The following is a 54373-nucleotide window of genomic DNA, read 5'->3' as shown; positions in this document are numbered from 1 at the left end:
TTACATGGGGATGCTTGGCCGGGTTGACCGGGATCACCCCATAGGGGTTTCTGAGCAGATCGCCGCCCTCATAAATGATCTCCAGCTCATAGGGTTCGCTGCGGCCGAATTTGTAATGGAGATAGGTGCCGCGATCGGCCAGGAGATAACCATTTTTCTCCTGGGCGACAATCAGGGCCGCACCCATGCCCTGGCCGATGGAGAGGTACCAGCCCTCGCCGTCCCGGGGCGCGTCGGCCGGGGTGAGCTTAAGACCGCTGGCCCGCCAGAGCTGCTTCTCCCGGGCATGGGTGCCGCTGTCGTCACCCCGGGAGACAAAGGGGCTGCGAGTTGCGGCGATTCGGCGCATGGCCGTGGCCGGGTCGGCAGCATCCTTGATGCCGGCCGGATCGGCGGCGGGTCCGACAATGATGAAATCGTTATACATCACATGGTAACGTTTGGTGCCATGGCCCTGGGCCACGAACTGCTCTTCCCGAGCCAGGTCATGGACAAACACCAGGTCGGCATTGCCGTCCATCCCGTCCCGCAGAGCCGCCCCGGTGCCCTTGGCCATCACCCGGACACTGATCCCGCTTTCCGCGGTGAATTCAGGTAACAGGTAGGCCAGCAGGCCCGAGGCCTCGGTGCTGGTGGTGGTACTCATGGTGATCACCTTTTCCCCGGCCAAAGCCGGCCCGGCGGTCACCAGCATTCCGGCGCAGATTGCGCTCGCCAACCACTTTTTCATTTTCATTCTCCTTGGTTTATGGGTTATCTGTCGCTTCTTGTGGGAAAATGGTGCGCCCGCTCTGGCTGACGTCATATCCTGCCAGTCCCTGGGCCAGCTGCCGGAAGGGCGGCTCGTGGAGTAGGCCAAGGAACAGTTGTACCCCTTTGTCGAAAAAACGTTCGCGGGCAATGAGCAGGTCGAAGCGCTCTCGGCCCAGGGGCAGAAAGTCGAGCCCCAACAGGGCGGCCACCGCCCGGATGGCCGGTCCGGCATCGGCGCGGCCGGCCAGAATTTCCAGGCCCACATCCAGATGGCGGGCCACCTCACGGTCATAGCCGGTCAGTTTTTTGCCCGGCACTCCCGCCTGGTGCAGCCGCTGTTCAAAGAGCAGGCGGGTGCCGGTACTCAGCGGCCGATTGACCACCCGCGCCTTTTTGCGGGCCAGATCGGCCACCGATCCGATGGCCAGGGGATTCCCCTTGGCCAGCAACAACCCTTGCTCCCGAAAACAGAAATTGATTACCGCCGGGGGGGAAGGCAGCTCCTCGGCGGCAAACTGGAAGTTGAAATCCCCATCCTCCTCCTGCAGGAGGTGGCTGGAAGCCAGATGGCAAAGATTATCCCGCAGGGCCCGGAGGCCGCCAAAGCTGCCCACATTACCGTAAACCGCCAATTGTCCGGGGTGGGAACGATTGAATAGATTGAGGGTTTGCTCCAGCAGGGGATCGTCGCTGCCGGCCATGATCAGCAGGCCATGGTAGGGGGGCAGGGGGGCGGTCGCGGCCGGGAAATTCTGGGTGGAGTTTTCGATCCAGCGTTCCACCAGATGGCGGGGAAAAAGCCATTTGCCGGTAACCTTGGTGGCGGGCAGCCCCTTTTCGGCAATCAGCAGGTAGACCATCTTCTCGTTGACACTGAGCAGTTGGGCCACCTCCTTGGTGGAGAGCAAATTTTTCAAGGCATCCTCCCTGTTAAGAAAACAGCAACTGTTGTTTACTACCTTGGCGGTGGTTGTGGGTCAATCGGTTTTGCCAGCCTGGCCACCATCGACCAACAATAACTATAAATTACTTAAAATAACACCAGGGATGGTGAGAAAGAGAGCGCGAGGGCTGGGTTGTTTACTGGAGGGTCTACAAATCCAGTTCGCAGTAGGTGTAGCATTCGCCGGTGGTGAATCAGTTGGGGCAGGTGGCCAGGGGGCGGCCCCCCAGGGCGGTGAAATTTTTAAGCGAGCCATTGCCGCGGAAATGGCCGCTAATTCGGGCGAACCCGGCCTGGCGGGCCGGGAGGCAGAACTCGTTTAAAAGTTGTCGGCCGTAGCCCAGGCCCTGAAATTGGGGCATAGTTACGATATTGAACAGATAGAGCAGGTCGGCGGTCCCGGGGGCCAGATGGGGCAATCGCAGCTGGTCCTGCTGTTCGGCGTCGGGGCTGAAGCCCACCACGTTGCCCACATAGCTGCCCTGTCGGTGGGCAACCAGGCCCAGGGCCGCCTGTTGGCCGAGGGCGGCCAGATAATCCTCGCCGGTTTCTCGGATTGCTGCGGGAAAGAGCTCTTCCGAGCGGAGAATATCTTCCTGGTACTGGGAGAAGTTGGCGGCGGAGAGGGGCTGAAATTCAAGCATGGGTTGTGGTCGGATCAAAGTAGCAGGTCAGGATGGAGGCCGGGGGGGCTTCGCCGCGGGCGATAAGGTTTAGGGAGGCCAGATGCTCGGGCTTGATCACCGGGGCCAGGGGCTGAGTTACCTGGTCGAAACGGGCGTAGGCCGCCGCCAGGAGTCGATCCCATTCGGGGGCGCAGCGCAGGAGATCATCGGGCATTACCCGGGTCCGGGAGCAGCCGGCCTCGGGCAGGCAGTCAAAAGGTTCGATGATATTGAAAAAGCCGTAATCGTTGGTGATCTCCTGGCCGGCGGCGATATCGACCACCGCGATCTCCAGCTGATAGGGGGTGGCGATGCAGGTTGGGCGGAAGCTATGGTTGATGTAACGGGTGTTGTCCCAGCAGAAAACCCAGCGTCCCTGCCGGTCGCGGAAACAGTATTTTCCAGGATCTCCTGGTAGATCGGCTCGTAGGCCCGCACCTCCTCCTCCCGCAAAACCCGGTCGAAGCGATCCAGGGCCCAGACCACCGTGCCGGCGGGAATGGGGCGGGTGGCAAAAACTCCGTGGCCGACCAGTTGATTGACAAAACGAACTTCAGTGTCCGGGTGGAGCATGGCCGTGAGGCGACCTCATATGGGGCTTGTTTTAAGTCCCCGCACGCGGCCGGAGGTGGCCTTGCGGGGGGGGGGGGGGTACGGCTTGTGCTTGGACCTTATACGAGAGGTTTATCCCCCTGTCAAGAGGTGTTTTTGGATGTTTTGCCGGCGAACGTTCCGAGTTGTTTCAGAGCAAACTGGCAACCCGATTCCATGGCCCACTTTTTTCTTGACATGTACCATTCTTTATATGTATGTATATTTATAACTGTGGCGTGGACGGTTGCCGGAGCTGGCAACAGTGGGTAAACGGGCAAGCAAGCGGCCGCAGATTTGGAGGCGGGCGATTAACAGGTTAACCCAAGCCGATGGAGGACGGGCCATGAACATTAAAATTTTTACGCGTATTATCGAGGGTGGGAGCGGTCTCGGGTGGACGCTTGAAGTGATCTTGCTGTTGGCCGTAGTGTTGGCCCCACTGGAAGCCGGGATGGCCTGGGCGGGGAACGGCATGGTGGTTCCCGCCGGAAGTAATCCCCACCTGCTGGTCACACCTGCCGAGGTCTGGGAGAACCGGGATCACTGGTTGGTCATCGACCTGCGGGACCGACAAGCCTATCTGGCAGGGCATGTGCCCGGAGCCATCCACCTGGGCGGACGGGGCCATGAAATGCTGCGTGAAGATCGTCATATTCCCTTTTATGGCGACGAGAAGGTGGATCCCAAGCGGGGCAGGCTGATTGAACACCTGGAGCCGCGGCCGGTGGCGGAGATGGAGCGGGTTTTCGCCGAGGCCGGGGTAAGCCACGAGCACACCGTGGTTCTCTACAGTGACCATGAGGATACCCTGCCGGGCTACACCTTTGTCCCCTTTGTCATGCTTGAATATCTTGGCCACCGGGATGTCCGGGTCATGGACGGCGGGATTGAAAACTGGTGGGCCCACCGCCTGCCGTTGGAGCGGACGGAGAGCCAGTTACCCCCCTCAGATTTCCGGGCCCGCTTGCGACCGGGAGTGATTGCCCGTGAGGCGGAAATTCTGCGTTTGGCCCGCTTCAACCCCTCCTACCTGGGGGATATCGGGGTTGATCCCCACCAGTTCCAGCTTCCCCAGTTGGTGGACGTGCGGTTGGATGTGGAGCATTCCGGCGCTCAGCCGGCCCCGCCGGGCCATTTTTTGTTCGACGCCGTAATCCGTACCGGCCGCATTCCCCACACCGAAGTCAATGTGCCCCACTGGCAACAGTTTGCCGATTTCGAGAGCTTGCGGCTCAAGCCCATTGCCGAACTTGCCGCGATGTATGGCGGCCTGGATCGTCAGAGGCGGACCATCGTCTACTGCTATATCGCCAACCGGGCCTCGATGTCCTACTTTGTCCTGCGTGTGCTGGGTTTTGCCGACCCGGCGGTCTATCACGACAGTTGGATTATCTGGGGCAACAACCCCCGCCTGCCGCTGGTACAGGATCCCGGCGTGAAGCGGTTGCCACGGGTGCCCATGGCCGGTGGTTATTGATTTTCCTCCTTGACATTGAAGCCTGTTGATATTTATAAGTGTTGATGTTAGGTCCAGATCGTTGCCCGTAGGGGGTGGCGACAGCATAAATCCACAGGGAGGTAATCATTATGGGTTGGCTCTATGTCATCTCCACCAACGACCCCGAAACGGTGTTCAATGCTACTCGGCTGGCCAATGCCAGCCTGAAAAAGGGCAAAGAGGTCAGCATGTTCATGCTGGGCCGGGGGGTCGAGTATGAACGGATCAGCAGCGATCAGTTCGACATTGCCGGCCAGTTGGCCGAGTTTGATAATCTGGGGGGCAATTTCCTGGTCTGAGGCACCTGCATCAAATCCCGCGGTCAAGCGGGATCCGCCTCCTGTCCCCTGGGTATGATGACTGACCTTTACGAGCTGGTCGCCGAAAGTGAAAAAGTACTGACCTTTTAACCCCAAGAAAGTGAAGGAAAAGCGATGAAATTTTCCCCCCTGCAGTTCCAGATTTCAGTGGCGGCCGGCGGAGCGGCCCTGATGCCCTTCGTGTTACTGAATTTTGCAGTTCCCCATGGAAATGGCCTGATTACCCTGGCGTCCATGCCGTGGGGCCAACTGAGTCTACCGGAGACCGTTTTTTACGGGCCGCTGGTAGGGGTGATGCTGCTCTTTGTGGTTATTCACCTGCTGCTTACCCTCCTTTATCTCAAGGGGTTAATTGGGATGCTGGCCAATGGTGAGCAGTTCAGCGGCTTTATCAATGACCCCAAAAGCCATATCGCCATCTTTTCGCCCATAGCTTCGCTGTCCATGACTGCCAATGTGGTTTGGGGGCCGCTGGCCTTCTTCGTGCCGGGAATGGCGGCAACCCTGCAGGGGTTGATGGTGCCGTCGCTTTTCTTCTTCGTTATGCTTTGGCTGGCCCTGTTGGGATTTGAAGCCAAGGTGCTTAAAATCTGGCTGACCAGGCCGCTGGATCCGAGCAAACTCAACTTTGCCTGGTTGTTGGACATTTTCGCCTTCGGCCTGGTCAGTCTCACCGGCAGCGGCATTGCCGCCATCGCCACCGATCCGGTGGTGGCCGCGGCGGCGGCCTTTGCCGCTTTTTTCACCATCGGCGCCGGCCTGTTTATCTTCGCCGTCAAAATCGTGCTGCTGCTTTACGGTCAGCTCCAGGCTGAAAGGCTACCCGGTGCTCCGATCCTGCCGGCTTTTTTTCTGGTCGTTCCCATCCTTTGCCTCTTCGGTATCAGTCTCTTCAGAATCATGGCCTACCTGCGGAACCATTTCGGTTTTGCGGCCGAGCCCTCCTCTTTTCTGCTGCTCAATTTCGCCTACGCCGCCGCCGTGGCCTGGGGTCTCTTCGGTGTTTACCTGCTTTGGGACTATTTCCGCGCCTTCGGCCGGCAGAAATACTCACCGGCCCAGTGGGGCGTGGTCTGAGCCTTGGTCGGCTCCCAGGTTCTGGGAGGTTACCTCTACGGTACATACTTCGCCCATCCTCTGCTGCTGGCGGTCAACTATCTCTCCATCGTGGCGATGGTCATCGTTTACGCTCTGGTTCTGCTCAAGTACCGCCGGGCTTGAATTATCCCGTCCTTCGCAACGCCGTCACCCCCTCCCGGCCCGGAGCGCTTTTTCCTGGCCAGGTGGGGGTGATTCAGTTAACGTTGGCCGGTAGCGGTTCGTAGGACGGGGTGGGGTTGGCGGCAAATTACAACCGGGAGCATGGGCCGGTGAAAAAGAGCAATTTTAATCACAACCAAAACGCTGAAGCCGCGACGGTGACCCCGGCGGATCTGGTGGTGCTGCTCAAAGGGCTGGCAGACGAAAATCGGCTGAAGATTATGCGCGCCCTGGTCGGCACTGAAAAACCGGTTTCCCGCCTGGTGGAAGAGCTGGGCATTTCTCAGCCCCTGGTGTCGCATCATTTGAAAGAGTTGCGACGAGCGCTGCTGGTCAGTGTCGAGCGGCGCGGGCCTTTTGTCTACTGCCGCCTGGCCGATCCCCGTTTGGCTGGGTTGTTGGCAGAGTTGAGCGTCCTGGCCGGAGAGTTGCTGGCCCGGCGTAATTCTTATTAGGGGGTCTTGGTTTATGTGGGAGCTGACAAAACTGTTGGCCGATCTGGAGCCCAGGGAAATTCTCCACGCCCTGTTGCCGGCGGTGCGGGAGGCCATGGCCCATCTGGACGATGACGAGCGACAACAATGGCTGGCCCGTTTCCTGGGAGACAATGGGGAGGACAAGCTGGTGGGGATGGTCAACCTCTGACTGGCTCGTTGCCTGGACGAAGGTGTCGATCCAACCAACATGTGTCAGAGTCTGGTTCACAAGGTGGCCCGTTCCAAACAGTTGCAGGCGGTGGTGGAACCCGGCATCCTTAAGCTTTTTGAAAGTTGGCTCGACGAGCTGGAAGAGGAGGCGGCGGCCTTTTTGCAGCAGCATCCGGGCAGCGATGTCCCCACCTTGGCCGATGCCCTGGGCCTGTCGGCCAGTGGTGCCGCCTTTCTGCTGGCCAAACGGCAGCGGGCGGAGTGACGGTCCCCAAAGTCGTTGTCTTGGGCGGCTCTTTTGGCGGTTTGTCACCGCAGCCGGCGAGCTTGGCTGCCGACTTCCCTACGCTTTTTCCCCGGCAAAAATAAGGCGATTGCCGCCAACTCCCCTCGCCAACGCGCGCCCCGTTACCGTGCCCCGGTGATGGGGGCGCGCCCCAAGCTCGGGGTCGGGTCAACCGGCCAGCAGCCTGACGATTTCATCGTTGTCGGGGAAACGGCCGCTCTTGTGTTTGGAAAATATCTCCCGGCCGTCGACTGTGATATCGTAGATTCCGTTGCTGCCAGCGGTCAGGGTGATTTCGGCGTCGGGGAACCTCTTGCGCAGTTGAGCCTCCAGACCGGAGGCGCGGGGCAGGTAGTTTCAGCGGGTGCAATAGGTGATTTCAATTTTCATCTTTATCTCCTTTCTGTTTGGGGGGATTGGGAGTCGATTATATTCTACCGAAAAGCGATAGCGAAAAAATGAAAAAAATGCAAACCGGCAAGTCAGGACGGGACGGGGAAAAATTCTGGCTGCCGGCTACCGCCACCGAGATGCAAGCCCGGGGCTGGGAGGAGGTGGATGTGGTCCTGATCAGCGGCGATGCCTATGTCGACCACCCCTCCTTTGGCCTGGCCCTGATCGGGCGCTGGCTGGAGGTCCACGGTTATCGGGTGGCGATCCTGCCCCAGCCCCGTTACGATGGCCCCGATGATTTTCGCCGTTTTGGCCGGCCCCGGCTTTTCTTCGGGATCTCCGCCGGCAATCTGGACTCCATCGTCGCCAACTACACCGGCAACGCCAAAGTGCGTAACGATGACGACTATTCCCCCGGCGGCAACCCCTATTTCGGCAGCGCCGGCCAGCGTGGCTTGCGGCGGCGGCCGGACCGGGCCACCATTATTTATGCCCAGCAGGCCCGGCGGGCTTACCCGGGAGTGCCCATTATCCTGGGAGGTCTGGAAGCCTCCCTGCGCCGTTTTGTCCATTACGACTACCAGCAGCGCAAGTTGCGGGCTTCGGTTCTCACCGATGCCAAGGCCGATCTGCTGGTTTATGGCATGGGGGAGCGGGCGGTGGTGGAGATCGCCCGCCGGTTGGAGGCCGGTCGGGAACTGACGGGTATTGCCGGGACCTGTGAACGGTTGACCCAGCGGCAACTGGCGGAGCGGGAGTTGGCCCAGCCCCCCCTGGAACTGCCCTCCCTGGCGGCCATCGATGACGACCACGGCCTCTTCCTGGCGGCTGAAAAACTGATCGAGCAGGCGGCCCGAAGCCGGAGCGCCACCTCGTTGCTTCAGCGCCAGCAGGTCCTCTGGCTGCTCCAGCATCCCCCCGCCGCGCCTTTGACCACGGCCGAACTGGATCGGCTCTACGCCTTGCCCTATACTCGCAGGCCCCATCCGGCGGCCGGCGATCTCCCCGCCTTCCGGATGGTCCGCGATTCCCTGACCATTGTCCGCGGCTGCTGCGGCAACTGCGCCTTCTGCGCCATCGCCCGCCACCAGGGGCCGGAGGTCGTCAGCCGCAGCCCCGAATCGGTATTGGCCGAGGTGAAGGAGGTGGTGGCCCAACCGGGATTTGGCGGCACCATCAGCGATCTGGGGGGCCCCACCGCCAACCTCTATGGCTGCGGCTGCGCCCGGCCCGGCGGACCCTGTCCCCGCCACGATTGCCTCTACCCCAAGGTCTGCCGCCATCTGAAAATCGACGAGCAAAAGTTGCTGGATCTGCTGGAGCGAGCCGCCGGGCTGCCCGGGGTCAAGCACCTTTTTATCTCCTCGGGGTTGCGGATGGAGCTGTTGCTGCGCACCCCGGCCCTGTTGCGGCGGATTGTCGAACGCCACACCCCCGGGGTTCTGAAGATCGCCCCCGAACACACCGAGCCGGAGGTGCTGCGCTTGATGCACAAGCCGGGACCCGAGGTGCTGGAGGAGTTTCTGGCCCGACTGCGGCAGTTGCCTTCAAGGCGTCGGATCAAGGGCGATCTGCTCAACCCCTATTTGATTTCCGCCCACCCTGGTTGTACCCTGCGCCATATGGAGCGGATGGCGGCCAAATTGAAGAGCCTGGGGCTGGTTCCCCGCCAGTTCCAGGATTTTACCCCCACCCCCGGCACCATCGCCACCGCGATCCAGGTCAGCGGCCTGGACCCGGAAAGCGGGCGGCCGCTCTATGTCGCCCGCCGGGACGGGGAGCGCCGGGCCCAGCGCCGGGTCCTGGAGCAAATCGCCGGGGGGCGGCAGCAAAAAGCTAAAAGCGGTAAACGAAAGGAGGAAAAAAGATGAGCAGAGAGCTTTACCACCTGGATCCGGCCCACTGCGCCCTGTTGGTGGTGGATATTCAGGAAAACTTGATGAAAGTAATTTGTGGTCGGGAGGAGGTGGCCCGCAACAGCGCCCTGCTGCTCAAGGCCGCGAAAGTCCTGGGGATTCCGGTGGTCGCCACCACCCAGTACGTGGCTCGCATCGGGGATTTCGTCCCCGAGGTCAAGGCGGAGTTGGCGGAAATCACCCCCATCGACAAGCTGGAATTCGGTTGCTTCAACAACGAGGCGGCCCGTAACCATATTCGTGGCTTGGGCGAAGGGATCGACACCTTGATTGTTTGCGGGGTGGAGACCCATATCTGTATCTATCAGACGGTGCTGGGGGCCTTGCTGGCCGGTTTCCGGGTCTGGGTCCCCGCCGACGCGGTATCTTCGCGGACTGAAAAGAATTATCAAACCGGTCTGGCCCGCTTGCGGGAGATCGGCGCGGTGGTGGCCAACAGCGAGATGATTATCTACGACTGGCTGGGGAAGGCCGGCACTCCCGCCTTCAAACAGTTGCTGCCCTCCCTCAAATAAGCAAGCGCCCCCGGCGACCGGCGGTCTACCGTCCCTCATTCTCGGCGGGCATCCTGCCCGCCTGCGAGGTGCCCGCAGCCTCCTGCGCTTCCCTGCGCCCGGCAGCGGGCAAATCCGGGACGGCAGACCGCCGGTCGCCGAGGGCGATTATTTGTAAAAAAGTTGTTGAGTTTTCAGGCCATTGGGCCGATGGATGTGGAGAAGCCCCTTGCCGTGGGCAATTGGGCGGGTGGCGGTGCTGTTTGGCTTAAGCATACCATTGGCGGGAGGAGATGATGGCAGGCAATAAAACAGAGATAAATTTGGAAGTAAGTACCGGTTTTTTCAGGATCACCACCGATAACCTGCTTTACAATATCACGGTCCTGGGGGGAGCGGCGGTTGCCCCGGCCCCAGCTTCGATTCCTCCCCCTTCACCTCCCCCCGCCACCGATGGAGCCATGGCTGCTTCCTGCTCGGGGGATGATTTCTATAAGCAGGTTTCCAACAACGTTTTCAACGATATCGGCAAGCTGGCCAAGAGTTTGAGCGCCACGATCATGGATCTGCCCGCCGAAGATCGCAAGATGAAAAGGGCGGATCTGGATGAGGCCGGGGAGAAGATCGAGGACGCCAAAAACCAGTTGCGCGATATCGTTTCGATGACCGAACGGGCCGCCATGGAGATCATGGATCATGTGGAGAAGGTCCAGCTCCAGACCGAGGATGTCCGGGCCCTGCTCTCCCAGCTGAAGAATCATCAGGCCTTCAATCAGTCCGCAGGGGGGGAGGAGGGAGATGACGCGGAGCAACCTTCCGGCCCGCAGCCGGACCAGCGTTTTGATCAACTTGCGCACCAGTTGACCCGGGCTGGAGAGCTGTTGGAAAAGCTGGCGGTTCCCCCGCCGGCAGCCCCGGAGGAGGAGGTCGCGGAGGAAGCGGCGCCGGCCGGGCGGCGACGCTATCTCTTCGAGCTGGACACCATCTTCCAGACCATCTATGAATTGTGTACCAACGAAGCGGTCAAGGGGCATATCAGCGCGGCCCGGGAGAAGGCCGGCGAGCTGTTCGACTACGACGCCTTTGTCGAGGCGATCAGCGCCAAGGCCGACCAGCTCGAGCCCGACAGCGATAATTTCTACACCATCCCCCTGACCGATGTACTGGGCTCGCTGGCCGTCTCCTGTTCCGAACAGAAGATCAAGAACCTTTTCGTTAAGATGGAGGCCAATCAGAAGGAGATCTTTCTCGATTCCTCCCTGCCCCTGGAGGTCCCCCCCGTGGAGGAGGCGGCGGTGGCAAGTGCCGTCGCCCCGGCCCCGGCCGTGGCTGGGCCGGCCGCCCCTGATCCGGAGGTCATGGCCGAGATGCGGGAGGTGCTGGCCGCCGCGGCCGGCCTGGTGGGGACCCTGCGGGAGGAGCCGCCTCAACGGTCTGGCGGGTTGATCAGCCGGGAGGACCAGCTGGATCTCTTCCACAAGATTGAAGGGGCCTTCGCTTCGGTCAACAGCATCTATGAAGATGTGACCAGGATCACCGAAAGCTTGAGCTTTCAGGATCTGTCCGGCCAGCAGATTCTCAAGATTATCAAGCTGCTTTCCGACTTCCAGATGCAACTGCTGGCCATCGTGGTTTCCTTTGGTTCCCAGCTCAAGAGCAAGGAGCGCAACGCCGAGATCACCGCCGATGAGAGCAAACGGCTGGCCCAGGGAGATGTGGACCGCTATCTCGGAGCGGTGGCCGGGGATGGCGAGGAGGAGATGGAGGGGCCGTTGGATCAGGAAACGGTCAACAAGATGCTGGAAGATTTTGGCTTTTGAGCCGGCTTCAATCTTGAGGAAGTCGCAAAAAGTCCGTCCATGGACTTTTTGCTCCCCGGAAAACGAAAACGCGGTTTTCGTTTTCCTTACAAATCAACAGCTTGTAAAACCAAGCTATTGATTTGCGCGCCCATCCTTGGGCGCGTTGATGACTTCTTGCGAAGTCATCAACCCTGGCTGGCCAGGGGTTTGTGCCAGACGTTCATGCTTTCGATCCGTCCGCAGATCTGGGTGTTGTTGACCAGGGTGCCGGCGTGGCGATAGCCGGCCCGGGCGAAGGCGAGATTCATCCCGGGGGAGAGGGCCCGGGCAATGGTGTAGGCCAGCTTGATCTCCCGGGCCGCCATCTCCTCTTCCAGGCCGGTTAGCAGCCGGGCGGCCAGCCGCCGGCCGCGATCCTCGGGGGCGGTGGCGAAATCGGTCATCTCGGCGTGGCTCGCGGTGGCAGAAAACTCCGCCGAAGCCAGGGCCGCGGGCCGCCCCTGGCGCCAGGCCCCGACGTAGCAGACCTGTTCGGCCATGGTCCGGCCCAGGAACTCCGGATCGTGGATCGGGAAGGGGTAGGAGGGGAAGACCCGGCGATAAAGTTCGGCCATGGCCTCGCAATCCGCCGGGGTGCAAAGGCGGACCAGGTAGTCCTCCCCGGGGGATTGGGCCGGGGCCGGGGTGGCCGTCTCCTTTTGCGCGCAAAGATTCAGCACCGCCGCGATCTCTTCGCCGGCGGCCATTTCCGCCCGCTCCTCCTTGAAGTATTTTCCCAGAAACAGCCCGCTTTCCCGGCCCTGGTAAAAGCCGGGCACCTCCGCTTCCACCCGGTAGCCGGCGGCGGCAAACTCCCGGCCCCAACGGGCGGGGGCCTTGGCAAAAATCTTGCCGTAATCCTCCTGGCCGGCCAACCGTTCCAGCTCATTGAGCAACCCCGGCATATCCTCGTCGGCGGCCTTCATCAGATAAACCCGGTCACTGCTCTTGCCATGCTGGATCAGTGACCGGCCGATGGTGATGGTCCGATCGCTATTCATGCTCACGCCGTTCCAGCCGTTCGTTGTTTTCCGGGACCAGGGTGATGGTATCCTCGTAATCGGCCAGCAGGCCGGAGATCCCCACGGTCTTGGCGGGGTCGTCGGCGTTCTCCAGGGGCAGATCAAGATGGCAATCCTCGCAGTTGCGGTCGCAGAAGAAGGGTTTGTAGGAGTCGGGCTCCTTGTAGGTGGTGATCACCCCTTCAAAGTTACGCAACACCACCTTGTTGGTGGACCAGGAGATCAGATAGTTGGGCATCACCGGGATCTTGCCGCCGCCGCCGGGGGCGTCGATCACGTAGGTGGGTACGGCGAAACCGCTGGTGTGACCGATCAGGTGTTCGATGATCTCGATCCCCTTGCCCACCGGGGTGCGGAAGTTGGCCAGCCCTTCGGAGAGATCGCACTGGTAGAGGTAGTAGGGTCTGACCCGATTGGCCACCAGCTTGTGAACCAGGCGCTTGATTACCCGGGGGCAGTCGTTGACCCCGGCCAGCAGCACCGACTGATTGCCCAGGGGGATACCGGCATCGGCCAGCATGGCCAGGGCCTTTTTGGAGCGGGCGGTGATCTCGCGGGGGTGGTTGAAGTGGGTGTTGATCCAGATGGGGTGATGCTTCCGCAGCATGGTCACCAGCTCGGGGGTGATCCGCTGGGGCAGCACCACCGGGGTTCGGGTGCCGATGCGAATCACCTCCACATGTTCGATGGCCCGCAGCTTGGTGAGCAGCCAATCGATCAGCTCGTCGCCCAGCAGGAAGGGGTCACCGCCGGAGAGCAGGACATCCCGGATGGCCGGGGTTCTGGCGATATAGTCGATCCCCTGCTGCATGGTTTCCCGGTTGGGAATCGAGTCGACATCGCCCACCTTGCGCTTGCGGGTGCAATGACGGCAATACATGGCGCAGAGGTTGGAGACATGAAAAAGAACCCGGTCGGGGTAGCGATGGGTGATGCCGGGCACCGGGCTGTCCTGGTCCTCGGCCAGGGGATCGCTGTGTTCACTGGCCCCGATCCGCAGTTCGGCCCGGTCGGGCACCGACTGGCGGAAAACCGGATCATCGGCGAAATTATCGCGGTCGATCAGGGAAAAATAATGGGGGGTGATGGACATGGGGAAACGGGCGGTGGTCTCCTCCAGTTCCCGCCGCTTTTCCGGGGAAAAGGTGACGCCCAGCAGGCGCTCCACCGTATCGATACTCTTGATGGAGTGACGCAGATGCCAGCGCCAGTCCTCCCACTGCTCGGGGGTATGGGCCATGGCTTTGGCGGGGGAGTTTCCTGAATACATGTTGTTGCCTCCTGGTTGCGCGCCGTTGGGCGCCCATCGGCAATCAGCGTAAATCATGGTTGTTTCACGGCTTAAAGCGGACGCGTGCGGCCGGAAAGCCCGGCTGCAGGGGCGAACTGCGCGGAACATAAAAGAAAGGGAACGCCGATGGGGCCTATGGTGCGGTGGATAATTTGTCGTTGATTTGCCAGTAACTATAATCGATTTCGTGCAAAGATGCAAATCGGATCGGAGCCATTGTTTCCTTGTTGCGTCCGCCTGGTTGGAGTAAACTTCATCAGCCCGTTTCACCAACCGCCGACCTGAAACAACTGGGAGGAACCCATGCGTACCTGCAGCCTGCAAGATTTCATGGCCGAACTGGAACCCTGGCTGGACAGTGACCATATCCGGTCCGCCGAGCTCGATCAGCACGACCACCTGATTCTGTACTTTCTCGATGGGATGAAAAACGTTTACGAGATCAGTGACTGCAATCGCCAACAGATCGGCGAGGTGTTGAGCAAACTGCGGCAAAGAGGGATTCCGGTGCAGGAATAGGGCCAACGGCCCGGCGCTTGACCGGGCTGCTAATATCTTGCAATTTTCCCCGTTTCCGACTACTTGTAGGGCGCCCGCTCGGCGGGATTTTGCGTTGTTGCAGGGGGTTGCCAGGCGGACAGCGGCTTCGCCCGGCTTTTTTTGTTATTTTGACCGTCAGCTGATTGGAAACCAAGAGATGATCGATGCTTTACTGCAAAAGGCCGGGTTGGCCGATATCGCCGCCAAGGTCAGGGCCGGCGAGCGTTTGAGCCATGGAGAGGGGGTACGGCTCTACCGCTCCCCCGATCTGCTCCTGCTGGGATACCTGGCCAATCTGGTCCGGGAGCGCAAGAATGGTGATCGGGCCTATTTTATCTATAACCAGCACCTCAACTACTCCAATATCTGCAGCAATCTCTGCAAGTTTTGCGCCTTCGGCAAGGAGAAAGGGGCCAAGCTGGCCTATGAAATGGATATAGACCAGATCCGGCAGAAGATCAGGGCCCGTCTGGCCGAGCCGATCAGCGAGGTCCATGTGGTGGGGGGAATCCACCCCGATCTGCCCTACTCCTACTACCTGGAGATGCTCAGGGCGATCAAGGAGGAGCGGCCCGAGATCCATATCCAGGGCTTCACCTGCGTGGAGATTGCCCATCTGGCCGAGCTCTCCGGCCAGGGGGTGGAGGCGACCCTGCGGGAGCTGATGGCTGCCGGGCTCGATTCGATCCCCGGCGGCGGAGCCGAGGTCTTCAGCCCCCGGATCAGGGCCCTGACCTGCGAGAAGAAGCTCTCCGGTGAGGGCTGGCTGGAGGTGGCCCGGGTTGCCCATGGCCTGGGGCTGCGCAGCAACGCCACCATGCTTTACGGCCATATCGAAACCATCGAGGAGCGGGTGGAGCATCTTTTGATGTTGCGGCAGACCCAGGATGAAACCGGTGGTTTTCTCACTTTTATTCCCCTGGCCTTCCACCCCCGCAACACCCAACTTTCCCAGCTTTCCCGAACCTCGGGGGTGGAGGATCTGAAAAATATCGCCGTGGCTCGGCTGCTCTTGGACAATTTCGATCATATCAAGGCTTACTGGGTGATGATCGGCCCCAAACTGGCCCAGGTGGCCCTGGCCTTTGGGGCCGACGACCTGGACGGGACGGTGAAGGAGGAGCTGATCACCAGCATGGCCGGCGGCGAGGCCGAGCAGGCCATGGCCGACACCGAACTGATCCGCCTGATCCGGGAGGCGGGCCGGGTCCCGGTGCAGCGGGACACCCTTTATCGGCAACTGGTGGAAAGATGAGGACGGCTGAGATCGGCGCCAAGGTACTGGCCGGAGAGCGCCTGACCGCAGCCCAAGCCCTGATCCTGGCCGACCATGGCCAACTGCTGGAACTGGGCCTGCTGGCCGACGCGGTGCGCCAGCGTCTCCATCCCGAGCCCCTGGTCACCTACGTGATCGACCGCAATATCAATTACACCGACATCTGTATTTCGGCCTGTAAGTTTTGCGCCTTTTTCAAGGCCCCGGAAGATGCCGCCGGTTCGGTCCTCAGCCGGGAGGAGTTGGGACGGAAGATCGAGGAAACCCTGGCCTTGGGCGGCAACCAGATTCTGCTCCAGGGCGGCTTGCATCCGGAGCTGCCCCTCTCCTTTTATGAGGAGCTGCTCCGTTTTATCAAGGGTTACGGAGTCCATATCCACGGTTTTTCCCCCCCGGAGATCCACCATTTTGCCCAGCTTGCCGGTTTGAGTACCCGGGAGGTTTTAAGCCGGTTACAGGCCGCCGGGCTTGATTCCATGCCGGGTGGGGGGGCTGAGATTCTCTGCGACCGGGTGCGGCGGGAGATCGCTCCGCGAAAATGCGGCGCCGATCAGTGGCTGGCGATCATGGTCGAGGCCCATCAGTTGGGAATGCGGACCACCGCCACCATGATGTTCGGCCATATCGAAACCATGGCCGAGCGCCTGGAGCACCTGGAGCGGCTGCGCCGGGTCCAGGATCAGACCGGTGGCTTCACCGCTTTTATTCCCTGGCCCTTCCAGCCCGCTAACACCGCGCTGGCCGGCCGGCCCAAGGCCACCGCCTTCGAGTATCTCAAAATGGTGGCCATCAGTCGGATTTTTCTCGATAATGTGGCCAACATTCAGGCCTCATGGGTCACCCAGGGGCCCAAGATCGCCCAGCTTTCCCTCTTTTTCGGCGCCAACGATTTCGGCAGCACCATGATTGAGGAGAATGTGGTGGCCGCCGCCGGAGTCAGCTTTCGCCTGTCGGAAGCGGAGATTCGCCGCCTGGTGGAGGGCGCGGGGTTCACGGTGCGGCGGCGGCGGATGGATTACACCTTGATCGATTGAGTCCCGGCCGTCAGGGCGGGAGTGGAAGATATGGCAACGGAAACACGATATCTTTACCGGGCGCCGCTGGTTCTGCCGGTGATCTCCCCACCCCTGGTTGACGGAGGGGTGCTGACCGCCGATGAACGGGTGCTGGCGGTGGGGCCCTGGGCGGAGTTGCGGGGTGAGGCCGATGAGTCCACCAAGGTGGTGGACTACGATGGTCACGTGCTGCTGCCGGCCCTGGTCAACGCCCACTGCCACCTGGAGTTGGCCCACCTGGATTTTCTGGCCAGGGATTATCAGCCGGACCCCGGTGATATAACCGGCTGGATCAGGCGGCTGCTGGCGGAGCGGGAAAAGTGCGGGGCCATCGCGCCTGAAGACGCGATGCTGGCCATGGCCCGGCTTTTCGCCGGCGGCTGCCGAACGGTGATCGATATCGGCAACGATCCGGCGGGAGCGACGGTGGGGAGAAATTTCCGGGCCCGGCTCCTGTTTCACTTGGAACTGCTGGGGCTGAGCGGGGAGCGGGAGGAAGCCGCCCTGGCCCGGTTGGCCGCTTGTCCCGCCGAGCTTTGCTGCACCGGTCACGCTCCTTACTCCAGCGGGGCTCGGCTGCTGCAAGCCTTGAAGGAGAGAGCCCGGACCGCCGGTTGCCTGTTGCCGATCCATGTGGCCGAATCGGCCGCCGAGGAGGAGTTCCTGCTCAGTGGTGGCGGTCCCATGGCCGATTTTTTACGGGAGCGGGGAGTGGACCTGGCCGCCTTCCCCCCACCGGGCTGTAGTGCCGTGGTTTGGCTTGACAGGCTGGGCCTGCTGGATGAGCGCACCCTCTGCGTTCATGCGGTTCGGGTCAGCCGGGAGGATGTGGCGCTGCTGGCCGACCGTAAGGCCGGGGTCTGCCTCTGCCCCGGGGCCAACCGTTACCTGGGGGTGGGCAAGGCGCCGCTGGAACTGCTGTTGGAACATGGCATGCTGCCGGCTCTGGGGACCGACAGTCCGGCCGGCAACCCCCATTTCTCCCTCTGGCGGGAGATGCAGACCCTGCGGGAAGATCATCCGGCGGTGGCGCCGGCCACGGTGCTGGCCATGGCTTCCCGGGCCGGGGCTCGGCTGGCGGGGCGGGAAAAGGAAACCGGAGTGATCGCCCCGGGCGTTGAATCATCCCTGCTGGCGGTTCCCTGTCCGGCGGCGGGTTGCGACCCCGAGGCGGCCCTGGAATATCTGACCACGGCGGGAAGTGATGTGCGGCTGGAATGGATCGAGTAACGGCGAGCAATAGCCCCGGGGCTGGGGAGGCCGGCGGGATCGTGCGTCTGGGCATGGTCAGTTTTCTCAACACCGCCCCCCTGTACGAAACCTGGAAACGGACGGTGGCGGTGCCCCAGTGGCGGGTGACCGAGGCCCCCCCCGCCACCCTCAACCGCTTGCTTTATGCCGGCGAGCTGGATCTGGGCCTGGTCTCGTCCCATGAGTACGCCAGCCACCCGGAGCAGTATCGGATTCTCAGCGGGTTGGCCATTGCCGCCACCGGGGCGGTGGGCAGTGTTTTCATCTTTTCCCGTTTTCCCCTGGATCAACTGGATGGGCGAAGGTTGCTGCTCAGTTCCCGCTCTCAAACCTCGGTGGGCCTGGCCCGGATCCTGTTGGAGGATCGCTGGCGGGTTGCTCCCCGTTACCGGGTTGGCGATTATCAGGCGGAGAAGGCGGCGGGCCGGGCCGGGGAGTTGGCCGCCCTCCTCTCCATCGGCGACGAGGCCCTGCGGCTGGCCGCGAGCGATGAATTCCCCTACCGTTTCGATCTGGCCGAGATCTGGCACCAGTGGACCGGCCTGCCCTTTGTCTTCGCGATTTGGGCGGTGCGGGAGGAGTTTTGGCGGCAGCGGCCGGAGACGGCGGCCGCGATCCATCGGGAGCTGCTCCGCTGCCAAACCGAGGGGCTTGACGACCTGCCGGCGATCTGCCGGGAGGTGGCTCCCCGGATACCGCTCTCCCAGGAGGCGTGCCGCCGCTATCTGGCCGGCATGAATTATGACTTGAACCGGGAACAGCAGGCCGGTCTGGTCCGTTTTTTTCAGTTACTGATTGGGCGGGGTGAGGTTCCGGCCGCCGCCTTGCCCTTGAAGATCGAGGATCATGGATAATCCAGACGACAAGAAAAAATTTGTAAAGAGCAAGTTCGCTGCCATCAGCTCCCGCTACGACCTGCTCAACTCGGTGCTGAGTTTTCAGGTTGACCGCTACTGGCGTTGGGTGGTGGCCCGGGAGTTGCGCGCCTTTCCCCGCGGGCCGGTGCTGGATCTCTGCGCCGGCACCCTGCCGCTTGCCCTGGAACTGGCCCGCCAGGCCCCGGAAAGGGTGGTGCTGGCCGCCGATTTCTGCGAGGATATGCTGCGGGCCGGCCTGGCCGCCATGGGGCGGGACCGGCGGCGGCAGCGGATTTTGCCCGTGGCCGGGGACGGCGAGCAGCTTCCGGTGATAAGTGACAGTGTCTGGGGGGTGACCGTGGCCTTTGGGGTTCGCAACCTGGCCCGCACCCAGCAGGGGCTTGCCGAGATGCACCGGGTGCTGAAGCCGGGGGGTAAACTGCTGATCCTGGAGTTTTCCCGGCCCCAGAATCCGGTGGTTAAACCGTTGTACAACTTTTATCTCAACCGGGTGCTGCCCAAGATCGCCGGCCTGGTTTCCGGCGACCAGGACGCCTACGAATACCTGGCTTCCTCCATCGCCGCCTTCTACGAACCGGATCAGCTGGCCGCCATGATGGGCGAGGCCGGGTTCGCCACCGTATCTTATCGCCCCCTGACCTTCGGGATCGTCACGGTTTATGTCGGGGTCAAGGGGGAGGGGGGGGGATGAAAAAGATCATTCTGGGGATAACCGGCGCCAGCGGCTCGCTTTACGCCCTGGAATTTCTCCGGATCATGTCCCGGCAGGAGGTCGAGGTTCACCTGGTGATCTCGACGGCCGGCGAGCAGGTGCTTAAGCTGGAGCTGGGGATGGCGCGGGAAGAGTTGGCTACCCTGGTGGCCTGCCAATACCAGATTAATGATTTTGCCGCTCCGATCTCCAGCGGCTCGGCGCTGTTTGCCGGCATGGCGATCCTGCCCTGCAGCATGGGCACCCTGGCGGCGGTGGCCGGAGGGTTGAGCGGCAACCTGATCCAGCGGGCCGCCGATGTGACCCTCAAGGAGCGGCGGCCTCTGGTGCTGGCGGTGCGGGAAACCCCGCTCAATCGGACCCATCTCACCAACATGCTGCGGGCCCATGAGGCTGGAGCCACCATCTGTCCGGCGATGCCGGGCTTCTACCATCGCCCCGCCGATCTGGGCGAGCTGGCCCGGGCCTTTGCCGGGCGGGTGGCGGAGCAGCTCGGGTTTACGGTGCCCGATCTGCCGCGTTGGCAAGGATAAATTCGCGAGGCTGGTTAGTTGCGCAAGATTTGGCTGAAGCTGAAAATTCTGCTGGAGATGATCAAGTTCGAGCACAGCGTGTTCGCGCTGCCCTTTGCCCTGATGGGGGCCTTCCTGGCCCAGCGGGGGGCGCCTGGCCTTGCCGTGCTCTTCTGGCTGATCGTGGCCATGGTTGCGGCCCGCACCGCCGCCATGGGCTTCAACCGCATCGTGGACCGCAAGTTCGATGCCGCCAACCCCCGCACCGCCGATCGGGCCATTCCGGCCGGGGCGGTCAGGCTGGGCGAGGCCTGGGCCATGGTGCTGCTGGCCGCCGCCATCTTTTTCTTCTCCTGCGCCATGCTCAACCCCCTGGCGCTGCTGATCTCTCCCCTGGCTTTGGCCCTGACCTTCCTCTATTCGCTGACCAAACGTTTCACCTGGCTCTGCCACCTGGTGCTGGGGGTGGCCCTGGCCCTTTCCCCCCTGGGGGGCTGGGTGGCGGTGGCCGGGAGCATGGCCGGCTTTCCCTGGCTGCTCTCCTTGGGGGTTCTGCTCTGGGTGGCGGGCTTTGACACGGTTTACGCCTGTCTCGATGCCGAATTCGACCGCGACGCCGGCCTCTATTCGTTGCCGGCCTGTTTCGGGGCCCGGACCGCCTTCCGGCTGGCGATTCTTTTTCATCTCCTGGCCTTTATCTGCTTCGTCGGTACCTGGTGGACCATGGCGCTGCATTACACCTTCGGGCTGGGGCTGCTGATCTCCGCCGCCGCCCTCTTTTACCAGCATCTGGTGGTTGCCCCCGGCGACCTGGCCCGAATCCGACTCTCTTTCTTCACCTTGAACGGCCTGATCAGTCTGGTGATGTTTGCCGCCACCTGGTTGGCCCTGGCCGTGGGAGGCTAGCGGTGCTCAAGGGGTATCCCGTCCTGCTGGTGGTCCGGTCGGTGATCCAGGAGCTCAGTCATCTCCCCGATGAGCGCCGAACGGAAATGATCACCGGTCTGCGCCGGGCCCTGGCCGTCGGAGGAGTGGAGGCGGCAGACAGCACGGCGGATCTGCTGCTCTTCAATTATGACAATCCCCTGACCGCGGTCACCGTTCTCTGCGAACATCTGACAAAAATCCGCAAAAAATATGGGTGGGGCGCCAAAAACTCCCCCCTGCCGTTGCAATTGGTGGTCCACTTGGAGAGCCGGAACGAAGCGGCGCCTTCTTTTCGCTTTATCAATGCCTCGGCCTGGGATCAGCTGGCCCCGGACAAGCTTTATCTTTCCCGGGCCCTTAAACTGCAGTGGGAAAAGCTTCTCCAGGGGCGCCAGGTTCCCCCCCACCAAATGGGGGAGGGGGCCGGGGAGTTTACCGTCCTGGAGTTTGCCCGGCCCGAGTCCCTGCGGCGGAAAAGGCTTTTCCCCCACCGGACCCTGCTGGCCGCTAAGGGCAGGGAGAATATCTGTTTCTATTGTGGTCTGCGCGACCACCATCCGTCGAAATGTCCGGCCAAACGGCTCAATATGGCGACCTTCTCCCTGCCCGACGTCGGTTACCAACCCCTGCCGGCCCTGGTCGAGAACTTCCAGGCCGCCCTGGTCGGCCGCCAAGAGCTGGAGGCCCTGCTGACCGCCGGGCTGGAGTTGGCCCAGCTGCGCAAAAATCCCCCCTTGCAGGCCCTGGTCTCCTTCTATGATCTGCTCGCGGTCTATCAGCCCCGCTATCTTGACCATATCGCCTTCACCATCCATTCGGTCTGGCCCGGTCTGGGCAAGGCCCAGGTCAAGCTGGAGAACAGGAATCTGCGGATGGGCCTGGATTGTCTGCGGGTGGGACAACTGGAGCGGGCCCGTAATCTGCTGCTGGCCGAAAATCAGGCCATGGGGGGCAAGCAGTTCTGCGCCACGATTGGTCTGGCTTTTGTCGCCCTGGAGCGAGGCCGGTTCGAGGAGATGGGGCACCACCTTCAACTCGCCGCCAGTCTGGCCGAGGTGGAAAAGGAGAAGATCTATTCCGCGCTGCTGTTGGCTCGCTATCACGATCTGGCCGGTAATCTCTGGAAAGCCGAGCAGGCTCTGCAGGCCATGGTCGATCTCTATGTCGATTGCCATGAGATCGTTTATCGCCGCATCCAGACGGCGGTTCGCCGGGGGCAGGGGGTGGAGGAGACGCTGCGGCTCAGCTCCGGGCTGGCGGGGGCCAGCCGGCTCTACTTCATGAACCTGCTGCTGGACCCAAGCCTGTTGCCCATCGAGGGGTTGCTCGATGATCTGCTCGGCAACCATTTGCGCCGGGTGGAAACCCGGGCCGAGGAGGAGCTGGCGGCGGCGACCAAAGAGTATGAGCGCCTGGGGAAGTGGTTTGATGGCGAGGACGAGGATTATCAGAAAAATTTCCAGGTGTTGGAGCGGTTACAGCGGCAGCATCAACGGCGCTCATATTACGACCTGGCCGATGTGAGCGAAAAGAGCCGGGCTTTACGGCAGGGGGGGCCGCGCCTGCAGGAGGAAAAACTGGATGGTCTCAATGAGCAGATCGACCAGGCGGTTTTGGAATGGGACGGTTTGCAGACCTATTGGCAGGATTACCCCTATAAGTCTTTCTGGCGCTTGGCGGAAAAGAGGTTGCGGGCAACGCGCCGGATGCTGGTGGAGGCCCGGGGGGTGGCGGCGGAAAGCCTCAGGAGGGGCCGAGAGAAGCTGGCGACGGCCGAAGAGCGGCTTAAAGAGTTTGTCCCCCTGGTCAAACGGATGGAGCGCCTGCGGCTGCTGCTGGACAGCCTGGGGGTATTTGCCGGTCGCCTGCTGGTGGTGGAACTGGCGGTCAGCGCTCTGCTGCTGGTGCTTTATCCCCTTGTCACCTTGGGGCTGGTTGATCAGCTGGGGGAGGAGATTGTCCGGCTGGTTCGGGACCCGGTTATCCAGAAAAGGATACTATTTGTCGCCAATCTGCTGGTGGCGCCATTGATCGCCTTTGGCCTGACGGTGCGCCGGCTGCTGCCCTGAATGGCCGCCGTCGGCTAGGAGATGATGAAGCCGGCGTAACCCACCACCTGCTCCAGATCGCCGCTAACCGCTCCGGAGTCACAGTAGCGAACCAGCTCGGCCCGGCTGGCCCCCAGCTCCTGGGCGGCGATCAGGGTGATAACGGTGGGGATGACGCCGCACATGCTGATCCGGTGGGCGGCCACGGTCTGGTAAAGTCCTTCCGGATCAAGGGCCAGCACCCGGTCGATGGCCAGGCGGTCCTTGGCGCTGGCACTGGCCCGGCTTTCATAGTGGCTCATGTCGCTGCTGGCGGCCAGTAGTACCGGTTGTCGGTGGGCGCGGATCGCCGCGGCCAGGCCGCGACCGGCCCGCCGGCAAAAAGAGAGATCGCTGCGGGCCAGGCAGATGGGCACGATCCGCAGGTCGGCCTGCCGATAATGGAGAAAGGGGACCAGCACCTCCAGGGAGTGTTCCTGGCGGTGGGCCAGCGGGTCGGGGCTGAAATCGGGACAGTGGGCCAAAACCGCCGCCGCCAGCTTTTCCTCGATCGGCACCATTCCCCAGGGCATCTCCCAGGTCCCGCGGTCCATCAGGGACGCCGGGGCGCCTAAACCTTGGTGGTTGGGCCCCAGGATGATCACCTCCGGCGGGATCTCGGCCCGGGCCGCGGTCTCCCCGGCCACTCTCCCCGAATAAACGTAGCCGGCATGGGGCATTACCAGGGCCAGGGCTTTCCGGGGATGGGGATGGTCGGGGGTCAGCTCCCGGAGCAGCCTGTGCAGGGTTTCCGGTTCGCCTGGATAAAACTGGTGGGCCACCGCCGCTTTTCTGAGCATTGCCTTCTCCCCCTGGATGCCGGATTGTTCTTGCCGGAGGCTACTGGATATCCCAGACGGTGCCCTGGGGCCCGTCCTTGATGGCGATGCCCCAGGCCAGCAACCGATCCCGGACCCGGTCGGCTTCGGCCCAGTTTTTAGTTTGGCGGGCCGTCAGCCGCTGCTGCAGCAATGTTTCGATCTCCGCCGGCTCGATGCCCAGGGCCGCCAGTTTCCGTTGCCGCCGCCGCTGCAGATATTGCTGGGGCTCCTCCCGCAACAGACCGAGAATTCCGGTCAGTTCCCGGATGGTGGCGGCGGCGTTTTGCAGCAGGTCCAGGTCGGCGGTCGCCGGTGCCGCGGGCAGGGCCTGGTGGATCTTGTTGATGATCTTGACCGCGTCGAAGATCCGCCCCAGGGCCAGGGCGCTGTTGAAGTCGATATCCATGGCCTGGGTGAAGGCGGTGGCAAGCTGGGCCAGCTTATCCCGGTCCTTGGCGTTTACCACCGAGGGGGCCTGGGGGTCGCCGGCGGTCGGCAGATCGGCCAGGGCGGCCAGGGCGGCGTAAAGCCTGGTCAGTCCCGCCTCGGCATCGGCCATGGCCGCCTCTGAATAGTCCAGGGGGTTGCGATAGTGGGTGGAGAAGACCAGCAGTCGCAGGGCTTCCGCCGGATAGCGGCTCAAGACGTCACGGATGGTAAGAAAGTTGCCCAGGGACTTGGACATCTTTTCATCCTTGATGGTCACAAAGCCGTGGTGAATCCATAGCTTGGCAAAAGGCTTGTCGGTGGCTCCCTCGCTCTGGGCGATTTCGTTTTCGTGGTGGGGGAAGACCAGGTCCTTGCCGCCGCCGTGGATATCGAAGGTGTCCCCCAGGTACTTGCGGCCCATGGCCGAGCATTCGATGTGCCAGCCGGGCCGGCCCGGCCCCCATGGGCTTCCCCAGGCGGGCTCTCCCGGTTTGCTCCCCTTCCAGAGGGCGAAATCCATCGGGTCTTCCTTCTTTTCGTTGACCGAGACCCGGGCCCCGGCCTGCATATCCTCCAGGGCCCGGCCGGAGAGGGCCCCATAGTCGGTAAAGTTCCGGACCCGGAAGTAAACGTCGCCATCCAAGGGATAGGCCAGGCCCTTGGCGATCAGCTCTCCGATCAGGTCGATCATCTCCGGCAGGTGCTCGGTGGCCAGCGGCTCCAGGGTGGGGGGAGCGGTGCCCAGGGCGGCCATGTCCTCGTGGAACAGGCGGATGAAGCGTTGGGAAAGCTCCTCGCAGGTGGTCTGCTGCTCCCGGGCCCTCTTGATGATCTTGTCGTCGATGTCGGTAAAGTTGCGGACGAAGGTTACCCGGTAGCCCCGATAACGCAGGTAGCGGTAGATCAGGTCAAAGACCAGGGCCGAACGGGCATGGCCGATATGACAGTAGTCGTAGGCGGTGATCCCGCAGACGTACATTTTAACATGTCCCTCTTCCAGGGGCTGGAGCGGTTCCTTGCGGTTGGTTTTGGTGTTGTGGATCAGAATCGGCATGAGCGGTCCGGGTTATGATTTGGTTAATCGAGCCAGCTTTTAACGTTTGGCCATCGGGGGTTTTGTGCTATATATAACCTCTTTACCCCTGAAAAGCCAACCTGGTGAATATGGATACCATGACTTTACTGGAACAGACCGCTCTTGCCAACGGCTTGCAGCTCTCATTTTATGATGCTTCCCGGCCGTTGGCCGGGGATCGCTGGCTGGTGGAGCTGCGTTGCGAGGTTCTTTGCCCCGTCACCGACCAGCTCTCGGCCGGGCAGCCGACGGAGGCCGATCCCGAGTTGCGGGCCGCCATCCTGGAACGGCTGGGGGATCAGCTGCGGCTCCAGGTCTCTCGTACCCGGAATTTCATCGATCAGCACGAACGGGTGCAGGTCCTTGAGCAGCTGTTGGCCGCCCTCAAGGCCCATGTGCTGGATTATTTCGCCAAACCCACTTTCCCGGACCGCCTCTATCAGGAGAGCTGGCGGCGGCTGCGCCAGGAGTGTCTTAATGATCTGAACCGGCGGCAGCTGGCGGCGGAAACCGACGATGATCAGGGACCAAGTGATTTTTCCGCCCTGTTCAGGGATTGAGTGCGGCCGGCGCCGGTGATGATTAGCCCTTGACAAAACAGGGTGATGGCATAATACTCGCTCTTTTTTTTAAGAGGTCGCGGAGAAAAGGTTGCGTTGAGCTGTCCCGCCTTTTCGCGGCTGAATCGCTTTTTTATCTAATTTTTCCGGGGAAAATTTAATGAAAGTACTGATCAGTGACAACCTGGCGCCGGTGGGGGAGAAAATTCTGCGGGACGCCGGACTGGAGGTTGATGTTCGCACCGGTTTGAGTCCGGAGGAGTTGGCCCAAGTGATCCCCGCCTATGACGGCCTGGTGATTCGCAGTGCCACCAGGGTGACCGCCGAGATCATTCAGGCAGCGGAAAAGCTGCGGGTAGTGGGCCGGGCCGGCATCGGTCTCGATAACGTTGATATCCCCGCCGCCAGCCAGAAAGGGATTGTGGTGATGAACGCCCCGGACGGCAACGCCACCACCGCCGCCGAACACGCCGTGGCCATGATGATGTCCCTGACCCGCAATGTCCCCCAGGCCACCGCCTCCATGAAGGATGGCAAGTGGGAAAAGAAGAAGTTTCAAGGCCGTGAGGTGACTGGTAAAACCGTGGGGGTGGTGGGGATCGGTCGGATCGGCCGGATTTTTGCCGAGCGAGCCCAGGGATTGCGGATGAAGGTTATCGCCTTTGATCCCCACATGCCCAAGGAGATCGTGGAGAAAATGGGGGTGGAGCTGGTCTCCCTGGATGAGCTTTGCCGCCGCTCCGACTATATCTCCGTTCACGTGCCCCTGACCCCGGAGACCAAGCATGTGCTGGGGGCCGAGCAGTTCAAGCTGATGAAGCCCGATGCCATGCTGGTGGATTGCGCCCGCGGCGGGGTGGTGGATGAAAAGGCCCTCTATGAGGCCCTGAAAAACGGAACCATCCGCGGGGCCGCCCTGGACGTTTTCGAAGTCGAGCCCACCAACCATGAAAACTGCCCCCTGCTGGGGCTGGATAATTTCATCTGCACCCCCCACCTGGGCGCCTCCACCGCCGAAGCCCAGGAGAACGTGGCGGTGGCCATCGCCGAACAGGTGGCCGATTACCTGCTCAACGGCACCGTGGTCAACGCGATCAACGTACCTTCGGTCAGTGCCGAGGTGCTGGCCCATGTCGGCCCCTATGTCACCCTGGCCGAGATGATGGGCGCCCTCCACATGCAGATCGCCAAAGGCGGGGTGGAAGAGATCAATATCGAGTATTGCGGTGATCTGGCCGAGCAGACCACCACCTCCATCACCGTGGCCTTCCTCAAGGGTCTGTTCTCTCCCATCCTCAAGGAGGCGGTCAACTATGTCAACGCGCCGCTGATTGCCAAGGAGCGGGGGATCAGGGTGGTGGAATCCAAAACCGAGCGTTCCGATGACTTCCTCAATCTGATGTCGGTGAAGGTTCGGACCGACCAGGGTGAGAACGTCCTGGCCGGGACAGTGTTCGGCAAAAAGGAACCGCGGCTGGTGCGTTTCAACACCTTCCGGCTGGAGGCTCTGCCCAAGGGCCCGATGCTGCTGGTTTACAACAACGATGTGCCCGGGGTGATCGGGCGCCTGGCCACCGCCATCGGCAATGCCGGGATCAACATCGCCCGGATGACCGTGGGACGCGAACAGGACTCGGGCCGCAATATCATTCTGCTCAACACCGACAACCTGGTTGCCAGGGAGCTGCTGGAGCAGGTGCGGGCGCTGGATAATATCAACGACGCCATGGTACTGGATCTGCCCTAGTCCCATGGCAAAGGGAGGGGGATGATGGTTGACTCCAACGAACAGCGGCCCTGTCCGCCGGGCCGGGTCCGCAAAGATGGCAAGTGCGTGCTGCCGGAGGTGACCTTCACCACCCTGGTGATCTCGCTGAACAATTCGGCCCTCCTCCATCTGGGGGAGCTGGCCGATCCCAATAGCGGCAAGCTGGAGCGGGATCTGGTACTGGCCAAGCATGTCATCGACACCTTGCGGTTGCTCCAGGAGAAGACGGCGGGCAATCTGACCACCAAGGAGGCTGATCTGCTGGAAAACATTCTTTATGACCTACGGATGCGCTATGTCCGGCAAACCCGCTGACGGCGGCGATTCCCTCCAGCTGTTCGCCCCGGCCAAGGTCAACCTTTCCCTGCGCATCCTGGGTCGGCGCCCCGACGGTTACCACCAGCTTGAGTCGTTGATGCTGAAGCTGGCCTTTGGCGACCGGCTCACCCTGGCCCCTGTCTCTGGACCGGGGCTCTGGCTGCATTGCCCCGGCAGTGATCTGCCGGAGGATGGCGACAACCTGGTTTATCGGGCGGCGGCCCGCTTTTATGAGGCTGCCGCTCTGGAGCCGGCCCTCAAGATCACCCTCCATAAGCGGATTCCCGTGGCGGCGGGTCTGGGTGGGGGCAGCAGTGACGCCGCCGCCGTTCTTCGCGGTCTTGATCAACTTTATCCCGCCGCCCTGACCTCGGCAACCCTGGCGGAGCTGGCCCGCTCCCTGGGAGCCGATGTGCCCTTTTTTCTGCAGCAAGCGCCGGCGGCCTGGGCCCGGGGAATCGGCGAGATTCTGAGCCCGGCTTCGATCCCGCCGGGGATCGCCCGACTGCTGCTGGTCAACCCCGGTTTCGCCGTCTCCACCAAGTGGGTTTACGAGTCCGCCAACTTTCCATTGACAAAACAGGCCGATCCCTTTAATTTAACCGGCTCTTTAACGGCCGGTGAGGAGGGGTGGGGCTCCCTGGTGAATGATCTGGAGAGGGTGACCATCACCCGTTACCCCCAGTTGGCCGAGATCAAGGCCGAGCTGCTGGCTGCCGGCGCCGACGCGGCCTTGATGGCCGGCAGCGGCCCCACGGTTTTCGGCACTTTCAGCCAAGGTGAGGCGGCCGCCGCCTGTGAGGCCGCCATGCGGGGCCGTTATCCGCTGGTGTGTAATACTGAACCCTTGCCCCCTGCGGGGGTTGAATAAAAGGCAGCATCCCAGTTCGGCCGTGCTGGGCCGTCGAGCGACTGTAAAATGGGGCGTCGTCAAGCGGTAAGACACAAGACTTTGACTCTTGCATTCGCAGGTTCGAATCCTGCCGCCCCAGCCATTTTTTAGCTGCAGGCCAGCCGGGTGCGGGTGGCCTCTTATCCGAAAAGGAGAGGATCCTTGGCTGTCAACGAGATGAAGATTTTTGCCGGCAACGCCAACCCGGCCCTGGCCGAGAGCATTTGTGCCTACCTGAACACTCCCCTTTCCAAGGCGGAAGTTCGGCGGTTCAGTGATGGGGAGATATTTGTCGAAATCGGCGAGAATGTCCGGGGGCGGGATGTGTTTGTGATCCAGCCCACCTGCCCGCCGGTCAACGACCACCTGATGGAGCTGATGATCATTGTCGATGCCCTGCGGCGGGCTTCCGCCCGGCGGATCACGGCGGTGCTGCCCTATTACGGGTACGCCCGCCAGGATCGCAAGGTGGCCCCCCGGGTGCCGATCACCGCCAAGGTGGTGGCCGAGATGCTGATGGTGGTGGGGGTGCGCCGGGTGCTGACCATGGATCTCCACGCCGGTCAGATTCAGGGGTTTTTCAACATTCCGGTGGATAACCTGTTTGCCGCCCCGGTGCTGTTGGATTATCTCACCCATCACGTTGATGTCTCGCAGGTGGTGATGGTCTCACCCGACGCCGGGGGAGTGGAGCGGACCCGGGCTTTTGCCAAGCGGCTTAACGCCTCCCTGGCCATCGTCGATAAGCGGCGGGAGCGGGCCAACGAGTGTGAGGCGATGAGCGTGATCGGCGACGTGAAGGGCAAGGTTGCCGTGTTGCTCGATGATATGGTGGATACCGCCGGTACCCTCTGCTCGGCGGCCAACGTCCTGATCGATTCCGGGGCCACCGAGGTGATCGCCTGTTGCTCCCACGGGGTTCTCTCCGGTCCGGCCATTGAGCGTCTGGAAAAATCCCGGATCAAGAACCTGGTGGTCACCGACAGTATCCCCCTGCGGGGGGCCGCGCGGGAATGCGCCAAAATCAAAGTGCTTTCGGTTAATAAGTTGCTGGCGGAGGCGATCCGCCGCATCCATTCCGAGGATTCGGTAAGTTCGCTGTTTGTATAGGTTGCGTTTTTAACGGAAATTTCACTATGCCGGCGCGATTGCCGGCAGATCAGATTAAAGGGCTGACTTAAAGTATTGCGAGGAGGAACACCATGTTGCAAGTTGATATCGCGGCGGAGAAGCGTGACCATTATGGCAAGGGCGCGTCCCGCAGCCTGCGCCGGGCCGGACGGACCCCGGCGGTGCTTTACGGCCCCAGGCAGCAGACCCCCCAGGCCTTGAGCCTGGATACCCATGCCTTCACCAAGGCCCTCTTTTCGGTCCATCGCCGTAATTCGGTGATCAACCTGGAGGTGGTCGACGGCGGTTCCAGCACCGTTTATCACGTGGTAACCCGGGAGATTCAGACCGACCCCATCGTCGACAACGTCCTCCATGCCGATTTTTATGAGATCTCCCTGGATGAACCGCTGGTTTTTCAGGTTCCCTTGCGCTACAAGGGCAAGGCCAAGGGGGTGGAGATGGGTGGTGAACTGGAGACCTCCATGGAGAAGGTTTCCCTCAAGGGCAAGGCGCTGGATATCCCCGACTTCGTTGAGGTCGATGTGGCTCCCCTGGGGCCCAACTCCAAACTGACCTGCGGCGAGCTGCCTTTGCCCGCCGGGGTTGAACTGGTCGGCAAGAGCGACGCGGTCTGTGTGGCCGTGGTGGGCGGCATCGAGTAACCAGGATGCGGCTTTTACTGGGGCTGGGTAATCCCGGCCCCGAGTACCACCATACCCGCCATAACGTCGGTTTTCTCTTCCTTGATTTCCTGGCCAGCCGCCATGGCATCTCTTGGAAAAGGGAGGGAAAATGGGAGGCCGGGGTGGGTAAGGGGGAGCTCTGGGGCCAGCAGGTTTTGCTGGCCAAACCCCTGACCTTCATGAATCGCAGCGGTCTGGCCGCAGCCCGGATCGCCAATTTTTACCGGTTGGAGCCCTCCCGACTGGTGGTTTTTCACGATGAGCTGGATCTGCCCTTTGGCAGTTGCCGGGTGGCCCAAGGGCGGGGAGCCGGGGGGCATAATGGTATTCGCTCCTTGATGGAACATCTGGGCAGCCGTGATTTTGTTCGCTTCCGAATCGGAGTGGGCAGACCCCGGGGCGAACTGCCCGCCGCCGGCTATGTTCTCGCCCCTTTTGCTCCCTCCGAGCGGGATCGCCTGGAGCGGCTCTTTGTTTTTCTGGCGGAGGGGGTGCAGCTTTTGCTGCAGCGTGATGAAAAAGCGGCGATGAACCTGATCAACGCCTCCCCCGCTTGGCCCAGCGAAGAAGGCCTTTAGGACCGGTCGCTCTCCCCCTCCGTCATTCCCTCCTTAACTCAGATTTGATAATTCCCGTCTTACGTGTTATAATCGGTTTTCCTTTTTTCCGGGACGGGGAGATTATGCCCAGTCGGCAAACAGGATTACTGGTTTGGGGGGGTGAGGATCATGAGTATGGCTTTGGGTGTGTTTCGTGTTGGTGATATGGCGGTTTACCCGGCCCATGGGGTCGGCAAGATCGAGTCTATTGAGTCGAGGTGCATCGGGGAGCTGGAACAGTCCTTTTATGTGATGCGGATTGTCGATTCCAACATGACCGTGATGATTCCCACCAAGAGCTGCAAGACGGTGGGCCTGCGCAACATCATCTCCGCCGGGGATGTGAAAAAGGTTTTTGATATTCTCAATGAACGCGGCATGGAGCCGGAATCCCAGCCGTGGAACCAGCGCTACCGCGAATATATGGGCAAGATTAAAACCGGTTCGGTTTTTGAGATTGCCGCGGTACTCCGCGACCTGCTCCTGTTGCGTGAGGACAAGGAGCTTTCCTTTGGTGAGCGCAAAATGGTGGATACCGCCAAGAGCTTGCTGATCAAGGAGATCGCCCTGGCCAAAGAGACCCAGGAAGAGCAGGTGGCGGCCAGCATCGACCGGATCTTTTCCTGATTTGTCATGGTGGTGTCGGCCCCCTCTGCATGTGACCTCGAAAGAATTTCCATCATTTGAATTTGTGGTGCCGCCGCCGGCGGCGGGAAGGCGCCTGGATCTTTTTCTGGCCGAGTCTTTGGCCGGCCAGGAGTTGACCCGTTCCCGCCTGCAGGCCCTGATCCGTCAGGGATTGGTGGAGCTCTGCTCTCCGGCGGCCGGTGCCGCCGGTTTTCCGAGCACCTCACCCAAGGCCGGGACTTTGCTCAAGGTGGGGGATCGGGTAAAGGTACGGGTGCCGCCGCCGGCCCCGGTGGAGTTGGTCGCCGAGGAGGTCCCTTTCGCCATCCTCCACGAAGATGAAGATATTCTGGTCCTGGCCAAGCCGCCGGGGGTGGTGGTCCATCCCGCCGGGGGGCACTGGCAGGGAACCCTGGTCCATGGCCTGCTCCATCACTGCCGTGACCTTTCCGGGATCAGCGGCGAATTGCGCCCCGGAATTGTCCATCGCTTGGACAAGGACACCTCGGGCTGCCTGGTGGTGGCCAAAAATGATCGCGCCCATCGGGAACTGATACGCCAATTTAAAAGCCAGGCGGTGGCCAAAAAATACTGGGCTTTGTTGACCGGGGTAATGAGGGGCGAACAGGGTCGAGTTGATCTTCCCATTGGCCGTCATCCGGTGCGGCGCAAGAAGATGGCGGTGCGGCCCGAGGGGGGCAGGGCGGCCGCGACCGGCTGGCGGGTGTTGGAGCGGTTTCCCGCCGGCTATACCCTGGTGGAGTTGAATTTGGAAACCGGGCGAACCCACCAGATCAGGGTCCATATGGCGGCCCTGGGCCACCCGGTGGCCGGAGACCCTCTTTATGGCAAGGGTGGTGACCGGGATCGCCGTTTCGGGATAAACCGGCAATGGCTGCACGCCTTGCGCCTGGCCTTCAATCACCCCCGCAGCGGCGAAAGATTGGAGTTTAACGCCCCGCTGTGCCCCGATCTGGAGGCGGTGTTAAGCAGTTTGCGAGCCGCCACCCGCCCCGGCGGCCCCCATCTTACGGGGCAGTCCCGATGAAAAAACCTTCCCGGTGGCGGCGGCACTTGGTGGCAATCACCGGCGGGATCGCCTCGGGCAAAAGCCGGGTGACCCGTCGGCTGGCCCAGGCCCACGGTTTGGCGACCATCGATGTCGATCAGTTGGCCCGGGAGCTGTTGCGGCCCGGCCAGGCCGGATGGCTGGCCCTGGAGGGCCGTTACGGCTCTCGTTTCTGGGGGGCCGCTGCAACCCTGGATCGCTCCCGGCTGCGGCGGGCCATTTTTGCCGATCCCTCCTTGCGGGCGGAGATCGATCAGCTGCTCCACCCCTTGATCCGGGAAGCGATGCTGGCCGAGGTCGCCCGGTTGAATCCGGGGGGCCGGGAGCGGATCCTGGTGGAGGTGCCCCTGCTCTATGAGGCCGGCTGGGCCGATGATTTTTCCCGGGTAATTGTGGTTTGGGCCCCGGAAGAGGTCTGTCTGGCCCGTTTGCTCCAGCGCGACGGGGTGAGCCTGGCCGAGGCCAGGGCGGCGGTGGCGGCCCAGATGCCCTTGAGGGAAAAGGCCGCGCGGGCCGATCTCCTGATCGATAACTCCGGTCCCTGGGAAGCAACCTGCCGGCAACTGGAAAAAATTGAGAAAATAATCGAAAATTCTTGACAGTGGGACCCGAAGCCAATACTATCCCGCCTAATCCGCCGATCACTGGCGGTTATTCTGTTCTTTCCCCGGGCATAAACGGTATTCAGGACTTGGTCGGCACTGCGGTCGCCAGTCGGCACGGTTGTCAATCATCGACCCTGTCTGTGCAGGTCCATAACGTTTTTTCCATGGTATAAATCCGGATATTTCGTAATGCAATCCTTGTGGCCCGGTCATCTGTGCGGGGCTGCCTGCCAATTAACACACACACTATTGCTTAAAATTAAGTCTGTTGCCTTGCTGCCCCCACGGGGTTTCGGTCGTTGCGGTGAATCCGGCGCGCTCTTCTCTCTGTTTTTCTTGTCCGGAGAGGCAAGGAGGGGAACCACGGCTAACCAACAATTATAACCAGTCAAAGCCTGATCGGCAGGATCGCCGATGACTACAGAGGGAGAGTAAAAGTTCATGAATCTCGGGGAATTGAAGCGTAAGAAAATTGCCGAATTGACCAGTATTGCCAAGGGGATGAATATCGAAGGCTATACCGCCATGCGCAAGCAGGAGCTGATTTTTGCCATCCTGCAACAACAGGGCTCCTCCTCCGGCAAGAACGGCGACAACTACGGCGGCGGGGTGCTGGAGGTGCTGCCCGACGGCTTTGGTTTTCTCAGGGCTCCCGATTACAACTATCTGCCGGGCCCCGATGATATCTATGTGTCCCCCTCCCAGATTCGGCGGCTCAACCTGCGGACAGGTGATACCGTGGAGGGTCCGGTGCGCTCCCCCAAGGAGGGTGAGCGCTATTTCGCCCTGCTCAAGGTGGATAAGGTCAACTTCGATCCACCCGAAATGGCCCGCGACAAGACCCTCTTCTCCAACCTGACTCCCCTTCACCCCAACCAGCGGATTCGCCTGGAGCGGGAGTCGGACAACTACTCCATGCGGATCATGGACATGATGTCTCCCATCGGCAAGGGCCAGCGCGGTTTGATCGTCGCCCCGCCCCGCACCGGCAAGACCGTTCTGATCACCGATATCGCCAACAGTATCACCAGGAACCACCCGGAGATCATCCTGATCGTGCTGCTGATCGACGAGCGGCCCGAGGAGGTCACCGACATGGCCCGCAGCGTGACCAACGCCGAGGTGATCAGTTCCACTTTCGACGAGCCGCCCCAGCGCCATATCCAGGTGGCCGAGATGGTTCTGGACAAGGCCCGGCGGCTGGTGGAACACAAAAAGGACGTGGTTATCCTGCTGGACAGCATCACCCGGCTGGCCCGGGCCTATAACACGGTGGTTCCCCCCAGCGGCAAGATCCTCTCCGGCGGGGTTGATTCCAACGCCCTGCATCGGCCCAAGCGTTTTTTTGGCGCCGCCCGCAATATCGAGGAGGGTGGTAGCCTGACCATCATCGCTTCGGCCCTGATCGAAACCGGCAGCCGGATGGATGACGTGATCTTCGAGGAGTTCAAGGGCACCGGTAATATGGAGATCGTGCTGGAACGTAAACTGGCCGATCGGCGGATCTTTCCTTCCATGGATATCACCAAGTCGGGTACCCGCAAGGAGGATCTGCTGCTCGATCCCGAGGAGATGAACAAGATCTGGATTCTGCGCAAGCTGCTCTCCTCGATGAACCCGGTGGATGCCATGGAGTTTCTGCTGGACAAGATGAAACGCACCCGCTCCAACGAGGATTTCTTTGCCTCCATGGTCAGCAGCAGCGGAAACTAGCCGGAGCGACTTCACCTTTTACTTGTATTGTTTGCCAAAAAGGGTATAATCACCTGTTTTTATCACTATTGCCCTTAATTTTGCTCAACTCAGCGGAGGTTCATGGCCATGAAGGAAGGTATCCATCCTGAATATCATAAAATCAAGGCGTCCTGCGCCTGTGGCAACGAGGTTGAGATCGGCTCGGTTCTGGATGAGGTGAGGGTGGAGATCTGCTCGGCCTGCCACCCCTTCTTCACCGGTAAACAGAAGCTGATCGACTCCGCCGGCCGGGTGGAAAAATTTCTCAAGAAGTATGGCAGAACCCTGGACAAGTAGCTTGCCGTTCAGTGGTATCTGGAGCGCCCCCTGGTGGTGCCGGCGGTTGCCGGCAGTCGGCCACGGGGCGTTTTTTTGTCGTCAGTTTGAATACCCCCCTGTGAAGATATGTTTGAACAGCTTGCCGATATAGCCGAACGCAAAAGAGACCTGGAGAATCGTCTGGCCGATCCGGGGCTGATGGGTGATCCCGCCCGTTTTCAGGCCCTGGCCAAAGAGCACTCCCAGGTGACCCGGCTGGACGCCCTCTACGCCGATTACCTCAAGGCGAAACGGGATCTGGCCGCCAATCGTCAGTTGCTCCAGGAGGAGGATGACGAGGAGATTCTGGCCATGGCCCGGGTCGAGAGCGAGGAGTTGCGCGTCCGAATCGAGACCCTGGATAAGGAGCTGCGGCTGGCCCTGTTGCCCAAAGACCCCAACGACGAGAAAAATACCGTGCTGGAGATTCGAGCCGGCACCGGTGGCGACGAGGCGGCCCTGTTTGCCAGTGATCTTTTTCGGATGTATGGTCGTTATGCCGAGGATCAGGGCTGGAAGGTGGAGGTGTTGAGCAGTAATCCCATCGGGATCGGCGGCTACAAGGAGATTATCGCCCTGGTCAGCGGCGACCGTGTTTACAGCCGTTTGAAGTATGAATCGGGTGTCCATCGGGTCCAGCGGGTGCCCGATACCGAGACCCAGGGACGGGTGCATACCTCGGCGGTGACGGTGGCGGTACTGCCCGAAGCCGAGGAGGTGGAGTTGAAGATCAACCCCGCCGAACTGAAATTTGACGTCTTTCGCTCCTCCGGTCCCGGCGGCCAGAGCGTAAATACCACCGATTCGGCGGTGCGGGTCACCCACCTGCCCACCGGTCTGGTGGTCAGTTGCCAGGATGAGAAATCCCAGCACAAGAACAAGGCCAAGGCCCTGCAGGTCCTCCGGGCCCGCCTCCTGGACCGCCTCCAGCAGGAGCAGCATGACAAGATCTCGTCGGACCGGAAGAGTCAGGTGGGCAGCGGGGATCGCAGCGAGAGGATTCGCACCTACAATTTTCCCCAGAACCGGCTCACCGACCATCGCATCAACCTCACCGTTTATCGGCTGGATGAGGTGATGCTTGGCCGTCTCGATGAAGTGATCGAACCCCTGATGCTTCATCATCAAACCGAGGCCCTCAAGCAGCACTGATGACCGGGGAGGCCGCGCCATCGCCGCCCTTCGTGGCGGCTCCGGGGGCCACGGTCGGGGAGTTGCGAGGCCTGATCATCGCCTGCTGGCGCCAGGCCGGGATTGAAGAGGCGGCCCGGGAGGCGGATCTGCTGCTGGCCTGGCTGCTGGGTTGCGACCGGGCCGGTTTGATCCTGGCCGGCGAGCGACCGGTCGCCCCCGGCCAGTTGGCCCTCCTGGAGCAGCTGGTCAGGCGCCGGGCCGGGCGGGAGCCCATCGCGTACCTTTTGGGCGAGTGGGAGTTCTGGTCCCTGCCTTTTCGGGTGGGGCCGGCGGTCTTGATTCCCCGCCCCGAAACGGAACTACTGGTGGAAGAGACCCTCAAGTTCGCCCGGCAATCCTCAGCCCATCATGGCGGGACCATCAATATTCTCGATCTGGGCACCGGCAGCGGGGTGCTGGCCGTGGTTTTGGCCCGTGAACTGCCCCAGGCCAGAGTTGTTGCCGTGGACCGCTCCCCCGCCGCCCTGGCCATTGCCCGTGGCAACGCCCACCGGCACGGCGTGGAGAACAGAGTGGCCTGGCTGGCCGCCGACTGGCTGAGTGCTTTCGGTCCCCAAACCCCGCCCTTTGATCTGGTGGTCAGCAATCCGCCCTATGTGGAAGCCGCCGCCCTGGCTTCTCTGGCCCCGGAGGTGCGGGATTTCGAGCCGCGCCAGGCCCTGGATGGCGGCGAGGCGGGTTTGCGGGAGGTCATCACCCTGGCCCGGGAGATTCCGCCCCATCTGCGCCCCGGCGGTCGGTTACTGATCGAGATCGGCTGGGATCAGGAGGCGGCGGTGCGGGCACTTTTTGGGGCCAGTCCCGCCTTCGATCAGGTTGAAGTCCTGCCCGATCTGGCCGGATTACCAAGAATTCTTAGCTGTCGGAGGAGTCATGGACAAGATAGTGATTGAAGGTGGGCATCCCCTGGAGGGGGAGATCAGGATCAGTGGGGCCAAAAATGCCGCCTTGCCCTTGATTTGCGCCTGCCTGCTGGCTCCCGGCCCCCACGTGCTGGAGAATGTTCCCGACCTGCGTGACACCCGGACCATGCTGGCTCTGTTGGAGGCCTTGGGGACAACCTGGCAACGGGAGGGCGATACCCTGACCATCGACACCTCCGGTCTACACAGCTTTGAGGCCTCCTATGACCTGGTCAAGACCATGCGCGCCTCGGTGCTGGTGTTGGGCCCGCTGCTGGCCCGGATGGGTCGGGCCCGGGTCTCGCTGCCCGGCGGCTGCGCCATCGGGGCCCGGCCGATCAATTTTCATCTCCAGGGCTTTGAGCAACTGGGGGTAACCCATCAGCTGGATCAGGGCTATGTCGATGCCGTGGTGGCCGATCGGATGCGCGGCGCCACCATCTGTTTCGATATCCCCTCGGTTACCGCCACGGAAAATATCCTGATGGGAGCGGTACTGGCCCAGGGTACCACCATCATCAAAAACGCGGCCCGGGAGCCGGAGATCGGCAACCTGGTGGATATGCTCAACGGGATGGGGGCCAGGATCAAGGGTCGAGATCTCGATACCCTGCAGATCGAAGGGGTGCGGCAGCTGCAACCGGCCCGGATCAGGATCGTCCCCGACCGGATCGAAACCGGGACCTTCCTGATTGCGGCGGCGGCCGCCGGTGGAGAGTTGACCCTGACCAACTGCGACCCCTCCCTGCTTCCCTCCCTCTATGAAAAGTTGCGGGCGGCCGGGGTTAAGGTGCGGGAGGAGCGGGAACGCCTCCATGTGGCCGGTAACGGTCAGTTGCGGGGGGTGGATATCAAGACCATGCCCTATCCCGGTTTTCCCACCGACCTCCAGGCCCAGATGATGGCCCTGATGTGCTTTTCCCGGGGATTGAGCCTGATCACCGAAACCATTTTTGAAAACCGGTTCATGCATGTGGCGGAGTTGCGCCGGATGGGAGCCGATATCCGGGTGGACGGCCACAGCGCCATCGTCAACGGCACCGGCACCCTGCGCGGAGCCAAGGTGATGGCCACCGACCTGCGGGCCAGTGCTTCCCTGGTGGTCGCCGGTCTGGCCGCCCAGGGGGTCACCGAAATTTCGCGGGTCTATCACCTGGATCGGGGCTACGACAACCTGGTGGGCAAGCTGGCGGCGGTGGGCGCCCATATCCAGCGGGAAAAGGAGTAAGCCCCTCAGAGGGTGATGGTGACCGTAGTGCCCTGATGCTCCCGGCTGGCGATGGTCATTTGGCCGCCGTGTTCGTCGATAATCTTTCGGACCATGGCCAGGCCCAGGCCGGAACCATCGGGCTTGGTGGTAAAGTAGGGATCGGTGATCCGGGGCAGGTCGGCGGGGGCAATGCCCTGGCCGGTGTCGCTGATCACCAGCCGGACCCGCCCGGCGCCGCCGCCCGTCGCCTCGGCCCGCACCCGCAGCACTCCTCCTTGGGGCATAGCTTGCAGGGCGTTGAGATAAAGGTTGAGCAGCACCTGGGTGATCCGGTCGGGATCCAGGTCGGCGGTGGGCAGCTGGGGAGCGGCGGTGAACTCCAGCTCCACCTTGAGCGCCTTGGCGTCGGCGGCCACCAGTTTGAGCGAATTTTGCAGCAACTGGTTGAGGTCGCAGGGGCGGCGGTTGAGGGGGAGAGGGCGGGCATAGTCGAGCAGCTCGCCGATGCTGCGGTTGAGGCGCTCAACCTCGCTGACCAGCAGGCGGGCGGTGTCGCGGTCCGGGTCATCGGCGGGGAAACGGTTGCCCAACAGGGTGGCCAGTCCCTTGATCGAACTTAAGGGGTTGCGGACCTCGTGGGCCACCCCGGCCGCCATCTTGCCCAGCGCCACCAGGTGCTCATGCTTCTGGACCTCCCGCTCCATCTCTTTGCGGTAACCTTGAATGGCCAGCAGGGCGGTCCAGCCCCCGATACCCGCCAGCAGCAAAGCCAGGGAGATGAAGAAGATATGGCGACGGTTACGGTTGATCACCGCCTCTTCGGCCTTCATGTCCAGTCCCACCAGAATCAGTCGCAACTCCCCCCGGGCAAAAATAGCCGGAATCCCTTCGGTCCCGACTCCCTCCTGCCCCAGACGACCGCCTGAACCCATCGGGCCCATCCCCATATGGCCCATCCGGGGCCGCTGCGCCTGGTTGAGCTCCGCCTGCTCCCGCCAGTGCCGGCCTCTGGCCAGGGGGTTGAAGGGGGCGTAAACCTCGAAAACCCGGGCAGGAAAAGCGGTTTCGGTTAGCAACCGGTAAGCCGGGGCCGGGGAAGGGAAGGGTGGCTCGCCATTGGCGGCGGGGAAACCCTCCTGGCCGGGTAGAGAAAAGGGGAGCTGGGTGCCCACCAGTTCCGGGTCGCTGTGGGCCAGGATAAGACCCCGGTGGTCCACCACCGCGATATAAAGGATACTCTCCTCCTGGCCGGTTTGTTCCAGCAGATGCTGGAACTGGAGAGGGTCGGGGAAGGCCATCCGCATCATGGTGGAGCGGGTTCCGGCCTCCACCAGCCGGATCACCGCCTGGCCCCGGTTAAACAGGCTTTCCGTGGCCTGGCGCTGTTCGCGCCGCATGTTGTCCACCGCGAATACCAGGATGATTCCCAGGAGGATGGCCACGGCGGCGGTGAAGATCCAGGGCGACGCCAGGATAAATTTTTGGGGGGCCAGTTTGGTCATAGTGGAGTTTCCGGTTTTCAAATCGACAGAAGGTATGGCGGGCTTGCACCCTTACTACTTACACGATCCGTGCCGGAATCGGCAAAAAGATATGGGGCCGATCCCGTCGCCGCCTGCCGGCGTTTATCCTGGGGGAGGTCAGGGACCCTGGTCCTGGTCCGGCCGCCGGCAGAGTCGTGGCTGTCTCTTTTTTACCCGCCTGGGAGCGAGGGTGGATAAAAAAGAAACAGTTGCGGGCCGCTGAGCGGCCGCCGGTGGCTGGACTGATAAGGGTTTATTTGTAAAAAGGCAATTATTACGGGATGTTGTGATAAATATCTCCTTCTGGCACGGTTGTTGAAATAAAGCCGGTCATCCACAGCACAGACGGGAATCATCCCGGAACCAAAAAAATAGGAGTTTGATCATGAAGAAGACAGTGTTGAGCATCGCTCTGGCGGCAATCATCGGTATGGCTGGTTTTCAGGTGGCCGAGGCCCGGCAGGGCCTGGGGCCGGGGGCGGCGGCGGGACCGGGTTATGGTCGAATGGCGGCCCAGCTGGATGAGGATACCCTCAAGGCCCGCCAGCAGTTCCACGACGAAACCTTGGAGCTGCGTCGGCAGATCGTGGTCAAGCAGACCGAACTGCAGGCGGTGCTGACGGCCCAGAAACCCGACGAAAAGAAGGCGGCCAGCCTGGCGGCGGAACTTTTCGACCTGCGGACCCAGAAGCACCAGAAAGCCCGGGAGCTGGGGATTGCCCTGCCCGGCGCTGGCATGGGGATGGGGATGGGGCAGGGGCTTGGTCCCAAGCGTGGCATGAAAGGCGGGATGGGGCGCGGTATGGCCATGGCCAAGGGCAACTGCCCGATGATGGGTGGCACCGCCGCCCCCGCTGAAACCGCTGACGACGCGCCCGCCCACCATTGATCCGGCGGCTGGATCCGCAAGCAAATCCTCTCTTGCCGCCGCTCCGCCCCGCAACGGGCGGGGCGGCGGCAAGCTGCTTTTACGGCCGGGTCAATCAGGTCGGCTCAAACTTGCCCTTGACGAAACGGCCGGGCAGCTCCTGGCCGTTGGGCATGGTGATGGTGCCCAGGCCGCTGATCTCCCCCTGGTTGAACTCCCCCTCCCATTTGCTGCCGTCGGCCTGAACCAGGCGGCCCAGGCCATGGAAGCGATTGCTGACGAACTCCCCTTCGTAGCGGCAGTTGTTGGGCTGGGTCAGGCAGCCCTTGCCATGGAACATGTTCTCCTTGAACTCCCCGCTGTAGGTCAGGCCGTCGATCTGGGTCAGGGTCCCCTGGCCATCCATCTTGCCCTCCTTGAACTCCCCCTGGTAGCGATTGCCGTTGGCGTCCACCAGGCTGCCCTGACCGTGTGGTTGATTCTCTTTCAGTTCACCGCTATACTCGGTACCATTGTCCAGGCGGATGGTCTGGTTGCCCATAGAGAAACCTCCTTGGTTGATTGCGCTGGTATGGGGGTATGCTAGCAAGGTTACCCGCTCTCGGCAAGTTATTACCCCCCTTGCTTCCATGGAGAGGTGAATCGCGATGCTAAGATCAATTAATCGCCGCTTTTGTCTCCTGCTGCTCCCGCTTTTGTGGGGGCTGGCTCTCCTCGCCCCGCCCTCGCCGCTCTCGGCGGGCCAGGCCGATCCCGACGGACCGGTGGTTCAACTGTTGGCCACCGCCTATCCGGTCGGGGAGGTGCTCCACTATGAGGTCACCTGGCTGGGGCTGAAAGCCGGGCATTTGACTCTGGAGGTCAAGCAACTGGTGGCAGAAGAGCAGCTTTTCGCCATCGATGTCACCGCCCGGACCGTGGGTCTGCTGGGGGCTCTTTATCCGGTCCACGACGAGTTCAGGGTGGTGGTCCAGGGGGAGCAGCGGTTGCCCGGCAGTTATCGCGCCAACCAGCGCCAGGGGCAGCGGCTGACCATTCGCGATACCATGTATGACCAGCAGCATGGCCGCATCGTCTATCAGCGCGACTTGGATGAGCCCCGGAGCTTTGAGGTGGATGGCCCGGTCCACAACGAGTTTTCCGCTTTCTACGTGACCCGGGTGATGCCCCTGGCCCTGGAGCGGGAGGTGGTAATTCCCGCCTTTGCCGACGGTGGGCGGCACCTGGTGCGGGTGGCGGTGGAGCGGCTGGAAGAGCTTAACTCGATTCTGGGCCGGCGGGAGGTTATGCGGGTGCGCCCCCGCCTGACCTTCGCCGGTCTCTATGAAAAGGTGGGGGATCCGGTGATTTGGTTGACCAACGACCGTTATCGGGTCCCGCTGCTGATCCGGGGGCGCATCGCCATCGGCTCCCTCACCGCCACCCTCAGCCATTACCAGGGCCCCCTGCTGGACGACTAGGCGGCGGTGAGGGCCAGGATTCGGGCGATATCCTCCTCGCTGTAGGGCAGGCGCCAGAGCCGGGCCTGGGGAGCGGCATGGGCGGTGATCGCCCTTAGTTCCTCCGGCCCCGGGGGAAGGCCCAGATCGGTCAGGCTGGCCGGCGCCTCCATCTGCTGCAACCAGGATTGCCACTGCTTAATCCCCTGAGCCGCCGCGGTTGGGGCATCGCTGGCCGGCAGCTCGAAAACGGCTCTCAACAGGGCGGCGACCCGGCTTGGGTCACGTTGGGCCTCGAATTTCAGCCAGGCCGGCAGCAATACCGCCAGGGCCGCGCCGTGGGGCAGGTCATGGCGTCCGCCCAGGGCGTGGGCCACCAGGTGGGCCGGGAAATGGATCCGGCCCCGGCCCGCGCTGTTAAGGCCGTAGAGGGCCAGGGAGGAGGCCCAGAGCAGGGTGGCCCGACCCGGATAGTCCGCCGGGCTGGGTCGCACCCGTTCACAGCTTTCCATGATCGACCGGATCAGGCCCGCCGCCAGCCGGTCCTGGAGGCGGTGGTGGGGGCTGGGGTCGGTGCAGAAGAACTCCGCCAGGTGACAGATGCTGTCCACCGCCCCCAACAGGGTTTGCCGCCAGGAGGCGCTGCAGGTCAGCTCCGGGTCCAGAATAGCGGTGGCGGGGTAGAGGTGGCGGTTGCCGATTCCGATCTTCTGGCCGTTCTCCTCGTTGCTCAGGACCATGCCATGGTTGCATTCCGAGCCGGAGCCGGCCAGGGTGGGAACACAGAGCAGGGGCAGGGCCGCCTTGATGCTCTTTTTGCCCCGGAAGAAAAGCCAGGGATCGTGTTTGACGCAGGCTCCGGCGGCAATCGCCTTGGCGCTGTCCATCACCGAACCACCCCCGACCGCCACCACCGCCCCAACGCCGTGCTCCCTGGCCAGGGCGACTCCCCGCCGCACCAGGCTTAGGGTGGGGTTGGGGGGGATTCCGTCCAGTTCCAGCCAACTGACCCCGGCGGCGGTCAGGCTGGCACAGACCTCCCGGTGGCGCCCTGACCCCTTCAGGCTGCTGCGGCCGTAAACCAAAAGGACCTTGCCGGCCAGGCGGGCGCACTCCTCCCCCAGCCGGGTCAATCCCCGGCGTTGGAAGATGATCCGGGTGGGGTGGTGAAAAACAAAATCAAACATTGGCCTTTCGAATCAGGTCGGCGATGATCCCGGTGAGCCGCAGGTAATCGGCGGTGGTGAGGTTTTCCGCCCGTAACTTGGGGGAGATGGCGGCGGCTTCCAGGGCCCGGGCCGCCTCAATCCGGCCCAGGCCGGGCAGCTTGCCGCAGCCCAGGCTGTTGAGCAGGGTCTTGCGCCGCTGCCCGAAGGCGGTATCAACCACCCGGCGCAGCAGGGGCAGGAGCTGGGGGTCGGCCTCGCTCCCTGCCGGGGGAATAAAGCGGATGCGGATCACCACCGAATCCACCTTGGGCCGGGGATAGAAGTTGCCCGGTCCCACCAGCAGCAGACGTTCCACGGTGGCGCAGCTTCCCAGGAGCACGGTCAGGACCCCGTACTCCTTGCTGTTGGGCTTGGCGGTCAGTCGTTCCGCCACCTCCTTCTGGATCATCAGCACCGCCCACTCCAGGGCGGGGTGGTGTTCCAGCAGTTTGAAGAGCAGGGGGTTGGTTACCGAGTAGGGCAGGTTGGCGATTATTTTCAGTTTTTGCCCCTGCTCGCGGGCCATGGCGCTGAAATCGGCCTTGAGCAGATCCTGGTGGAGCAGCTGCACATTGGCGGCCAGATCCTGAGCCTCCCGGTGATATTTGACAATTCCCGCATCCAGCTCCAGGCCGATTACCCGTCCGGCCCTGGCGGCCAGCGGGGCGGTAAGAGCCCCCAGGCCCACCCCCAGCTCCACCACCGTGTCCCCGGGGGTAAGGCCGGCGGCCTCCACAATCTGGGCGGCGATCTGGGGTTGAACTAAAAAGTTCTGGCCCAACTGTTTACTGGGGGCCAGCCGGTGATCGGCCAGAATCTGGCGCACGTGGTTTTGGTTCATCTGGGCGGTTTAACCCCTCAGGAGAGGATATGCTTTTGGCGCCGTTTGCGCTGAATGGCCAAAAAGAGCCGAAGAGAAAGGGGATAGGTAATCAGGGCCAGAGGGATGGCCAGGATTACTCCCCCTAAAATCATGACCGCCAGGGACTCATAGCCCAGCAGGCTCAAGGCGGTCAGCCGCTCACCCCAGGAGGCGGACCCGGAAAGCATGAACTCCACGGTTTCCCGGACCCGGGACCAGGAGAGATCGATGGGGTAGAGCAGTTTACCCAGCTTCCAGCAGATATAGTACTGGGGGATCAGGGTCAGGGGATTGCTGACCAGCAGGCCGGCCAGGACCGCAGCGATGCTGTTGCCCTTGAACAGCGGGGCGAAGATCAGGATGGTCAGGGTTTGCAGGGGCAGAATGGGGATGATCCCGATGGCCACTCCCACGGTCATTCCCCGGGCCAGGCTCTGGGGGTCCCCCTTGAGCCGGAGGATCTTCAGGTAGTAGAGGCGGGCGGCGCGCTGGGGTTCCATGGCAGGTCAACTTTGGGCGATGGGACCGTGGCTGTGCCGGCCCGGGGTAGAGGCGGAAGGCAGCAGATAGCCGGAGCGGGAGTAAACGTCGGAATCGAGAGCCCGGGTGGCCTGATGGCGCTGGAAAAAACCGGCCATGGCGATCATGGCGGCATTGTCGGTGCAGAAACGGGGTTCCGGCATGAAGATTTCCAGGCCCCCGGCCCGTTTTGCCGCCTCCCGCAGATATTGGCGCAGGCGGGGATTGGCCGCCACCCCGCCGCTGAGCACCACCCGGGGGATGCCCATGCTTTTGGCCGCCGCCAGGGTTTTTTGACTCAAAACCTCCACCACCGCCTCCTGGAAGGAGGCGCAGATGTCGGCGATCTCCTCCTCGCCGGCGGGTGGTTTTTGCCGGATCTGCTGGGCCACCGCCGTTTTCAGGCCGCTGAAGCTGAAATCGTAGCTGGCGGGTTCCAGCCAGGCCCGGGGGAAGTCACAGGCGGCTGGATTACCCCGGGTCGCCAGACGGCTCACCTCCGGGCCGCCGGGATAACCCAGACCCAGCAGTTTGGCTACCTTGTCGAAGGCTTCTCCGGCGGCATCATCACGGGTGCGGCCGCAGAGGGTGAAGCGGGTCGGGCTTTCCACCAGGAAGATGCTGGAGTGGCCCCCGGAAGCGGTCAGGGCCAGATAGGGAAACTGGGGCGACTGGTCGCCCAGAAACACCGAGGCCAGATGGCCGGCGATATGGTCCACCCCCACATAGGGGATGTCGGCGGCCAGGGAGAGGGCCTTGGCGAAATTGAAGCCCACCAGCAACGAACCCACCAGGCCGGGACCCTGGGTGACGGCGATCAGGTCGATTTCGGCGATGGCGACTCCCGCTCGGCTCAGGGCGGTTCTGACCACCGGCTCGATATTTTCCAGGTGCCGGCGTGAAGCCAGTTCGGGAACCACCCCGCCATAGGGGTTGTGGGTGGCGGTCTGGGACTGGATCAGGTCGGCGAGGATCGTAATCGGGGCCAGATCGCCCCCCCCTTGCCCGGCTTGCCCGGGAGCGGTCCGCTCCACGGCGAGAACTGCCGCCGCCGTATCGTCACAGGAGGTTTCAATGCCTAGAATCAGCATGGCGGAAGGTCCGTCGACACCAGGGCTCAATCCCGGGCCCGGGGATAGGAGCCCAGCCATTCGTAAAGAGCGCAGATTTTGCGCAACTCGCCACAGGCCGCCTTCACCGGCGGATCGTCAAGGTGTCCGAGCAGGTCGATAAAGAAGAGATAGCGGCCCGGCTGATCCTTGAAAGGACGGGATTCGATCCGGGTCAGGTTGATGGAGTGCCGAGCCAGGATACTCAGGGCCTCGTGGAGGGCCCCGGGTTTGTCCAGCAGGGCCAGCAGCAGGGAGGTTTTGTCGTCACCGCCGGCCTTGGGTGACTCCTGGCCGATCAGGAGAAAACGGGTGGTGTTGCCCCGGTAATCCTCGATCTCCTTAGCCGCCACCTGGAGCTGGTAGGTGCGCACGGCCAGGGAACTGGCGATGGCGGCCACCGTGGGGTCCTGGGCCGCCATTTTCGCCGCCACCCCGGTACTGATCACATTCTGCTGGGGAATCTCCGGCAGGTTGCGATGCAGCCACTGGCGGCACTGGGCCAGGGGCTGGGCGTGGGAAACCACCAGCTTGACATCGCTCAGGCGGCCGGACTGGTTGACCAGATTGTGGCTGATCGCCAGGTTCAACTCCCCACAAATTTTTACCCGGTGGTTGCGGAAGGCGTCCAGGGTGGAGGTCACCGCCCCCTCGATGGAGTTCTCCACCGGCACGATTCCATAGTGGACCCGGCCCCGCTCCACCTCGATAAAGGTGTCTTCAATGGTTTCCAGTGGTCGGAAGGCGGCGGCCGAGCCGAACTGTTTCAGCCCGGCCAAGTGGGAGAAGGTGGCCTCGGGCCCCAGATAGGCGACCTCGATCTCTTTCTGGGAGAGGCGGCAGGTGGCGATGATCTCCTGGATTATGGCCCGCAGGGACGGTTCGGGGAATTCGCCGTTATTCTCCTTGAGCAGGCGGCCGATAATCTCACGTTCCCGTTTTGGGTCCCACTTGTCAGCGTTTTCACGTGATTTAATGGCGCCGATTCGCCGGGCCAGGCGAATGCGCTCTTTCAGCAACCCCAGGAAACGGTCATCAATGGCATCGATCTGATGCCGGATCTCGCTAAGAGCGGCCTGGTTTGAGTCAGCGGCAGTTACTTCGGGCATCTTTCACCTTTGACCGATTTTTGCTGGCCCGGCCCGGCCCGGAATGAATTTAGGAAGGGAAATTCCGCCACTTTATTAGGAAAACGGCCAGGATGCAAAGAGTTTTTGCGTTCCGGCCATTGGGCCATCGGTTGACAGCCCTTGCTAAACCCGGTAAGTATCGCGGGATTGGTGAAGATTGGCGGGTTGTCGCTTGATTGTGGTACATTGGCTTGATAAATGTTTTACTCCGCCGGACAGTTTGATTGGGGACAGCTTAACTTGCGAGGTCATCTCTTCAAATGAAGGTCAAACATTGCATGCAGGGCGGTAAGAAGCTGGTGACCATCGGGCGTGACGCGCTGCTGCAGGAAGCGGGGACCTTGATGAAACAGCACGGCATCCGCCATCTGCCGGTGGTGGAGGATGATCAGATGATCGGTTTCATTACCGAAAGTGACATTCGCCACTATGCCTTTCCTTCGCTGGAGCGCGATATTCATGTCCATGAGGTGATGGTGCGCAACATCATCACCATCAATGTCAACGCCACCGTCGAGAAGGCCGCCCGGCTGATTCACGACTACAAGATCGGCGGCTTGCCGGTAATGGACAAGAAAAAACTGGTGGGAATCATCACCGCCACCGACCTGCTCTCGGCCCTGATCTCGGTGATGGGGCTGCTCAAGGCTTCCACCCGAATCGACCTGCTGCTGGGCAAAAAAGGGGGGGTGGAGGATGTAACCAGGATCATCAAGGAGCATGGCGGCGAAATTATCAGTGTCTCCACCGAGCAGCACTCCTCGCGCCGTAAGCTTTACGGTTTTCGTCTGGAAAAATGCGACTTTGATGTGGTGATCGAGGCCCTGGAAGAGGCCGGTCATAAAGTGGTGGCGGTGGTGGATTGAAGGTCGGCTGGGGATGATGGTGGCAACAGGGGAGGCGGCGGGGTTTGCGGCCCTCTGCCGGAGTTTGCGCGGCTTTAGGCGGGTGGCGGTGGCCTTTTCCGGGGGAGTGGACAGCTCGCTGTTGCTGGCCGCGGCCTTAGAGGTCCATGGTGATCAGGTGCTGGCCCTGCATGGCCGAAGTCCGCTCCAGGCCCCCGGCGAGTACGACAAGGCCATGGCGGTGGCCGCCGCTCTGGGGTGCCGTCCCCTGGTGCTGGAGCTTGATCCCTACGCCTGGCCCGAGGTGACGGCCAACTCCGAACAACGCTGTTATCACTGTAAACACCGACTTTACCAATTTTTTTTGGCCCAGGCCGCTACGCGGGACCGAGTGGTGTTGCTGGATGGCACCAATCTCAGCGATCTGGGTAAAGAGCGCCCCGGCCTGGTCGCCATCCGTGAATTGGGGGTTAAGACCCCCCTGGCCCAGGGCGGGCTCACCAAAGGAGTGGTCCGGGCCCTGGCCCGCTGGCGCGGGCTGGCCAACTGGGATAAGCCGGCGGCCTCCTGCCTGGCTACCAGGATCATGGGCCGACAGCCGCTAACTCGGGACAAAATTGCCCTGGTGGCCCGGGGAGAGGCTTTCTTGCTGGAAAAAAAATTCCCAGGCTCTCGTTTTCGCCACTGGGGTGGCCTTTGCCGGATTGAGGTGCGGGGTGATGATTTTTCTCGGCTCACTTCTGCGGCTATCTGGCTGGAAATAGAAGACTTTTGTCGGGGTCTTGGTTTTGAGCGGGTGGAGGGAGGGATCCGTCCTCCTGAAGGTTAAATTTACTGTTTAGGCGTTTTTTTCGGTTGACCTCGGGAAATTTTTTATTGACAATCAAAAAACCGCTGGTTAAAGCCTGATGATGCCTGCGTATATGAGTTGGTAGGGGATGACTGAACTGACCAGCAAAACCAAACAGCACGAGGAGGAAGGAATGAACAAGAGTGAATTGGTGGAGCAGATGGCAAAAGCCGGCGGTATTAGCAAGGCCGCCGCGGAGAAGACGCTGGCCGGCGCTCTGGCTGCGGTGACCAAGGCCCTCAAGAAGGGCGACAAGGTTACTTTGGTCGGCTTTGGCACTTTTTCCGTGGCCAAGCGTTCCGCCCGCCAGGGGCGTAACCCCCAGACCGGCAAGCCGATCACCATTAAGGCTCGCAAGGTGGCCCGTTTCAAGGCCGGCAGCAAGTTGGCCGAGGCCGTGAAGTAAAGTTTATTCCTTTGCCATCCATGCCCGGCGGGGCCGGCATCCTGCCAGGATGTCGGCCCCGCCGCGTTCAGCGCCGCTTTCCACCCTCCTCACAGAGTTTTTGCTTGCATAATTCTTTGAAGTTAAGCAATATGGGCCCCGCTCAAGTCCAAGGTCGCGGGGTTCGCGGTTTTGGATCTGGGGTGGAGATCTTTGTTGCTGTGATTAAGTCGGGACGTGGCTCAGCCTGGTAGAGCACATGCTTCGGGAGCATGGGGTCGGAGGTTCAAATCCTCTCGTCCCGACCATTTTCAACGTTGGGGAGTCTTGCTGTCGGCCCAACCCCTTCCAGATGGCGGTCGGATATTTAAATCACCGGAACCAGGCGTCCAAGCCCTGGTTTTTCTATTTTAACCACAAGCAACAGAGAAAAGGGAGTCGACAATGAACCAGTTATTTGCGAAATCTTCCCTGGTGATGACGGTGGGCGTGGCATTGCTCCTGACCAGTGGCTGTGGCGGCGGTGGCCAGGTCGAGAAACGGCCGCAGCTGCAAAGTGTCAAGGAGAAGGTCAGCTACAGTATCGGCTTGAATATCGGGGCCGATTTCGTGGCCCAGGGAATTGAGGTGGATGCCGATCTCCTGGCCCTGGGAATCAAGGATGCCGTTGATCAGGTCGAGCCCCTGTTGAGTGAAGAAGAGATGCACCAGGCGATTTTGGCCTTTCAAGATGAGATGATGAGCCGCCAGGAGGAGATGATGAGTGAGCTGAACGCGGAAAATTTGCGGGCCGGTGAGGCCTTTTTGGCGGAAAACGCCCAGCGGGAAGGGGTGGTCAGCCTACCCAGCGGCCTCCAGTATCGGGTGGTTGAGCCGGGCACCGGAGCCTCTCCCACTGAGAGTGATATGGTCTCCGTCCATTATGAGGGCCGCCTGGTGGACGGCTCGATTTTCGACAGCTCCCTGCAGCGGGACGAACCCGCCGTCTTTCCGGTGGCCGGGGTAATCCCCGGCTGGACCGAGGCCCTGCAGCTGATGGCCGAGGGGGCCAAATGGGAAATTGCCTTGCCCCCCTCCATCGCCTATGGAGAACGGGGTGCCCCTCCCGTGATCGGACCCAACGCGGTGCTGGTGTTTGATGTTGAGCTGCTCAAGGTGAACCCGTAGCGCCAAGATGGCTGGGTTTGAGTTTTCGGCGCTGTTTTTCGCCTTTTCCCTGACCTTGCTGGCCGGGCTTTCCACCGCCATCGGTGGCGGCCTGGCCATGTTTATTCGCCCCCGCAACACGGTGTGGCTCTCGTTGGGGCTGGGTTTTTCCGCCGGGGTGATGATCTATGTCTCCTTTGTCGAGCTGCTGCCCAAAGGGGTGGACGCTTTAGCGCCCATTCATGGTGAAGAGTGGGGCTACGCCGTGGCCACCGTCGCTTTTTTTCTCGGTATCGCCGCCACCGCCCTGATCGACCTGCTGGTTCCCAAGGATGTCAACCCCCACGAGCTGAAGAAAGAGCAGGAGTTTTCCGGGGCCGGCCACCTCCATGCCGAGAAGGCCCGTTCCCTGAAACGGACCGGGCTCTTTACCGCCCTGGCGGTGGCGATCCACAACTTCCCGGAAGGTTTTGCCACCTTCAGCGTGGCCCTGCTCGATCCGGTCCTGGCCTTGCCCATCGCCGCGGCCATTGCCATCCACAATATCCCCGAGGGGGTGGCGGTGGCTCTGCCCATCTACCACGGCACCGGCAGCCGGCGGCAGGGGTTCTGGTACTCCCTCTTCTCCGGCCTGGCGGAGCCGGCCGGGGCGGTGGGCGGTTTTCTCCTGCTGGCTCCCCTGCTCAACGAGTCCACCCTCGGCCTGATTTTTGCGATGATTGCCGGGGTGATGATCTACATCTCCTTTGACGAACTGATCCCCTCCGCCCGTCTGTACGGCACCGCCCACACCCCCATCATCGGCTTGCTCTCGGGGATGCTGGTGATGGCCTTCAGTCTGGTCTTTTTCGAATTTTTTTAAACTAGAGCAGATCGGCCAGTCGGTCGGCCAGTTGGGGGGAGAGGGGGCGCAGGCGCTGGAGGAGCTCTTCGGCCTTGGCCGTTTGGCCGCCGGCGGCATAGGCGCTGCCCAGGGCCAGGAGGGCTTTGGGTTCACGGGGAGCCAGTTCCACGGCCCGTTCCAGGGCGATGATCGCTTCCGCAGTCCGGCCGGCGTTGCCGTGGGCGGCGCCCAGATTCAGCCAGGCCGGGGCAAAATCCGGGGCGAAGGTCAGCAGGCGCTGGTAGGCCGCGATCTCCTGCTCCGTCTGGCCGGCCTGGCCGTGGAGTACCCCCAGATTGTACCAGGCCTCCTTCATCCCAGGGGCGGCCTCGGTGGCCCGGCGGGTGGCCTCGATCGCCTCGTCGGTGCGACCCGCCTCCCGCAGCAGCACCCCCAGGTTGTACCAGGCCGGCGCGAATTGGGGATTGAGGCGCAGGGCCTGGCGGTAGCTGCCCATGGCCCTCTCGGCCAGGGCCAGCTGCTCTTGGGCCAGCCCCATGTTGAACCAGGCCCGGTGGTCGTTGGGGATGGTTCTGCTCCAGCGAAAGGAGTGTTTGAGCAGTTCCGGCCAGTCGCGCCGCTGTTCCAGCAGGGTTGCCTGGCTGCTCCATTGATTGGCCTGGGAGGAGGCCGGGGCCGGCGGCGGGGCGGCCAGGCCCGGGATCGAGGCCAGCCAGCAGCCCGTCAGCAGCCAGAGAAGCGTTATCCCTTTTTTAAGTGCCGGTCTTTTCACAGCAGACCGATCTCCTCCAGCAGCCCGTTGGCGGTTGCCAGCAGTTGTTCCTTGCCCTCCTCGCTGCGGGCCTCCACGTAAAAGCGGACCTTGGGTTCGGTGCCGGAGGGCCTGATCATCAGCCAGCTGTCATCATCGAAGATCATCTTGCGGCCGTCGATGGTGATCACCTCCTTGATGGTCCGGGTCCGGTCGCCGACGGAAATCCGGACCCCTGCCCGATAGCGCTCCAATCCGGCCAGGGCCTGCTCCAGCTCCCGGCCCATCCTGCTGACCGTCACCCCGCCCCGGCCGGGGAAGAAACAGCCAAAACGGGCGCGGATGGCCGCCAGGTAGGCCGCGATCCCCTCCGGGTGCCGCAGCAGCAGGTCAAGGGCCAGCAGCAGGCCGATATAGGCATCCTTTTCCGGGGTATGGCCGATCAGGGAGATGCCGTCGGATTCCTCGAAGATCACCAGGGCCTTGCCGATCACCGGCTTGAACTCCTTGAAGCCCACCGGCGGCTCGAACACCTCCTCGTTAAGGCCCTTGGCGATGGCATTGGCGAAGTTACTGGTGGCCACGGTTTTGGCCACCATGCCCCGCTTGCCCTTATCCTGGTGCAGATAGTGGTAGGCCATGGCCCCGAACAGATTCATGTCGAACTCCAGGGTGCCGTCGGTGAAGCGGATGCGGTCGCCGTCGGGGTCGATGATTGCGCCCAGCTTGAGGCGTTCCGGACGTTGGCCCAGGGCCCTGTTGACCATCTCCAGGTTGGCCGAGGATGGCTCCGGGGCCACCCCGTCGAAGGTGGGGTCGGTCTGGTCCCGGAAACGCAGCAACCGCTGGGCCGGAATGCCGGCCAGCAGGCGGTCCAGGTGGACCCGGCTGGCCCCGTGAACGCAGTCGATGGCCAGCACATAGTCATCGCGGCCGGTCAGTTCGGCCATGATTCCGTCGTAATCCAGACCGTGGCGCTCCCGGTTCTCCCGCACCAGCCGCTGCCAGCAGGCCAGGGCGTCTGTGGGGCGGACCAGGGCGGGATCGCCTTCGCCTTCGGGGATCTCCCCCCGGTCGATGATCCGGAGCGCTTCGCCGGTGATCCGGTTGGTGATGATGGCGGCGGCGGGGCCGGCGTCGGCGGCGTTGTATTTGAAGCCGCCATATTCCAGGGGGTTGTGGCTGGGAGTCAGGTTGATGGAGCAGGCGGCCTTGAGCACCAGCACCGCCGCTGAGAGAACCCCGGTGGTGGATTCCCCGGCGAAATGAACCACAAAACCCTGACTACTCAAGAGATCGGCCGCCGCCCGGGCCAGCATCGGCCCACCGAATCGGTTGTCATGGCCCAGAACTACCCCCTGTTGCCGGGCCTGGGCCAGGCTGGAGACCCCCAGGGCGGCGGCCAGTTCCGGTTCCCCCTCCGCCTGGTGGTAAACGTTGATGATCGCCTGGGTAACCTGGCGCACCGATTGGACGTTGATATCCTTGCCCAGGATCCCCCGCCAGCCGGAGGTGCCAAATTTCACCGGAGTCAGGGGCGGAGCCTGGTTGCTGACCATCTCCTGGTGGAGCAGGGCGTAGGTCTGGTCGATGGCGGCCTGGGCGGCGGCCCATTGGGAACTCTCCGGTTTCGCCCCATGGCGGAGGGCCAGCAACTCCCTGAGCAGGGTGAAGTAATCGCTGGCGGCATGATCTCCCGGAACCGTAAACTTGTTCATCAGGGTGGTGATTTGATTTTCCATGGTAATTTCCGGTGGTATTAACTGATTTGGCGGCTGATGGTTCTGATAGATTTGATTCTAGCTTTGATTTTCAG

General features: G+C 62.1%; 57 protein-coding genes and 2 tRNA genes (1 of these 59 cut by a window edge). 41 read left to right on the top strand and 18 right to left on the bottom strand.

The genetic code is table 11. The features are described 5' to 3' along the window. The 4 genes from ACHHRT_RS10355 to ACHHRT_RS10340 all read right to left on the bottom strand — a co-directional run. Positions 1–730, bottom strand: the 5' portion of a protein-coding gene (locus ACHHRT_RS10355; protein WP_395499692.1) for an ABC transporter substrate-binding protein. Its footprint begins 113 nt before the window's first position; 730 of the gene's 843 nt are visible here — the first part of the coding sequence; it begins with the start codon at positions 728–730; its stop codon lies beyond the left edge, outside the window. Positions 731–746: 16 nt separating this feature from the next. Continuing rightward, positions 747–1670, bottom strand: a complete 924-nt coding sequence (locus ACHHRT_RS10350) for a substrate-binding domain-containing protein (protein ID WP_395499691.1) — start codon at positions 1668–1670, stop codon at positions 747–749. A 220-nt stretch (positions 1671–1890) separates the two neighbouring features. After that, positions 1891–2340, bottom strand: coding sequence for a GNAT family N-acetyltransferase (locus ACHHRT_RS10345; protein ID WP_395499690.1), 450 nt, complete (start codon positions 2338–2340; stop codon positions 1891–1893). Then, on the bottom strand, positions 2333–2644 hold the full coding sequence (locus ACHHRT_RS10340; RefSeq protein WP_395499689.1) for an SET domain-containing protein: 312 nt from the start codon (positions 2642–2644) through the stop codon (positions 2333–2335). Before ACHHRT_RS10340 ends, ACHHRT_RS10345 begins: the two co-directional genes overlap by 8 nt. Positions 2645–3298: 654 nt before the next feature. Here ACHHRT_RS10340 and ACHHRT_RS10335 point away from each other — a divergent pair. From ACHHRT_RS10335 to tsoA, 5 genes are all read left to right on the top strand, one after another. After that, entirely contained in the window at positions 3299–4432 is a 1134-nt protein-coding gene (locus ACHHRT_RS10335; RefSeq protein ID WP_395499688.1) for a sulfurtransferase, read from the top strand. 110 nt (positions 4433–4542) lie between these two features. After that, on the top strand, positions 4543–4863 hold the full coding sequence (locus ACHHRT_RS10330) for a DsrE family protein (RefSeq protein WP_395499687.1): 321 nt from the start codon (positions 4543–4545) through the stop codon (positions 4861–4863). A 24-nt stretch (positions 4864–4887) separates the two neighbouring features. Then, a complete protein-coding gene (gene tsoY, locus ACHHRT_RS10325) occupies positions 4888–5994 on the top strand; it encodes a selenoprotein TsoY (protein ID WP_395499686.1) in 1107 nt (368 codons plus the stop codon). A gap of 149 nt (positions 5995–6143) precedes the next feature. Continuing rightward, positions 6144–6488: an ArsR/SmtB-type metalloregulator TsoR gene (tsoR, locus tag ACHHRT_RS10320; protein ID WP_395499685.1), complete on the top strand. Its 345-nt coding sequence runs from the start codon at positions 6144–6146 to the stop codon at positions 6486–6488. A 13-nt stretch (positions 6489–6501) separates the two neighbouring features. After that, positions 6502–6945 (top strand): LULAXC motif selenoprotein TsoA, encoded by a 444-nt coding sequence (tsoA, locus tag ACHHRT_RS10315; RefSeq protein ID WP_395499684.1) that lies wholly within the window; start codon positions 6502–6504, stop codon positions 6943–6945. A 189-nt stretch (positions 6946–7134) separates the two neighbouring features. Here the strand turns inward: tsoA and ACHHRT_RS10310 are convergent, their stop codons facing one another. Continuing rightward, positions 7135–7356: a SelT/SelW/SelH family (seleno)protein gene (locus tag ACHHRT_RS10310; RefSeq protein WP_395499683.1), complete on the bottom strand. Its 222-nt coding sequence runs from the start codon at positions 7354–7356 to the stop codon at positions 7135–7137. A 68-nt stretch (positions 7357–7424) separates the two neighbouring features. On the opposite strand from ACHHRT_RS10310, the gene ACHHRT_RS10305 reads away from it, so the two are divergent. From ACHHRT_RS10305 to ACHHRT_RS10295, 3 genes are all read left to right on the top strand, one after another. Continuing rightward, a complete protein-coding gene (locus ACHHRT_RS10305) occupies positions 7425–9230 on the top strand; it encodes a YgiQ family radical SAM protein (RefSeq protein WP_395499682.1) in 1806 nt (601 codons plus the stop codon). Beyond that, a complete protein-coding gene (locus tag ACHHRT_RS10300) occupies positions 9227–9790 on the top strand; it encodes an isochorismatase family protein (protein ID WP_395499681.1) in 564 nt (187 codons plus the stop codon). Before ACHHRT_RS10305 ends, ACHHRT_RS10300 begins: the two co-directional genes overlap by 4 nt. Positions 9791–10092: 302 nt before the next feature. Next, positions 10093–11589 carry a protein phosphatase CheZ gene (locus ACHHRT_RS10295; RefSeq protein WP_395499680.1) on the top strand — a complete coding sequence of 499 codons (1497 nt, stop codon included), beginning with the start codon at positions 10093–10095 and terminating at the stop codon, positions 11587–11589. 167 nt (positions 11590–11756) lie between these two features. Here ACHHRT_RS10295 and ablB read toward each other — a convergent pair whose 3' ends face one another. Then, positions 11757–12611, bottom strand: coding sequence for a putative beta-lysine N-acetyltransferase (gene ablB, locus ACHHRT_RS10290; RefSeq protein ID WP_395499679.1), 855 nt, complete (start codon positions 12609–12611; stop codon positions 11757–11759). Beyond that, a complete protein-coding gene (gene kamA, locus ACHHRT_RS10285) occupies positions 12604–13902 on the bottom strand; it encodes a lysine 2,3-aminomutase (RefSeq protein WP_395499678.1) in 1299 nt (432 codons plus the stop codon). The genes ablB and kamA overlap by 8 nt, the downstream gene beginning before the upstream one ends. Before the next feature lie 324 nt (positions 13903–14226). On the opposite strand from kamA, the gene ACHHRT_RS10280 reads away from it, so the two are divergent. From ACHHRT_RS10280 to ACHHRT_RS10240, 9 genes are all read left to right on the top strand, one after another. Next, a complete protein-coding gene (locus ACHHRT_RS10280; protein WP_395499677.1) occupies positions 14227–14442 on the top strand; it encodes a hypothetical protein in 216 nt (71 codons plus the stop codon). A gap of 178 nt (positions 14443–14620) precedes the next feature. Further along, positions 14621–15718 carry an aminofutalosine synthase MqnE gene (mqnE, locus tag ACHHRT_RS10275; protein ID WP_395499676.1) on the top strand — a complete coding sequence of 366 codons (1098 nt, stop codon included), beginning with the start codon at positions 14621–14623 and terminating at the stop codon, positions 15716–15718. Beyond that, on the top strand, positions 15715–16773 hold the full coding sequence (gene mqnC, locus ACHHRT_RS10270) for a cyclic dehypoxanthinyl futalosine synthase (protein ID WP_395499675.1): 1059 nt from the start codon (positions 15715–15717) through the stop codon (positions 16771–16773). Before mqnE ends, mqnC begins: the two co-directional genes overlap by 4 nt. A 30-nt stretch (positions 16774–16803) precedes the next feature. Continuing rightward, positions 16804–18024 carry an amidohydrolase family protein gene (locus tag ACHHRT_RS10265; RefSeq protein ID WP_395499674.1) on the top strand — a complete coding sequence of 407 codons (1221 nt, stop codon included), beginning with the start codon at positions 16804–16806 and terminating at the stop codon, positions 18022–18024. Continuing rightward, entirely contained in the window at positions 18012–18899 is an 888-nt protein-coding gene (locus ACHHRT_RS10260; protein ID WP_395499673.1) for a menaquinone biosynthetic enzyme MqnA/MqnD family protein, read from the top strand. Before ACHHRT_RS10265 ends, ACHHRT_RS10260 begins: the two co-directional genes overlap by 13 nt. Beyond that, positions 18892–19614, top strand: a complete 723-nt coding sequence (locus ACHHRT_RS10255) for a class I SAM-dependent methyltransferase (RefSeq protein WP_395499672.1) — start codon at positions 18892–18894, stop codon at positions 19612–19614. The genes ACHHRT_RS10260 and ACHHRT_RS10255 overlap by 8 nt, the downstream gene beginning before the upstream one ends. Then, a complete protein-coding gene (locus ACHHRT_RS10250) occupies positions 19611–20168 on the top strand; it encodes a UbiX family flavin prenyltransferase (protein WP_395499671.1) in 558 nt (185 codons plus the stop codon). Before ACHHRT_RS10255 ends, ACHHRT_RS10250 begins: the two co-directional genes overlap by 4 nt. Before the next feature lie 18 nt (positions 20169–20186). Next, the gene (locus ACHHRT_RS10245; protein ID WP_395499670.1) at positions 20187–21053 is read left to right on the top strand and encodes a UbiA-like polyprenyltransferase; all 867 of its coding nucleotides are present in this window, start codon (positions 20187–20189) and stop codon (positions 21051–21053) included. 2 nt (positions 21054–21055) lie between these two features. Further along, on the top strand, positions 21056–23143 hold the full coding sequence (locus ACHHRT_RS10240) for a hypothetical protein (RefSeq protein WP_395499669.1): 2088 nt from the start codon (positions 21056–21058) through the stop codon (positions 23141–23143). Positions 23144–23157: 14 nt separating this feature from the next. Here the strand turns inward: ACHHRT_RS10240 and amrB are convergent, their stop codons facing one another. Both amrB and cysS read right to left on the bottom strand, forming a co-directional pair. Further along, a complete protein-coding gene (gene amrB, locus ACHHRT_RS10235; protein ID WP_395499668.1) occupies positions 23158–23961 on the bottom strand; it encodes an AmmeMemoRadiSam system protein B in 804 nt (267 codons plus the stop codon). Positions 23962–24001: 40 nt separating this feature from the next. After that, entirely contained in the window at positions 24002–25465 is a 1464-nt protein-coding gene (gene cysS, locus ACHHRT_RS10230) for a cysteine--tRNA ligase (RefSeq protein WP_395499667.1), read from the bottom strand. Between the two features lie 119 nt (positions 25466–25584). Here cysS and ACHHRT_RS10225 point away from each other — a divergent pair, with 119 nt between their 5' ends. The 16 genes from ACHHRT_RS10225 (at position 25585) to murA (ending at position 39096) form a co-directional block, all read left to right on the top strand. Next, positions 25585–26046, top strand: a complete 462-nt coding sequence (locus ACHHRT_RS10225; RefSeq protein ID WP_395499666.1) for a hypothetical protein — start codon at positions 25585–25587, stop codon at positions 26044–26046. A gap of 160 nt (positions 26047–26206) precedes the next feature. Next, entirely contained in the window at positions 26207–27793 is a 1587-nt protein-coding gene (serA, locus tag ACHHRT_RS10220) for a phosphoglycerate dehydrogenase (protein WP_395499665.1), read from the top strand. A gap of 24 nt (positions 27794–27817) precedes the next feature. Next, positions 27818–28129, top strand: coding sequence for a DUF1844 domain-containing protein (locus ACHHRT_RS10215; protein ID WP_395499664.1), 312 nt, complete (start codon positions 27818–27820; stop codon positions 28127–28129). Continuing rightward, positions 28092–29003 (top strand): 4-(cytidine 5'-diphospho)-2-C-methyl-D-erythritol kinase, encoded by a 912-nt coding sequence (ispE, locus tag ACHHRT_RS10210; protein ID WP_395499663.1) that lies wholly within the window; start codon positions 28092–28094, stop codon positions 29001–29003. Before ACHHRT_RS10215 ends, ispE begins: the two co-directional genes overlap by 38 nt. A 49-nt stretch (positions 29004–29052) precedes the next feature. Further along, positions 29053–29127 (top strand) — tRNA-Gln (locus ACHHRT_RS10205). A gap of 59 nt (positions 29128–29186) precedes the next feature. Continuing rightward, entirely contained in the window at positions 29187–30134 is a 948-nt protein-coding gene (locus ACHHRT_RS10200) for a ribose-phosphate pyrophosphokinase (RefSeq protein WP_395499662.1), read from the top strand. 92 nt (positions 30135–30226) lie between these two features. Further along, the gene (locus ACHHRT_RS10195) at positions 30227–30799 is read left to right on the top strand and encodes a 50S ribosomal protein L25 (RefSeq protein ID WP_395499661.1); all 573 of its coding nucleotides are present in this window, start codon (positions 30227–30229) and stop codon (positions 30797–30799) included. Positions 30800–30804: 5 nt separating this feature from the next. Beyond that, the gene (gene pth / locus ACHHRT_RS10190) at positions 30805–31398 is read left to right on the top strand and encodes an aminoacyl-tRNA hydrolase (RefSeq protein WP_395499660.1); all 594 of its coding nucleotides are present in this window, start codon (positions 30805–30807) and stop codon (positions 31396–31398) included. Between the two features lie 150 nt (positions 31399–31548). Beyond that, the gene (locus ACHHRT_RS10185; protein ID WP_395499659.1) at positions 31549–32046 is read left to right on the top strand and encodes a CarD family transcriptional regulator; all 498 of its coding nucleotides are present in this window, start codon (positions 31549–31551) and stop codon (positions 32044–32046) included. A gap of 31 nt (positions 32047–32077) precedes the next feature. Beyond that, positions 32078–33094 (top strand): RluA family pseudouridine synthase, encoded by a 1017-nt coding sequence (locus tag ACHHRT_RS10180; protein WP_395499658.1) that lies wholly within the window; start codon positions 32078–32080, stop codon positions 33092–33094. Then, positions 33091–33714, top strand: a complete 624-nt coding sequence (gene coaE, locus ACHHRT_RS10175; protein ID WP_395499657.1) for a dephospho-CoA kinase — start codon at positions 33091–33093, stop codon at positions 33712–33714. Before ACHHRT_RS10180 ends, coaE begins: the two co-directional genes overlap by 4 nt. A 447-nt stretch (positions 33715–34161) precedes the next feature. Beyond that, the gene (gene rho / locus ACHHRT_RS10170; RefSeq protein WP_395499656.1) at positions 34162–35433 is read left to right on the top strand and encodes a transcription termination factor Rho; all 1272 of its coding nucleotides are present in this window, start codon (positions 34162–34164) and stop codon (positions 35431–35433) included. A 108-nt stretch (positions 35434–35541) separates the two neighbouring features. Continuing rightward, complete coding sequence (gene rpmE / locus ACHHRT_RS10165) at positions 35542–35751, top strand: 50S ribosomal protein L31 (RefSeq protein WP_395499655.1); 210 nt, start codon at positions 35542–35544, stop codon at positions 35749–35751. Between the two features lie 108 nt (positions 35752–35859). Then, positions 35860–36924: a peptide chain release factor 1 gene (gene prfA / locus ACHHRT_RS10160; RefSeq protein ID WP_395499654.1), complete on the top strand. Its 1065-nt coding sequence runs from the start codon at positions 35860–35862 to the stop codon at positions 36922–36924. Then, the gene (prmC, locus tag ACHHRT_RS10155) at positions 36924–37859 is read left to right on the top strand and encodes a peptide chain release factor N(5)-glutamine methyltransferase (protein WP_395499653.1); all 936 of its coding nucleotides are present in this window, start codon (positions 36924–36926) and stop codon (positions 37857–37859) included. The genes prfA and prmC overlap by 1 nt, the downstream gene beginning before the upstream one ends. After that, entirely contained in the window at positions 37840–39096 is a 1257-nt protein-coding gene (murA, locus tag ACHHRT_RS10150) for a UDP-N-acetylglucosamine 1-carboxyvinyltransferase (protein WP_395499652.1), read from the top strand. The genes prmC and murA overlap by 20 nt, the downstream gene beginning before the upstream one ends. A gap of 5 nt (positions 39097–39101) precedes the next feature. Here the strand turns inward: murA and ACHHRT_RS10145 are convergent, their stop codons facing one another. Next, a complete protein-coding gene (locus ACHHRT_RS10145) occupies positions 39102–40580 on the bottom strand; it encodes an ATP-binding protein (RefSeq protein ID WP_395499651.1) in 1479 nt (492 codons plus the stop codon). Positions 40581–40986: 406 nt separating this feature from the next. Here ACHHRT_RS10145 and ACHHRT_RS10140 point away from each other — a divergent pair, with 406 nt between their 5' ends. Beyond that, a complete protein-coding gene (locus ACHHRT_RS10140; RefSeq protein ID WP_395499650.1) occupies positions 40987–41490 on the top strand; it encodes a periplasmic heavy metal sensor in 504 nt (167 codons plus the stop codon). A 94-nt stretch (positions 41491–41584) separates the two neighbouring features. On the opposite strand, the gene ACHHRT_RS10135 is transcribed toward ACHHRT_RS10140, so the two are convergent. Continuing rightward, entirely contained in the window at positions 41585–42010 is a 426-nt protein-coding gene (locus tag ACHHRT_RS10135; protein WP_395499649.1) for an MORN repeat-containing protein, read from the bottom strand. Between the two features lie 106 nt (positions 42011–42116). Between ACHHRT_RS10135 and ACHHRT_RS10130 the strand changes: the two genes are divergently transcribed. Continuing rightward, entirely contained in the window at positions 42117–42929 is an 813-nt protein-coding gene (locus ACHHRT_RS10130) for a DUF3108 domain-containing protein (RefSeq protein WP_395499648.1), read from the top strand. Here ACHHRT_RS10130 and ACHHRT_RS10125 read toward each other — a convergent pair. Genes ACHHRT_RS10125 through pheA form a run of 5 tightly spaced genes read right to left on the bottom strand, consistent with a single transcriptional unit; the run spans position 42926 to position 47715 of the window. Continuing rightward, on the bottom strand, positions 42926–44095 hold the full coding sequence (locus ACHHRT_RS10125) for an iron-containing alcohol dehydrogenase (RefSeq protein WP_395499647.1): 1170 nt from the start codon (positions 44093–44095) through the stop codon (positions 42926–42928). The two genes, ACHHRT_RS10130 and ACHHRT_RS10125, sit on opposite strands and share 4 nt — an antisense overlap. Next, positions 44088–44957, bottom strand: coding sequence for a 16S rRNA (adenine(1518)-N(6)/adenine(1519)-N(6))-dimethyltransferase RsmA (gene rsmA / locus ACHHRT_RS10120; RefSeq protein WP_395499646.1), 870 nt, complete (start codon positions 44955–44957; stop codon positions 44088–44090). The genes ACHHRT_RS10125 and rsmA overlap by 8 nt, the downstream gene beginning before the upstream one ends. Positions 44958–44974: 17 nt before the next feature. Beyond that, positions 44975–45478 carry a DUF2062 domain-containing protein gene (locus ACHHRT_RS10115; protein ID WP_395499645.1) on the bottom strand — a complete coding sequence of 168 codons (504 nt, stop codon included), beginning with the start codon at positions 45476–45478 and terminating at the stop codon, positions 44975–44977. A gap of 6 nt (positions 45479–45484) precedes the next feature. After that, a complete protein-coding gene (gene tsaD, locus ACHHRT_RS10110) occupies positions 45485–46588 on the bottom strand; it encodes a tRNA (adenosine(37)-N6)-threonylcarbamoyltransferase complex transferase subunit TsaD (RefSeq protein ID WP_395499644.1) in 1104 nt (367 codons plus the stop codon). Between the two features lie 26 nt (positions 46589–46614). Beyond that, on the bottom strand, positions 46615–47715 hold the full coding sequence (gene pheA, locus ACHHRT_RS10105) for a prephenate dehydratase (RefSeq protein ID WP_395499643.1): 1101 nt from the start codon (positions 47713–47715) through the stop codon (positions 46615–46617). A gap of 281 nt (positions 47716–47996) precedes the next feature. Between pheA and ACHHRT_RS10100 the strand changes: the two genes are divergently transcribed. The 6 genes from ACHHRT_RS10100 to zupT all read left to right on the top strand — a co-directional run bounded on the left by ACHHRT_RS10100 (position 47997) and on the right by zupT (position 51824). Further along, entirely contained in the window at positions 47997–48602 is a 606-nt protein-coding gene (locus tag ACHHRT_RS10100) for a CBS and ACT domain-containing protein (protein WP_395499642.1), read from the top strand. 13 nt (positions 48603–48615) lie between these two features. Then, positions 48616–49410: an ATP-dependent sacrificial sulfur transferase LarE gene (larE, locus tag ACHHRT_RS10095; protein ID WP_395499641.1), complete on the top strand. Its 795-nt coding sequence runs from the start codon at positions 48616–48618 to the stop codon at positions 49408–49410. Positions 49411–49564: 154 nt separating this feature from the next. Next, positions 49565–49837, top strand: a complete 273-nt coding sequence (locus ACHHRT_RS10090) for an HU family DNA-binding protein (RefSeq protein ID WP_395499709.1) — start codon at positions 49565–49567, stop codon at positions 49835–49837. 210 nt (positions 49838–50047) lie between these two features. After that, a tRNA-Pro gene (locus ACHHRT_RS10085) sits at positions 50048–50124 on the top strand. A 136-nt stretch (positions 50125–50260) separates the two neighbouring features. Further along, positions 50261–50983 carry an FKBP-type peptidyl-prolyl cis-trans isomerase gene (locus tag ACHHRT_RS10080; protein WP_395499640.1) on the top strand — a complete coding sequence of 241 codons (723 nt, stop codon included), beginning with the start codon at positions 50261–50263 and terminating at the stop codon, positions 50981–50983. A gap of 7 nt (positions 50984–50990) precedes the next feature. Then, positions 50991–51824: a zinc transporter ZupT gene (gene zupT, locus ACHHRT_RS10075; RefSeq protein ID WP_395499639.1), complete on the top strand. Its 834-nt coding sequence runs from the start codon at positions 50991–50993 to the stop codon at positions 51822–51824. 1 nt (position 51825) lies between these two features. On the opposite strand, the gene ACHHRT_RS10070 is transcribed toward zupT, so the two are convergent. Both ACHHRT_RS10070 and ACHHRT_RS10065 read right to left on the bottom strand, forming a co-directional pair. Then, complete coding sequence (locus tag ACHHRT_RS10070; protein WP_395499638.1) at positions 51826–52578, bottom strand: tetratricopeptide repeat protein; 753 nt, start codon at positions 52576–52578, stop codon at positions 51826–51828. Continuing rightward, positions 52575–54299: a phosphohexomutase domain-containing protein gene (locus ACHHRT_RS10065; RefSeq protein ID WP_395499637.1), complete on the bottom strand. Its 1725-nt coding sequence runs from the start codon at positions 54297–54299 to the stop codon at positions 52575–52577. Before ACHHRT_RS10065 ends, ACHHRT_RS10070 begins: the two co-directional genes overlap by 4 nt. Between the last annotated feature and the right edge of the window lie 74 nt (positions 54300–54373).

This window comes from Desulfurivibrio modestus (assembly GCF_044068625.1).
Lineage (GTDB): Bacteria > Desulfobacterota > Desulfobulbia > Desulfobulbales > Desulfurivibrionaceae > Desulfurivibrio.
Note: the sequence above shows the minus strand (reverse complement) of the source record. Positions and strands in the feature narration are given on the sequence as shown.

Coding starts and splice junctions, on each gene's coding strand:
- ACHHRT_RS10335 (WP_395499688.1), top strand. CDS start 3,299: ATGAACATTAAAATTTTTACGCGTATTATCGAGGGTGGGAGCGGTCTC.
- coaE (WP_395499657.1), top strand. CDS start 33,091: ATGAAAAAACCTTCCCGGTGGCGGCGGCACTTGGTGGCAATCACCGGC.
- ACHHRT_RS10195 (WP_395499661.1), top strand. CDS start 30,227: ATGTTGCAAGTTGATATCGCGGCGGAGAAGCGTGACCATTATGGCAAG.
- zupT (WP_395499639.1), top strand. CDS start 50,991: ATGGCTGGGTTTGAGTTTTCGGCGCTGTTTTTCGCCTTTTCCCTGACC.
- rho (WP_395499656.1), top strand. CDS start 34,162: ATGAATCTCGGGGAATTGAAGCGTAAGAAAATTGCCGAATTGACCAGT.
- rpmE (WP_395499655.1), top strand. CDS start 35,542: ATGAAGGAAGGTATCCATCCTGAATATCATAAAATCAAGGCGTCCTGC.
- ACHHRT_RS10100 (WP_395499642.1), top strand. CDS start 47,997: ATGAAGGTCAAACATTGCATGCAGGGCGGTAAGAAGCTGGTGACCATC.
- pth (WP_395499660.1), top strand. CDS start 30,805: ATGCGGCTTTTACTGGGGCTGGGTAATCCCGGCCCCGAGTACCACCAT.
- cysS (WP_395499667.1), bottom strand. CDS start 25,465: ATGCCGATTCTGATCCACAACACCAAAACCAACCGCAAGGAACCGCTC.
- ACHHRT_RS10305 (WP_395499682.1), top strand. CDS start 7,425: ATGAAAAAAATGCAAACCGGCAAGTCAGGACGGGACGGGGAAAAATTC.
- larE (WP_395499641.1), top strand. CDS start 48,616: ATGATGGTGGCAACAGGGGAGGCGGCGGGGTTTGCGGCCCTCTGCCGG.
- ACHHRT_RS10215 (WP_395499664.1), top strand. CDS start 27,818: ATGGTTGACTCCAACGAACAGCGGCCCTGTCCGCCGGGCCGGGTCCGC.
- ACHHRT_RS10265 (WP_395499674.1), top strand. CDS start 16,804: ATGGCAACGGAAACACGATATCTTTACCGGGCGCCGCTGGTTCTGCCG.
- ablB (WP_395499679.1), bottom strand. CDS start 12,611: ATGAATAGCGATCGGACCATCACCATCGGCCGGTCACTGATCCAGCAT.
- ACHHRT_RS10345 (WP_395499690.1), bottom strand. CDS start 2,340: ATGCTTGAATTTCAGCCCCTCTCCGCCGCCAACTTCTCCCAGTACCAG.
- prfA (WP_395499654.1), top strand. CDS start 35,860: ATGTTTGAACAGCTTGCCGATATAGCCGAACGCAAAAGAGACCTGGAG.
- ACHHRT_RS10250 (WP_395499671.1), top strand. CDS start 19,611: ATGAAAAAGATCATTCTGGGGATAACCGGCGCCAGCGGCTCGCTTTAC.
- murA (WP_395499652.1), top strand. CDS start 37,840: ATGGACAAGATAGTGATTGAAGGTGGGCATCCCCTGGAGGGGGAGATC.
- ACHHRT_RS10065 (WP_395499637.1), bottom strand. CDS start 54,299: ATGGAAAATCAAATCACCACCCTGATGAACAAGTTTACGGTTCCGGGA.
- mqnE (WP_395499676.1), top strand. CDS start 14,621: ATGATCGATGCTTTACTGCAAAAGGCCGGGTTGGCCGATATCGCCGCC.
- prmC (WP_395499653.1), top strand. CDS start 36,924: ATGACCGGGGAGGCCGCGCCATCGCCGCCCTTCGTGGCGGCTCCGGGG.
- ACHHRT_RS10125 (WP_395499647.1), bottom strand. CDS start 44,095: ATGTTTGATTTTGTTTTTCACCACCCCACCCGGATCATCTTCCAACGC.
- rsmA (WP_395499646.1), bottom strand. CDS start 44,957: ATGAACCAAAACCACGTGCGCCAGATTCTGGCCGATCACCGGCTGGCC.
- ispE (WP_395499663.1), top strand. CDS start 28,092: ATGACCTACGGATGCGCTATGTCCGGCAAACCCGCTGACGGCGGCGAT.
- ACHHRT_RS10185 (WP_395499659.1), top strand. CDS start 31,549: ATGAGTATGGCTTTGGGTGTGTTTCGTGTTGGTGATATGGCGGTTTAC.
- ACHHRT_RS10280 (WP_395499677.1), top strand. CDS start 14,227: ATGCGTACCTGCAGCCTGCAAGATTTCATGGCCGAACTGGAACCCTGG.
- ACHHRT_RS10115 (WP_395499645.1), bottom strand. CDS start 45,478: ATGGAACCCCAGCGCGCCGCCCGCCTCTACTACCTGAAGATCCTCCGG.
- mqnC (WP_395499675.1), top strand. CDS start 15,715: ATGAGGACGGCTGAGATCGGCGCCAAGGTACTGGCCGGAGAGCGCCTG.
- pheA (WP_395499643.1), bottom strand. CDS start 47,715: ATGCCCGAAGTAACTGCCGCTGACTCAAACCAGGCCGCTCTTAGCGAG.
- ACHHRT_RS10090 (WP_395499709.1), top strand. CDS start 49,565: ATGAACAAGAGTGAATTGGTGGAGCAGATGGCAAAAGCCGGCGGTATT.
- ACHHRT_RS10255 (WP_395499672.1), top strand. CDS start 18,892: ATGGATAATCCAGACGACAAGAAAAAATTTGTAAAGAGCAAGTTCGCT.
- ACHHRT_RS10260 (WP_395499673.1), top strand. CDS start 18,012: ATGGATCGAGTAACGGCGAGCAATAGCCCCGGGGCTGGGGAGGCCGGC.
- ACHHRT_RS10145 (WP_395499651.1), bottom strand. CDS start 40,580: ATGACCAAACTGGCCCCCCAAAAATTTATCCTGGCGTCGCCCTGGATC.
- kamA (WP_395499678.1), bottom strand. CDS start 13,902: ATGTATTCAGGAAACTCCCCCGCCAAAGCCATGGCCCATACCCCCGAG.
- ACHHRT_RS10080 (WP_395499640.1), top strand. CDS start 50,261: ATGAACCAGTTATTTGCGAAATCTTCCCTGGTGATGACGGTGGGCGTG.
- ACHHRT_RS10225 (WP_395499666.1), top strand. CDS start 25,585: ATGACTTTACTGGAACAGACCGCTCTTGCCAACGGCTTGCAGCTCTCA.
- ACHHRT_RS10130 (WP_395499648.1), top strand. CDS start 42,117: ATGCTAAGATCAATTAATCGCCGCTTTTGTCTCCTGCTGCTCCCGCTT.
- tsaD (WP_395499644.1), bottom strand. CDS start 46,588: ATGCTGATTCTAGGCATTGAAACCTCCTGTGACGATACGGCGGCGGCA.
- ACHHRT_RS10140 (WP_395499650.1), top strand. CDS start 40,987: ATGAAGAAGACAGTGTTGAGCATCGCTCTGGCGGCAATCATCGGTATG.
- amrB (WP_395499668.1), bottom strand. CDS start 23,961: ATGCTCAGAAAAGCGGCGGTGGCCCACCAGTTTTATCCAGGCGAACCG.
- ACHHRT_RS10135 (WP_395499649.1), bottom strand. CDS start 42,010: ATGGGCAACCAGACCATCCGCCTGGACAATGGTACCGAGTATAGCGGT.
- serA (WP_395499665.1), top strand. CDS start 26,207: ATGAAAGTACTGATCAGTGACAACCTGGCGCCGGTGGGGGAGAAAATT.
- ACHHRT_RS10300 (WP_395499681.1), top strand. CDS start 9,227: ATGAGCAGAGAGCTTTACCACCTGGATCCGGCCCACTGCGCCCTGTTG.